The 49,447-nt window shown below is 73.3% G+C and carries 37 protein-coding genes and 2 pseudogenes; 20 read left to right on the top strand and 19 right to left on the bottom strand.

Annotated elements, in window-relative coordinates; all coding sequences use genetic code 11:
• Window positions 1-3 precede the first annotated feature (3 nt).
• The 3 genes from ABT296_RS33210 (at window position 4) to ABT296_RS33200 (ending at window position 4,228) form a co-directional block, all read left to right on the top strand.
• Window positions 4-876, top strand: coding sequence for an ABC transporter permease (locus tag ABT296_RS33210; protein WP_351932925.1), 873 nt, complete (start codon window positions 4-6; stop codon window positions 874-876).
• 8 nt (window positions 877-884) lie between these two features.
• On the top strand, window positions 885-1,616 hold the full coding sequence (locus ABT296_RS33205; RefSeq protein ID WP_351932917.1) for a sirohydrochlorin chelatase: 732 nt from the start codon (window positions 885-887) through the stop codon (window positions 1,614-1,616).
• Between the two features lie 233 nt (window positions 1,617-1,849).
• Window positions 1,850-4,228, top strand: coding sequence for a GTPase-associated protein 1-related protein (locus ABT296_RS33200; RefSeq protein WP_351932915.1), 2,379 nt, complete (start codon window positions 1,850-1,852; stop codon window positions 4,226-4,228).
• On the opposite strand, the gene ABT296_RS33195 is transcribed toward ABT296_RS33200, so the two are convergent.
• On the bottom strand, window positions 4,206-4,754 hold the full coding sequence (locus tag ABT296_RS33195; RefSeq protein WP_351932913.1) for a DUF1697 domain-containing protein: 549 nt from the start codon (window positions 4,752-4,754) through the stop codon (window positions 4,206-4,208). The two genes, ABT296_RS33200 and ABT296_RS33195, sit on opposite strands and share 23 nt — an antisense overlap.
• Window positions 4,755-5,094: 340 nt before the next feature.
• Between ABT296_RS33195 and ABT296_RS33190 the strand changes: the two genes are divergently transcribed.
• Entirely contained in the window at window positions 5,095-7,359 is a 2,265-nt protein-coding gene (locus tag ABT296_RS33190; RefSeq protein ID WP_351932911.1) for an MMPL family transporter, read from the top strand.
• Window positions 7,360-7,464: 105 nt separating this feature from the next.
• On the opposite strand, the pseudogene mgt reads toward ABT296_RS33190, so the two are convergent.
• Window positions 7,465-8,728: pseudogene (mgt, locus tag ABT296_RS33185) on the bottom strand (macrolide-inactivating glycosyltransferase).
• A gap of 70 nt (window positions 8,729-8,798) precedes the next feature.
• Between mgt and ABT296_RS33180 the strand changes: the two are divergent.
• The gene (locus tag ABT296_RS33180) at window positions 8,799-9,665 is read left to right on the top strand and encodes a phosphotransferase enzyme family protein (RefSeq protein WP_351932909.1); all 867 of its coding nucleotides are present in this window, start codon (window positions 8,799-8,801) and stop codon (window positions 9,663-9,665) included.
• A 169-nt stretch (window positions 9,666-9,834) separates the two neighbouring features.
• Here ABT296_RS33180 and ABT296_RS33175 read toward each other — a convergent pair whose 3' ends face one another.
• Window positions 9,835-10,737 carry a LysR family transcriptional regulator gene (locus ABT296_RS33175; protein ID WP_351932907.1) on the bottom strand — a complete coding sequence of 301 codons (903 nt, stop codon included), beginning with the start codon at window positions 10,735-10,737 and terminating at the stop codon, window positions 9,835-9,837.
• Window positions 10,738-10,817: 80 nt separating this feature from the next.
• Here ABT296_RS33175 and ABT296_RS33170 point away from each other — a divergent pair, with 80 nt between their 5' ends.
• Together ABT296_RS33170 and ABT296_RS33165 are read left to right on the top strand one after the other, a co-directional pair.
• Window positions 10,818-11,882 carry a DMT family transporter gene (locus ABT296_RS33170; RefSeq protein ID WP_351932904.1) on the top strand — a complete coding sequence of 355 codons (1,065 nt, stop codon included), beginning with the start codon at window positions 10,818-10,820 and terminating at the stop codon, window positions 11,880-11,882.
• Window positions 11,852-12,352: a YbaK/EbsC family protein gene (locus tag ABT296_RS33165; RefSeq protein WP_351932923.1), complete on the top strand. Its 501-nt coding sequence runs from the start codon at window positions 11,852-11,854 to the stop codon at window positions 12,350-12,352. Before ABT296_RS33170 ends, ABT296_RS33165 begins: the two co-directional genes overlap by 31 nt.
• Window positions 12,353-12,388: 36 nt before the next feature.
• On the opposite strand, the gene ABT296_RS33160 is transcribed toward ABT296_RS33165, so the two are convergent.
• The 4 genes from ABT296_RS33160 to ABT296_RS33145 all read right to left on the bottom strand — a co-directional run bounded on the left by ABT296_RS33160 (window position 12,389) and on the right by ABT296_RS33145 (window position 16,824).
• The gene (locus ABT296_RS33160) at window positions 12,389-13,114 is read right to left on the bottom strand and encodes a 3'-5' exonuclease (protein ID WP_351932902.1); all 726 of its coding nucleotides are present in this window, start codon (window positions 13,112-13,114) and stop codon (window positions 12,389-12,391) included.
• Window positions 13,115-13,255: 141 nt separating this feature from the next.
• Entirely contained in the window at window positions 13,256-14,506 is a 1,251-nt protein-coding gene (locus tag ABT296_RS33155; RefSeq protein ID WP_351932900.1) for a DUF5919 domain-containing protein, read from the bottom strand.
• A gap of 112 nt (window positions 14,507-14,618) precedes the next feature.
• Entirely contained in the window at window positions 14,619-15,941 is a 1,323-nt protein-coding gene (locus ABT296_RS33150; protein WP_351932898.1) for a copper amine oxidase, read from the bottom strand.
• Window positions 15,942-16,002: 61 nt separating this feature from the next.
• A complete protein-coding gene (locus ABT296_RS33145; RefSeq protein ID WP_351932896.1) occupies window positions 16,003-16,824 on the bottom strand; it encodes a Tat pathway signal sequence domain protein in 822 nt (273 codons plus the stop codon).
• A 181-nt stretch (window positions 16,825-17,005) separates the two neighbouring features.
• On the opposite strand from ABT296_RS33145, the gene glgX reads away from it, so the two are divergent.
• The 3 genes from glgX (at window position 17,006) to ABT296_RS33130 (ending at window position 23,203) form a co-directional block, all read left to right on the top strand.
• Window positions 17,006-19,123, top strand: coding sequence for a glycogen debranching protein GlgX (glgX, locus tag ABT296_RS33140; RefSeq protein WP_351932894.1), 2,118 nt, complete (start codon window positions 17,006-17,008; stop codon window positions 19,121-19,123).
• Window positions 19,124-19,229: 106 nt separating this feature from the next.
• Complete coding sequence (treY, locus tag ABT296_RS33135; protein ID WP_351932892.1) at window positions 19,230-21,590, top strand: malto-oligosyltrehalose synthase; 2,361 nt, start codon at window positions 19,230-19,232, stop codon at window positions 21,588-21,590.
• Between the two features lie 362 nt (window positions 21,591-21,952).
• Window positions 21,953-23,203 carry a M14 family zinc carboxypeptidase gene (locus ABT296_RS33130; protein ID WP_351932890.1) on the top strand — a complete coding sequence of 417 codons (1,251 nt, stop codon included), beginning with the start codon at window positions 21,953-21,955 and terminating at the stop codon, window positions 23,201-23,203.
• Between the two features lie 28 nt (window positions 23,204-23,231).
• On the opposite strand, the gene ABT296_RS33125 is transcribed toward ABT296_RS33130, so the two are convergent.
• From ABT296_RS33125 to ABT296_RS33115, 3 genes are all read right to left on the bottom strand, one after another.
• A complete protein-coding gene (locus ABT296_RS33125) occupies window positions 23,232-23,639 on the bottom strand; it encodes an SSI family serine proteinase inhibitor (RefSeq protein WP_351932888.1) in 408 nt (135 codons plus the stop codon).
• Window positions 23,636-24,988, bottom strand: a complete 1,353-nt coding sequence (locus ABT296_RS33120; protein WP_351932921.1) for a M14 family zinc carboxypeptidase — start codon at window positions 24,986-24,988, stop codon at window positions 23,636-23,638. Before ABT296_RS33120 ends, ABT296_RS33125 begins: the two co-directional genes overlap by 4 nt.
• Before the next feature lie 154 nt (window positions 24,989-25,142).
• Window positions 25,143-25,694 (bottom strand): FHA domain-containing protein, encoded by a 552-nt coding sequence (locus ABT296_RS33115; protein WP_351932886.1) that lies wholly within the window; start codon window positions 25,692-25,694, stop codon window positions 25,143-25,145.
• Between the two features lie 173 nt (window positions 25,695-25,867).
• Between ABT296_RS33115 and treZ the strand changes: the two genes are divergently transcribed.
• Window positions 25,868-27,613: a malto-oligosyltrehalose trehalohydrolase gene (gene treZ, locus ABT296_RS33110; RefSeq protein ID WP_351932884.1), complete on the top strand. Its 1,746-nt coding sequence runs from the start codon at window positions 25,868-25,870 to the stop codon at window positions 27,611-27,613.
• 29 nt (window positions 27,614-27,642) lie between these two features.
• Here the strand turns inward: treZ and ABT296_RS33105 are convergent, their stop codons facing one another.
• The 4 genes from ABT296_RS33105 to cyc2 all read right to left on the bottom strand — a co-directional run bounded on the left by ABT296_RS33105 (window position 27,643) and on the right by cyc2 (window position 32,907).
• Window positions 27,643-28,602 carry an aminoglycoside phosphotransferase family protein gene (locus ABT296_RS33105; RefSeq protein WP_351932882.1) on the bottom strand — a complete coding sequence of 320 codons (960 nt, stop codon included), beginning with the start codon at window positions 28,600-28,602 and terminating at the stop codon, window positions 27,643-27,645.
• 47 nt (window positions 28,603-28,649) lie between these two features.
• Window positions 28,650-29,774 carry a M24 family metallopeptidase gene (locus ABT296_RS33100; protein ID WP_351932880.1) on the bottom strand — a complete coding sequence of 375 codons (1,125 nt, stop codon included), beginning with the start codon at window positions 29,772-29,774 and terminating at the stop codon, window positions 28,650-28,652.
• A 198-nt stretch (window positions 29,775-29,972) separates the two neighbouring features.
• Window positions 29,973-30,605: a PDZ domain-containing protein gene (locus ABT296_RS33095; protein WP_351932878.1), complete on the bottom strand. Its 633-nt coding sequence runs from the start codon at window positions 30,603-30,605 to the stop codon at window positions 29,973-29,975.
• A gap of 145 nt (window positions 30,606-30,750) precedes the next feature.
• Complete coding sequence (gene cyc2, locus ABT296_RS33090) at window positions 30,751-32,907, bottom strand: germacradienol/geosmin synthase Cyc2 (RefSeq protein WP_351932876.1); 2,157 nt, start codon at window positions 32,905-32,907, stop codon at window positions 30,751-30,753.
• A gap of 331 nt (window positions 32,908-33,238) precedes the next feature.
• Here cyc2 and ABT296_RS33085 point away from each other — a divergent pair, with 331 nt between their 5' ends.
• Window positions 33,239-34,501 (top strand): cytochrome P450, encoded by a 1,263-nt coding sequence (locus ABT296_RS33085; protein ID WP_351932874.1) that lies wholly within the window; start codon window positions 33,239-33,241, stop codon window positions 34,499-34,501.
• 1 nt (window position 34,502) lies between these two features.
• On the opposite strand, the gene ABT296_RS33080 is transcribed toward ABT296_RS33085, so the two are convergent.
• The 3 genes from ABT296_RS33080 to ABT296_RS33070 form a co-directional block, all read right to left on the bottom strand.
• Window positions 34,503-35,678: a damage-control phosphatase ARMT1 family protein gene (locus tag ABT296_RS33080; protein WP_351932872.1), complete on the bottom strand. Its 1,176-nt coding sequence runs from the start codon at window positions 35,676-35,678 to the stop codon at window positions 34,503-34,505.
• A 39-nt stretch (window positions 35,679-35,717) separates the two neighbouring features.
• Window positions 35,718-36,365 (bottom strand): ScbR family autoregulator-binding transcription factor, encoded by a 648-nt coding sequence (locus ABT296_RS33075; RefSeq protein ID WP_351932870.1) that lies wholly within the window; start codon window positions 36,363-36,365, stop codon window positions 35,718-35,720.
• A gap of 70 nt (window positions 36,366-36,435) precedes the next feature.
• Window positions 36,436-37,350: a ScbA/BarX family gamma-butyrolactone biosynthesis protein gene (locus ABT296_RS33070; RefSeq protein WP_351932868.1), complete on the bottom strand. Its 915-nt coding sequence runs from the start codon at window positions 37,348-37,350 to the stop codon at window positions 36,436-36,438.
• Between the two features lie 176 nt (window positions 37,351-37,526).
• On the opposite strand from ABT296_RS33070, the gene ABT296_RS33065 reads away from it, so the two are divergent.
• Together ABT296_RS33065 and ABT296_RS33060 are read left to right on the top strand one after the other, a co-directional pair.
• Window positions 37,527-38,216 (top strand): ScbR family autoregulator-binding transcription factor, encoded by a 690-nt coding sequence (locus tag ABT296_RS33065; RefSeq protein WP_351932866.1) that lies wholly within the window; start codon window positions 37,527-37,529, stop codon window positions 38,214-38,216.
• Window positions 38,213-39,067: an NAD(P)H-binding protein gene (locus tag ABT296_RS33060; protein ID WP_351932864.1), complete on the top strand. Its 855-nt coding sequence runs from the start codon at window positions 38,213-38,215 to the stop codon at window positions 39,065-39,067. The genes ABT296_RS33065 and ABT296_RS33060 overlap by 4 nt, the downstream gene beginning before the upstream one ends.
• Before the next feature lie 75 nt (window positions 39,068-39,142).
• On the opposite strand, the gene ABT296_RS33055 is transcribed toward ABT296_RS33060, so the two are convergent.
• Window positions 39,143-40,936, bottom strand: a complete 1,794-nt coding sequence (locus tag ABT296_RS33055; protein ID WP_351932862.1) for a S8 family peptidase — start codon at window positions 40,934-40,936, stop codon at window positions 39,143-39,145.
• Window positions 40,937-41,369: 433 nt separating this feature from the next.
• Here ABT296_RS33055 and ABT296_RS33050 point away from each other — a divergent pair, with 433 nt between their 5' ends.
• Complete coding sequence (locus ABT296_RS33050) at window positions 41,370-42,284, top strand: lytic polysaccharide monooxygenase auxiliary activity family 9 protein (protein ID WP_351932860.1); 915 nt, start codon at window positions 41,370-41,372, stop codon at window positions 42,282-42,284.
• Window positions 42,285-42,715: 431 nt separating this feature from the next.
• Window positions 42,716-44,104, top strand: coding sequence for a glycoside hydrolase family 43 protein (locus ABT296_RS33045; protein ID WP_351932858.1), 1,389 nt, complete (start codon window positions 42,716-42,718; stop codon window positions 44,102-44,104).
• Between the two features lie 77 nt (window positions 44,105-44,181).
• Here ABT296_RS33045 and ABT296_RS33040 read toward each other — a convergent pair whose 3' ends face one another.
• The gene (locus ABT296_RS33040) at window positions 44,182-45,141 is read right to left on the bottom strand and encodes an ABC transporter substrate-binding protein (RefSeq protein ID WP_351932856.1); all 960 of its coding nucleotides are present in this window, start codon (window positions 45,139-45,141) and stop codon (window positions 44,182-44,184) included.
• A 249-nt stretch (window positions 45,142-45,390) separates the two neighbouring features.
• On the opposite strand from ABT296_RS33040, the gene ABT296_RS33035 reads away from it, so the two are divergent.
• From ABT296_RS33035 to ABT296_RS33020, 4 genes and pseudogenes are all read left to right on the top strand, one after another.
• Window positions 45,391-47,862, top strand: a complete 2,472-nt coding sequence (locus ABT296_RS33035) for an ATP-binding protein (protein WP_351932854.1) — start codon at window positions 45,391-45,393, stop codon at window positions 47,860-47,862.
• On the top strand, window positions 47,859-48,320 hold the full coding sequence (locus tag ABT296_RS33030) for a roadblock/LC7 domain-containing protein (RefSeq protein WP_351932852.1): 462 nt from the start codon (window positions 47,859-47,861) through the stop codon (window positions 48,318-48,320). The genes ABT296_RS33035 and ABT296_RS33030 overlap by 4 nt, the downstream gene beginning before the upstream one ends.
• Before the next feature lie 28 nt (window positions 48,321-48,348).
• Window positions 48,349-48,766: pseudogene (locus ABT296_RS33025) on the top strand (DUF742 domain-containing protein).
• Window positions 48,753-49,331, top strand: a complete 579-nt coding sequence (locus ABT296_RS33020; RefSeq protein ID WP_453174975.1) for a GTP-binding protein — start codon at window positions 48,753-48,755, stop codon at window positions 49,329-49,331. The pseudogene ABT296_RS33025 and the gene ABT296_RS33020 overlap by 14 nt, the downstream one beginning before the upstream one ends.
• Window positions 49,332-49,447: the final 116 nt, after the last annotated feature.

Genomic DNA, 49,447 nt, shown 5'->3' with positions numbered 1-49,447 from the left:
GCCATGGCCAGCACTGACACCTCCGATCTCGCCGGGCTCGAAGCCGGCCTGGACGCCCTCGACACCGTCCAGACCAGCCGCACCCCCCTGCGCGAGACCCTCGTGCGCAAGGTGCTGCCGCCCGTCATCGCCGTCGCCCTGGTGCTGGTGGTGTGGCAGGTCCTGGTGTGGGCGCAGGTCGCGCCCGACTACAAGCTCCCCTCCCCCTCGGCGGTCTGGGACGAGGTCCGTGCGGCCTGGCTCCAGGGGACGCTGCTCGACTACATCTGGACCAGCGTCTCGCGCGGCCTGCTCGGCTTCCTCCTCGCCCTCGCCATCGGCACGCCCCTCGGTCTGCTGGTCGCCCGGGTGAAGTTCGTCCGCGCCGCGATCGGACCCATCCTGTCGGGCCTGCAGTCCCTGCCCTCGGTGGCGTGGGTGCCGCCGGCCGTGCTGTGGCTCGGTCTGAACAACTCGATGATGTACGCGGTGATCCTGCTCGGCGCGGTGCCCTCCATCGCCAACGGTCTGGTCTCCGGCGTCGACCAGATTCCGCCGCTGTTCCTGCGCGCCGGGCGGACCCTCGGCGCGACCGGACTGAAGGGCACCTGGCACATCGTGATGCCGGGCGCGCTGCCGGGCTATCTGGCCGGTCTGAAGCAGGGCTGGGCGTTCTCCTGGCGCTCGCTGATGGCCGCCGAGATCATCGCCTCCTCCCCCGACCTCGGCGTCGGACTCGGGCAGTTGCTGGAGAACGGCCGCAACAACGCGAGCATGTCCCAGGTGTTCCTGGCGATCTTCCTGATCCTCCTCGTCGGCATCGCCATCGACCTGCTGATCTTCAGCCCGCTGGAGCGCCGGGTGCTGCGCGGCCGCGGTCTGCTGGCGAAGGGCTGAGGTACGCCATGCCGGTCCTCCTCGTCATCGCCCACGGCAGCCGCGACCCGCGGCACGCCGCGACCGTGCACGCCCTGGTGCGGCGGGTGCGCTCGATGCGGCCCGGGCTCCGGGTGGAGACCGGCTTCCTCGACTTCAACATCCCCTCCGTGCCGGCCGTCCTGGAGTCCCTCGCCGCGGAGGGCGTCCGCGACGTCGTCGCCCTGCCGCTGCTGCTGACCCGCGCCTTCCACGCGAAGGCGGACATCCCGGCCGTGCTGCGGGCCGCGCCGGCGCGGCTGCGCATCCGGCAGGCGGAGGTGCTCGGCCCCTCCCCGCTGCTCCTGGCCGCACTGGAGCGGCGGCTGTACGAGGCGGGCCTGACGCCCGCCGACAAGCCCTCGACCGGGGTCGTACTGGCCTCGGCGGGGTCCACCGACCCGGAGGCGGGCGCGGTGATCGCTGAAATCGCGCGGGAGTGGCGGCACACCGGTTGGTGCGCCGTGCGGCCCGCGTTCGCCTCCGCGTCCCTGCCCCGCACCGAGGACGCGGTACGGGAACTGCGCGCCCTCGGCTGTGCCCGGGTGGCCGTCGCGCCGTACGTCCTGGCGCCCGGATTCCTGCCGGACCGCATCGCACGGGGCGCCGCCGAGGCGGACGTCCTGGCCGAGGTGCTCGGCCCGGCACCCGAGGTGGCCCGGCTGCTGCTGGAGCGGTACGACACGGCCCGGATTCCGATGCTGGCGGCGATCGGCGCCTGACGCCTCCGGCGGGGCCGGGCGAAGGGGACCGGGTGGATCTGGTCCGGACAAAGCAACGGGTAGGCCGGCCTGGGTGAACCAGCCCGGGCAGAACCGGCTTTGAGGGATCCGACCTGGGTGGATTCCGCGAAAGTCCCCCTGTTTCGCGGGTGTTCTGCTGGGATGGTGGCGTCGGCGGGAGCGCCGGTGGCGGGGCGTGGGTTCGGGTACCACTTGGGCGAAGGGCGAGGCGAGTGACGTCGGCGCAGTTGCACTACACGTCGGCGCCGGCCGGGCCGGGGTCCCGGTTCACCTACGTCGACCCGGGGATACCGCAGGGCGTGCTGCCGGAGGCGGAGCAGCTCGTCGCCTATGAGGCCCCGGACGCACTGCACGGCCGGCCCAGGGGCCTCCCGAAGGCGCTGAGCTTCAGTGAGCTGGCGGACGGCGGACGTCTGCTGAGCCGATCCGTGTGCACCGGCGGCACCGGGAGCCGGGGCGGCTTCCACGCGCACGCCCTGTATCTGCCGCCCGATTCCCGGCTCCCGGACGGCGCGCTGCCCATCACCGCCTGGGAGTCCTCGCGCTGGAGCGACAGCGCGCCGCCTCCGCAGGGGCGTCCCGGGCCGATCGACCGGTTCGAGCCGTCGGAACCCCTGCGCACCGAGCGGCTGGTGGGGTTCGCCCGGTCCCGGGCCGGCTGGCTCGCACCGTTCCTCGCCGACCTGCGCGCGGTGGCGTCGGATCCGGCGGCCGGGCGGATCGTGCTGGTGGAGCGGGACAGCGCGGACGTGGCCCGGTGGATCGCGCTGGCCTGCTCGGTCCTGCCCCGGGAACAGGCGCACCGGCTGACGTTCACCACCTACGCGCGCCGCCCGGGTGAGGCGCGCCAGCGGATCGTGGGGGCGCTGCCGTCCTCGGAGCGGGTGCCGGGCGGTGACGGCGTGCGGGTGCACGACTGCACGGGCCGGGCGCCGTCCGGGCCGGTCGCGGACGCGTGGGCGGACGTGTGCGCGCGGGTCTGGCTGGCGGGCCGGCCCGAGCTGCTGCGTGACTGCGCGGACGGGCTGGGGGCGCTGTCGGTGCGGGCGCTGACGGCCGGTGTCGAGCTGCGGTCGGACGCGCGGGCGGCCGCGGCCCGGTGGGCGGCCGGGCAGGAGCTGCCCGAGCCGACGCCGACCGCGCTGATCGCCGCGCTGTCCACGGCCGTCGAGGACGACCCGGAGGAGACGGCGGCGGTCGCCGCCCTGCTGGAGCGGCTGGACGGACGGGTACCGGCGGCGGTGTCCGCGCCGCTCGCCGCACGGGCGCTGGCCGCGGCGGTGCTCGGCGGTGGCCCGGTGCCCGTCCTGCGGGCCGGTGCGCTGACCCCCGAGGACCGGGCCGCGCTGGCCCCGAGGCTCGCTCCCGCCCTGCGGTCCGCCCTGGCGGACGCCGACGGGCCGGCCGACGGACGTCCACTCGCCCTGCTGCGGGTGGCCGATCTCCTCGACGTCGACTGCCAGGACCTGCTCCCCGGGCTGGCGGACCGGCTCGCGCACACCCTGATCCCGAAGGCGCCGGCGCCGCCCGGGGCTGCCTCGGCCGGCGTCGGCACGCCCGAGCTGCTGGACGCCGTACGCGACCATCCGGCGCTGCGGATCGCCCTGTTCGCGGCGCTGGACGCGCTCGCCGCCGCCGATCCGCCCGCCGCGGTGCGGGCGTTGGCCGGGTCGGAGCTGCCCGTGCGGTCGCAGCCGGCCTCCCCGCATCTGCGGATGTGCGTGCTGGTGGAGCAGGCCACCGAGGGCGAACGCCCGGACCGGTTCCAGGAGTTGCTGCGCACCGGCGGCGTCTCCCCGCACGCCGACCCCACGGTGCTGCGGACCGCGCTCGCCCTGGTGTGGACCGGGCACCTCCCGTCGGGCCGGGAGGCGCGTCTGCTCCTCAACGAGCTGGGCTCGGACCTGCACCGCACGGCCGGCACCCGCGAGCTGCTCATCGACGCGGCGCTCGCCGCCCCGGCCGACGACCCCGACGCCCCGGCGCTCGCCGCCGATCTGCTGCGCTGCTTCGGCCCGGAGCTGCGGCCCGGGCGGCGGGCGGCGCTGCGGCTGCTGGAGTTCACGGGCCTGCTGGGCACGCCCGCCGAGGGCGAGAACTGGATCGAGCGGGCGCTGACGCCGGGCCCGGAGGGCGGTGAGCCGGTGCCGGACCCGGTCATGGACCGCGTCCACCGGGCCCTGGCCGATCGGCTCGTCCAACCGGACGTGCCCGAGAGCGAGTTGTACGCACTGGCCCGCTCGGACCGGCCCGCGCTGCACGCGGCGTACGCGCGCGCGGGGCGCTCGCAGGAGGTGGGCGCCCGGCTGCGGGCCGAGCCGTCGTACGTCGCCTTCTGCTTCTGTGCCTGGGGCGCCTATCCGGGGACCGGAGCGGCCTGGGACGGGACGGGTCCGGCCCTGCTCGACAAGGTGCTGCGGCCGGTGGTGAAGACGCTGTCCGCGGCGGAGCTGGCCGAGGTGGAGGCGGCGCTCGACCGTGCGGGGCGCGGGAAGCTGGACGCGTTCCGCGTCTGGAACCGGCCGGGCAGACTGGGCAGGCTGACGGGGCGGCTGGCCGGGCGCGGGCTCAGCCGGCGGTCAGCTCCCTGAGTTTGACGACGGTGTTCCAGTTGCGGGTGGTGGCGGTGACGCCCTTGGTCACACGGGGCTTGGCGAGCTGCTCGGCGAGCTTGGAACGGCCGAGCCCGTTCGGGGTGTAGAGGTACAGGCAGCGGTCGCCGATCCTGAACTCCTCGGGCAGCACGGCGGCTTGGTCGATCCCGGCGAACCGCTCCGCGTCGACGGGCTCGGAGCAGTAGGTGACGTGCAGTTGCTTGCCCTCCAGTTCGGCGGCGGGGAAGGGACACGCGTCGACGACCGCGGCGAGGTAGGCGTGGTCGCGGACGAGGACGTCGACCGTGAACCCGAAGTGCCGCTCGACCGCCTCCGCGATCGTGGCGGCCCAGGACTCCTCGTCGCCGGTCCCGGCACGGAAGACGGCCTGGCCGCTCTGGAGATGGGTGCGCACGTCGTCGAGGCCGAGTCCGTCGAGCAGCGAGCGCAGTTCGGCCATCGGGACCTTCTTGGCGCCGCCCACGTTGATGCCCCGCAGCAGTGCGGCGTACGTCGTCGTCATCCGGACACCATAAGGCGGCCGTCGTGCCCCGTGGGGGCGGGCACGACGGCCGGGGCCGCGGATGCGGGCTGCGCCGAACTCTGGCCGATCGGGAGGGCGCCGATCAACCACTACACGCACCTGTGACTTATTCAACAAGGTTTCGCAATGACGAAGGGGCCGGAAATAGATGTAAGGGGCCGCCTCCTCCCCAGTGGGGAGGGGGCAGGGTCCAGGGGGATGATTCCCGCTCCGCGCAGGTCACCGGGGAGCACGACGAGACGGCCTTATCCGCCCCATACCTTCGAATCGAAAGGTGGCGGCAGGGGGCTGCCACCGCGCACAAGGGGGCAAGCCCGTCATGGGGAACGGAGACATACGGGTACGGGGCCTGGCCGCCCGGGCGGGCGGCTGGAGCGTCCGGCACCGATGGGCTGCCGTCGGCATCTGGGTGCTGTTCGTCGTCCTGGCGATGGGGCTCGGGTCGGCGGCGGGCCGGGTGGACGTGGACGAGAGCCAGTCGCTCAAGGGCGAGACCCACACCGCCGCGAAGATCATCGAGGACTCGGGGATCGAGGAGCCGGCCGGCGAGACGGTCCTGGTCCAGGCGGACGAGGGCGGCCCGAAGGCCACCGACGCCGAGTTCCGTGCCGCGGTGACCGCGGTGATGGAGGCGGTGGAGGCGACCGGCAAGGTCACCGACGTCTCCTCGCCGTACGACATGGACACCGTTTCCGAGGACGGGCGCAGCGCGCTGGTCCAGTTCGACATGCGCGGTGACGCGGAGACCGCGAGCGAGCGGGTCGAGCCGGTGCTGGACGCCGTCGCCGGGGTCCAGAAGGACCATCCGTCGCTGACGATCGAGGAGATCGGCACGGCGAGCATGATGAAGACGTTCGACGACGCGTTCGGGGACGACTTCCAGAAGGCCGAGTACTCGGCCGTGCCGGTGGCCCTCGGCATTCTGCTCATCGCCTTCGGGGCCCTCGTGGCGGCGCTGCTGCCGGTGCTCCTGGCGGTCACCGCGATCATGGCGACGATGGGCCTGATGGGCATCGTCAGCCATGTGATGCCGATGGGCGACGTCGCCAACTCGGTGATGCTGCTGGTCGGTCTGGCCGTCGGCGTCGACTACTGCCTGTTCTACCTGCGCCGTGAGCGCGAGGAGCGGGCCGCGGGCCGGGACTCGCAGACGGCGCTGCGGATCGCCGCCGCCACCAGTGGCCGCGCGATCGTGGTCTCGGGTGTCACGGTGTGCGTGGCGATGGCGGGCATGCTGTTCACCGGTATCGCCGACTTCGAGGCGATGGGCCTGGCCTCTTTGATCGTCGTGGCGGTCGCCATGGTCGGTTCGGTGACCGTGCTCCCCGCGATGCTGTCGCTGCTGGGCCACCGGGTGGAGAAGGGCCGGCTGCCCTACCTGCACCCCGAGAGCAAGCTGCGGCGCAAGCGCGGTGGGGTGAACCGGGAGAGCCGGCTGTGGACGGCCGTCCTCGGCGCGGTGCTCAAGCGCCCCATGGTCTCGGTGGTCGTGGCGACCGGCGCGCTGCTCGCGGTGGCCGCGCCCGCGGTCGGGATGAAGACCCAGAACCTCACCCTGGACCAGGAGTTCGGCGACTCGCTGCCGATCGTGCAGACCTACAACCGGGTCAACGACGCCTTCCCCGGCGGCTCCGACCCGGCCGAGGTGGTCGTCAAGGCGGACGACATCAACGCCCCCGAGGTGCAGAGCGCGCTGGCCGCGTTCAAGAAGGAGGCAGTGGACTCGGGTGCCTCGCGCGGCCCGGTGGAGATCGAACTGCACGACGCGCAGAACCTGGCGTTCGTGTACGTCCCCCTGGTCGGCGGCTCCGACCTGGACAGGGCGGGCGAGAGCCTGGTGAAGCTGCGCGACGAGGTGCGGCCGGCCACGCTCGGCGAGGTCGACGGCGTCGAGGCGCCGATCACCGGCCAGGTCGCGGGCAGCCACGACTTCAACAACCAGCTGGCCGGAGCGGTCGTCCCGGTCTTCGCCTTCGTCGTGGTCTTCGCCTTCCTGCTGATGCTGCTGTCCTTCCGCTCGCTGACGATCGCGATCACCTCGATCGTGCTCAACCTGCTGTCGGTGGGCGCGGCCTACGGCATCCTGGTCGCCGTCTTCCAGCACGGCTGGGGGGCGTCCCTGGTGGGCGCGGAGGGCGTCGGCGCCATCATCAGCTGGCTGCCGCTGTTCCTCTTCGTCATCCTGTTCGGCCTGTCGATGGACTACCACGTCTTCGTGGTCTCCCGGATCCGCGAGGCGCGGCTGAAGGGCCGTACGACCAACGAGGCGATCAAGCACGGGGTGGTCACCACGGCGGGTGTCGTCACCAGCGCCGCGGTCATCATGGTCGCCGTGTTCGGGATCTTCGGCACGCTGTCGATGCAGTCCATGAAGCAGATGGGTGTGGGCCTCGCGGCCGCGGTGCTCATCGACGCCACGATCATCCGGGGCGTGCTGCTCCCGGCGGTCATGGCGCTGCTGGGCGAGCGCAACTGGTATCTGCCGAAGTGGCTGGAGCGGCTGCCCGACCTCACGCACGACGAGGTCCCGGCGGAACTCGCCCCGCCGGTCCGGGACGACGAGGGCGAACGGGTGCCCGTCTGATCCCGGCTCCATGACAGAGGGCCCGTCGGTTCACGGGGGAACCGACGGGCCCTCTCCTGCGTTTCGGGGGCGGCGCCGCTCAACGGGCCTCCGCGGCGGGCTCGTTCAGCGCGTGGGCAGTTCCGCCTCGATGAGGTCGGCGGCCCGGGGGGTGCCGCCCTCCTCGGCCGTCTCCGCCTGGATCCGCTTCAGCCGCCGGGCGACCTCGGGGTCGTCCAGGAGGGCGGACGCGGCCTCGCGCAGCGCCTCGGCGGTGGCCTCCTCGGTGAGCAGCTTCCGGGCGACGCCGAGCGCCTGGAGCATGTCGGCGTTGCCGAACTGGTCCACGGCCTGCGGTACGGCGATCATCGGGGTGGCGGTGGCCAGCCCCTCCTGGCTGCCGCCCGCGCCGGCGTGGGTGACGAACAGGTCGGCCTGCTTCAGCACCGCCAACTGCGGTACCCACGAACGTACTTCGACGTTGGACGGCACGTCCCCCAGTTCGGCGGGGTCGACGTGCCGGCCGATCTGGAGCACCAGGTGCCAGCCGGGCAGCTCGCCGAAGGCCCTGACGCACTCCCGGTAGAAGGCGGGCTGGTTGGTGAAGGACGAGCCGAGGGAGACGAGCGCGACCTTCTCCGCCCCGGCGGGCCGCGACCACTGCCCCTCGGCGGCGCGGTCGCCCTGGCAGGCACCGACGAAACTGTGCACCGTCTCGTCGACCCGGTCGGCGTGCGGCTGGAGCGCCCTGGGGATCAGCACGAGGGAGCGGTCGGGCCGGCCGACGAAGGGGTCGGGGTGCAGGGGGACGCCGTTCTCGTCCAGCCAGCCCTGGAAGCGGGCGTAGTAGGCGCGGCCCCGCTCGGTGCTCTTGGGTTCGGCCCACATCGGCTCGCCGACCTCCGTCTCGTAGCCCTCCCAGGCGACGAGGTTCGGTGAGAGCGAGACGGCGGGCACGCCCCAGCGGTGGGCGAGGACCCGGGCCGGGTAGGAGGTGATGTCGTGCAGGACGAGGTCCGGTTCGTCTCCCTCGTAGGCGGCGAGGAGCTGCGGCAGCGCCTGCATCGCGTCGGCCAGGAACGGCTCGACGTTGTCCAGCAGGGTGCTGCCCCAGGCCTCGGGGTCGGCGTCGGGTCCGGGCAGGGTGGAGTTCCACAGCCGGGGCTCGGCACCGGTCTCGGCGACCTTGTCGGCGAAGGCGGGCGGGATCGCGTAGGTGACCCGGTGGCCGCGCGCGACGAGTTCACGGATCACTTCGAGGCTCGGGTTCACATGGCCGTGGGCGGCGATGGAGAACATGGCGATGTGCGCGGGTGAGGTCATGTGATCGACAGTAAACGAGACGAGACGTCTCGTGCAACTCGGATTCCGGGCCGGGGCCCTCGCACACCGTCCGACCTGTACGAATGCGAGACTGACCGGCAAACGAGCAGGCGCCGAGGGCGACATGGAGGCGGACGATGGACGAGACGCGGGCCCGGCGGGCCCTGGCCGCGGCGGGGGTGCTGCCCGGTCCGGCGGCCCGGGACGCCGAACTGCTCGCCCTCGGCGAGAACGCCGTGTTCGCCGCCGGTGACCTGGTCGTCAAGGTGGGCCGGGACGCCGAACTGCTGGACCGGGCCCGGCGCGAACTGGACATCGCGGGGTGGCTGGCCGGGGAGGGCGTGCCGGCGGTCCGGGCGGCACGGCCCGAGCCGCTGCTGGCCGAGGGGCACCCGGTGACGGTGTGGCACCGGCTGCCCGATCCGGTACGGCCCGCCGAACCGGGCGACCTGGCCGGGCTGCTGCGGATCGTGCACGCCCTGCCCGCCCCCTCCTTCGCCCTGCCGCCGCGCGATCTGCTCGGCGGGGTCGAGCGCTGGCTGCGGCTGGCGGGGGACGCCGTCGATCCGGCGGACGCGGCCTTTCTGCGCGAGCGGCGGGACGGTTTCGCCGAGGCGGCGGCCGGGCTGACCCCGCGGCTGCCGCTCGGGCCCATCCACGGGGACGCCCTGCCGCGGAACGTGTCCATCGGCCCCGACGGGCCCGTCCTGGTCGACCTGGAGACCTTCTCCCTCGACCTGCGCGAGCACGACCTGGTCGTGATGGCCCTGTCCCGGGACCGGTACGGGCTCCCGGCGGCGGCCTACGACTCCTTCGTGACGGCGTACGGCTGGGATGTGCGGGAGTGGGCGGGGTGTCCGGTGCTGCGCGGGGCGCGGGAGACCGCGAGCTGCGCCTGGGTGGCGCAGCACGCGCCGGGCAACCCCGCGGCGCTGGCGGAGTTCCGGCGCCGGGTGGACTCGCTGCGGGAGGGCGACGAGACGGTCCGCTGGTTCCCCTTCTGAGCCCTCACGGCAGGGTTGCCCGGGGAACAGGGCCGACCCGGGCGTGGAGCGCCGCCGGGCCGCCTGGGGAGCGCCGCCAGCCCGCCCGGGGAGCGGGGCCGGCCCGTCCGGGGAGCGCCGCCCGCCCGGGGAGGCCCGCTCAGGGCCGCTCAGGGCCGCTCAGGGCCGCTCAGGGCCGCTCCTGGATCGTCCTCGCCGCCTCGCGCAGTGCGCCGAGCACCGTGCGGACCGCCTTCCTCGCGGTGCGTTCCGGGCGGTACAGCGCGTCGATGTGCCGTCTGGCCCGCACTCCACTGAGCGGTCTGAGCGTCAGGGCGGGATGGGGGCGCATCGTCCAGCGGGGCATCAGCGCGATCCCGCCGCCCGCCGCGACCACCTCGGCCACCACGGCGAACTCGTTGATGCGGTGGGCCAGTCGCAGCCGCCGCCCGGCCGCCGCCGCGACGGCGTCGACGGTCGCCAGCACCGGGAAGCCGTCGTGCACGGTGATCCACGGCTCGTCGGCCACGTCCAGCGGGGTGAGCCGGCGCTTGGCGGCCAGCGGGTGCTCCTTGGGCAGGGCCACGTCCAGCGGCTCGCGGAGCAGCGTGGTCACCGTGACCGTGTCCGGCCAGGGCGGGGCGTGGTCCAGGCGGTGGGCGAGGACGATGTCGTACTCCCGGGTCAGGCGGGGGAAGTCCTCCTGGGTCACGTCCTCGTCGGCGAGGCGCGGCACGGGGTGGCCCGGACCGGCGAGCGCGCGCAGCAGGAGCGGGAAGAAGGCGCCGCCCGCGCTGTGGAACGCCGCCACCGACACCTCCCCGTCGGGCCGTTCCACGAACTCCTCGACGCTGCCCCTGGCCCGGGCGAGGGCCTGCTCCACCTCCACCGCGGCGCCCGCCAGCGCCTGGCCGGCGTCGGTCAGCACCAGCCTCCTGCCCTGCCGTTCGGTGAGCGGTACCGGTATCCCCCGCTGGAGCAGTGCGAGCTGCTGGGAGATGGCCGAGGGTGTCACCAGCAGCGCCTCGGCCACGGCCGTGACACTGCCGAGTTCCCCGAGTTCGCGCAGGATCCGCAGTTGCCGTTCGTCCATGGCGACAGTGTAGGAGTTCTAAAAGATCGTTTTAGAGACTGACTCTGGGCTTCAGGGACGTTCCGGTGCACTGTGGGCGGGTGTCCGACGTCCGCCGTACCGATGCGGTACTCCTGCTGGTCGCGATCGTCTGGGGATCGAGCTATCTCTCCGCCCAGACCGCCACCGCCGCCCTGCCCGTCCTGCTGGTGCTGTTCGCCCGCTACGCCCTGTCCGCGCTCGCCTGCGCCGGTCTGGTGCTCGCCCGCCGGGGCCCGCGCCGCTGGACCCGGGACGAGCTGCGCGCCGGGGTGCCGCTGGGGCTGACCCAGGCGGCGGTCCTGGTCGTGGAGACGTACGGCGTCGCCCACACCACCGCGGCCAACGCGGGGCTCATCATCAGCCTCACGATCGTGCTCACCCCGCTGCTCGACCGGGCCGGCCGCTCCGGCGCCGGTCTGCCGCCCGCCTTCTACGCCGCCACCGGCGTGTGTGTGCTGGCGGTGGCCCTGCTGATGTCGGGCAACGGCTTCCACGCCCCGCGCTCGGGCGATCTGCTGATGCTCGGCGCAGCGCTGGTGCGCGCCGGTCATGTGGTGCTGGTCGGACGGCTCACCGTCGGACGGGCGATCCGGCCGCTGCACCTGACGGCGGTGCAGACCGTCGTGGGCACCGTGCTGTTCCTGCCGGCCGCCGGGGCGGGGTTGCCGACGCTGGCCCGCGCCGACGCCGGGACCTGGACGCAGCTGGTGTACCTCGCCCTGTTCTGCAGTGTGTTCGCCTTCCTGGCGCAGACCTGGGCCGTCCAGCGCAGCTCCGCCAGCCGGGCCAGTCTGCTGCTGGGCACCGAGCCGCTGTGGGCCGTCGCGGTGGGCGTCGCCCTCGGCGGCGAGCACCTGACCGCGCTCACCTGCCTCGGCGCCGCCCTGATGCTGAGCGGCACCTACTGGGGCCAGTCCGTGGAGCGCGCCCACCGTACGGCGGGGCCCGCCGGCCGCGCCTTGCCGGACCTCCCGTCCCCGGCCCCGATCCCACCGGACCGCACCGAGAAGGACCCCGCATGCCCGAGCAGCCCAGCGACGAGCAGCACAGCGACAAGCGACACCTCCACGAGCCGGACCGCCTCGGACCCGGCATCCGCGAGCCCGACACCTACGAGCGGCTGATCTCCCTGCTGGAGGGCGCCGGCGTCGGCTACCAGCTCCTCGACCACGCGCCCGAGGGCGCCACCGAGGCCGTCTGCGCGCTGCGCGGCCACCCCGCCTCCGAGGCAGCCAAGTGCATCGTGCTGCGGGTCAAGGTGGACCGGCGCACCACCCGGCACGTCCTCGCGGTCGTCCCCGGGGACCGCCGGGTGGACCTGGACGCCGTCCGGGACCTGTACGCGGCGCGCTATGTGGGCTTCAGCGACGCGGAGACCGCCGAGCGGCTGGCCCGTTCGGTGCCGGGCACGGTCCTGCCGTTCAGTTTCGACCCCGCGCTGGAGGTCGTCGCCGACCCGGGGGTGGTGAGCCGGCCGAAGCTGTACTTCAACGCGGCCCGGCTCGACCGGTCCCTGCTGATGTCGGGCGCGGACTACGCGCGGCTGGCCGAGCCGCGGGTGGAGCCGATCGCCGCACCGGCGGCGACGGCCTGAACGAGGCGCCCGGCGCGCCCGGGACGGTGGCCGGTGTCAGACCACCCGCTGGTCCGCCGGCACGCGCAGCGGCCAGGTGCCGTCCACCACCGCCTCCGTCTCGCCCTTGCGGCGCAGGAAGGCCTGGAAGTCCGCCGCCCAGGCGGCGTACCACTCGATCTGGCGGGTGTGCAGCTCCGCCGGGCCGAGGGAGGCGATCTTGGGGTGCCGGTCGGCTATCGCGCCGGCGAGCCGGGCCGCGGCGAGGGCGTCGGCCGAGGCGTCGTGCGCGGAGTCGAGCGGGACGCCGTACTCCGCGCAGACCGCCTCCAGGTTCCGCTTGCCCCGGCGGTAGCGGTCGGCCCAGCGGTCGATGGTGTACGGGTCGACGACGGGCGCGGGTTCCCGGCCGCCGAGCCGCTCGCTCAGCGACGGCAGCCCGTGGCGCCGCAGCTCCGCGGAGAGCAGGCTCAGGTCGAACGCGGCGTTGTAGGCGACCACCGGGACGCCCGTCCTCCAGTAGCCGGTGAGGACCTCGGCGATGGCGTCGGCGACCTCGTCGGCGGGGCGGCCCTCGGCGGCCGCGCGTTCGTTGCTGATGCCGTGCACCGCCACGGCGTCCGCCGGGATCTCCACGCCCGGATCGGCCAGCCACTCCCGGCGGCCCAGCGGCTGTCCGTCCCTGACCTCGATCACGGCCCCGGTGACGATGCGCGCCTCGCACGGATCCGTCCCGGTCGTCTCCAGGTCGAATCCGATCAGCAGCTCACGGTGCCAGCCCATGGGCGGTCCCCCTTCTTGTGGTGCTTTCCCCCAGTGGTCTCCACCTTCGCATGAGCCACTGACAACCAGAGTGGCGCGTTCCGCTTGGCCGGGGGACAGCTCCGGACAGAGCATGCCGAACCGCCCCGCCCGGCCGGCGTCTCAGGACACCGGCCGCGAGTCCGCCCAGGCCGCCTCGAACTCCTCGCGGTAGGTCGGGAAGAGTCCGCCGTCCTCCGGGGCGCCCGCCCTGACCACCCGGCTCCCGCCGCGCAGCACCAGCACCGGCGCCTCCATGCCACGGGTCCGGCGCAGATAGGACTGCACCACCGCGACCCCGTCCGAGCCGTCGCCGTCGACCAGGTACGCGGTGAAGCGCGGTGTCTCGTCGTAGACCTGGATCTCGAAGGCGCCGGGGTCGCGCAGCCGGGCCCGGACCCGGCGCATGTGCAGGATGTTCATCTCGACCGAGCGGCTCAGCTCCCCGCGCTTGATGCCCAGTTCCCGCTCGCGCCGCTTGACCGCGCTGGAGGCGGGGTTGAGGAAGAGCAGCCGCACCCGGCAGCCCGACTCGGCGAGCCGCACCAGACGGCGGCCGGAGAAGTTCTGCACGAGGAGGTTGAGGCCGATACCGAGGGCGTCGAGGCGGCGGGCGCCGCCGAAGATGTCCTCGGCCGGGAACTGCCGCAGCAGCCGCACCCGGTCGGGGTGGACGGCCACCACGTCGCCGTACCGGTCGCCGACGAGTTCCTCGACCGCGTCGACCGGGAGCCGGCGCGCGGAGGGGACGTCGCCGCCGGTGCCGAGGCTCTCCAGCAGCCGTGCGGAGGCCCGTTCGGCCTGGTTGAGCACGGCCTCGGACAGGGCCCGGTTGCGGGAGACGACGTTGCGGGTCACCTCCAGCTCGTCCAGGGCGAGTTCGACGTCCCGGCGCTCCTCGACGTAGGGCTCGAAGCAGGGCCAGTGCTGGATCATCAGCTCGCGCAGCTGAGGCAGCGTCAGGAAGCTGAGCACGTTGTCGTCGGCCGGGTCGAGCAAGTAGCCCTTGCGGCGGCTGACTTCGCGGACGGCGACCGCGCGCTGCACCCACTCCTGTCCGGCGGGTCCGGCCGCGGCGACCACCCACTCGTCGCCGTGGACGGGTTCGTAGATGGGGCGCAGCACGGCGGCCACGACCGCGCGCAGCCGCTGCTCGACGAGGTTCAGCCAGATGTAGGCCCGGCCGGCGCGCTGGGCGCGGGTGCGCACCTCGTGCCAGGCGTCGGCGTCCCAGTCCAGTTCCGGTCCGATGGCACCGGCGCCCGCCGCCGCGTCCATGGGACGGGCCAGGGACACCGTGCCGGGCGGGACGTCCGCGGAGCTCCCCTCGTGACCCTCGTCACCAGGGGGCAGCTCCAGCCCTCCCGAGCCCACCCGCGCACCGCCTTCCGCTCCCCCGAGCACTCCCCGTGTCAACGATCAAGGAAGGGTACTCCGGGACCGGTCGGCGGTGCAGCCGGATGGACAGGGTCGTTTCCCAACTGCCTCAGTCGAGGCGGCCGTTCGCGTCGGCGAGCTCGGCCGGAGTGAGCGGATTCATAGCGGTCACATCACGCGGGGCGAGCGAGAAGCCCTGCCAGTGGACCGGCATGGGCTGCTGGTCCTCGTCCCGGGCGACATGGTGGAACCCCACGTTGACCCAGACCACCGGGTTCTTCAGGGTCTCGCCGTTGACCCACTTGTCGACCGACTTGCCGGTGTGCCCGGCCGGGCAGCTGAGCGGGTTGTTGCTGGCGTACTGCTCGCACTTGTTGTACTGGGTGAAGTACACGTCGTGCTTGGTGTAACCGCGGCCGGTGTACTTGGCGTTGGCGCCCGGCACCAGTTCGTAGGAGCGGGGGTGGCCGTCCTTGTTCTTGCCGGTCGCGCTGACCACCCGCCACCAGCGCATGTTCTTGGCGTCGCCCGCGAGTTCCTTGGTGACCTTGGTGCGGGTGGTCTTGTTGGTGGGCGTGCGCTGCCCGGGGGCGGCCGGGGTGATCTTCGAGTCGTACTGCTCGATGCGGCCCTTGGAGGAGCCGTCCAGGCCGAAGTTGAGCCGCCAGAACACGTTGTGGTTGTGGCTGAGGGCCTTCGCGGCGGCCCCCTTGCCTATCGGCCAGCCCTGGCCGTCGGCCGCGTCGTAGTCCTGCGGCGCGAGGCTGCCGGTGGCGCCGACGTTCATGTGGATGGTGCCGTCGTCCTGGAAGCGCCACTCGGTGATGTACTCGTACCAGCTGACCTTGTTGACGGCGTACACCAGCAGGTCCTTGCCCTGCTTCTGGTACAGCTTCTGACCACCCGTCAGCGGCTGGTTCAGCATGCGGTAGGCGTGCCCGCGGGAGCGGGTCGTGGTGCACAGGCCCTTGACGTTGCGGGTGTCGGTGGACTCCGGGAAGCGCACCTTGACGGTCCGGATGGTGCCGCCGGGGCACTCGCCGGCCGCCAGGTTCTCCAGGCCGTCGCCGAAGTAGTAGCTCGTGAGGTCGTCGAACTCCTCGGAGCCGTCGTCGTAGGGCACGTGGATCTGGGCCAGCTTGGCGCTGTTGAGCACCTTGATCGGCTTGGTCTCGCCCGGCGGCTGGTAGGTGATGTCCTCCAGGATCATCCCGGCCATGGCCTCGTGGCGCCAGCACATGCGCCAGGTGGTGCCGTTGGACAGCTTCTGCTCGATGCGGTAGGCCGCACTGCAGTCCGGGGCGGCGGCCGGTGCCGCCTTGGGCTGGGCGACGGCCGGGCCGGCGCCCGCGGTCGCGCCGGCCGCGAGTCCGGCCAGGGCGAGCGCCAGAGCCGTCCGCCCGGGGGCACGGCCCACTCGGTTCACACGCATGAAGAAATGACTCCCTCGGAATGAGGAGCGATACGGGAAGGGTGAGGTGGCTGGAGCGGGCTCAGCGGTCGATCTCGGCGACCGTGCGGGCGCTGAGGTCGATCACCAGGTGCCGGGTCTCGATCCACGGGCCGTTGACGGCCTTCGGGAAGAGCCGCGCGCACCGGTGCTCGCCGCACTTGTCGATCACCGCGGGCTGGGCGCCCGGGGTGGCGCGGTAGACCATGCTGGAGAGCTCCAGCTGGTCGGGCGAGGTGAGTTCCCTGCCGGTGGCGTCCTTGTAGTCGGCCTTCAGGCCCGCGCTGAGCGGGTCGGCCAGCAGGATCCGCGCGGCCTCGGCGTTCTCGGTGCGGCTCAGCGGCGGCTGGACGCCCCGCTGGGTCGCGGTCTCCTCGACCTTGCCGGTGTCGAGGTTGACGGTCTTGGTGACGAGGGTGTCGTCCTTGTAGTCGTAGAACGTCACCTCGGCCCGGCGTGGTGCGGCCGGGTCGTCGAGTTCGCCGGCCTCGGGCTCGGCCAGGTCGATGCCGAGCCGCTGCGGGCCGCGTTCCCCGTCGACGTCCTCACTCGACCGGGCCAGCTGCCGGTCCAGGGCGATCCGGGCGACCCTGGTCAGCTCACCGTCGGTGAGCGGGTCGCGTCCGGTGCCCCGGTCGCCGTCCGCCGCGGCCTCCTGGACGACGCCGGGTTCGACGGCCCCGTCCTGTCCCTGCCCCTGTCCGGCGGTCTGCTCCTGGGCCCCCGCCCCGGTGCTCCTGCCTCCCGTTTCCTCGGCTCCCGCCGTTCCCGGCAGGGTGACCGCGACCATCGCCGCGGTCCCCGCCAGGGCTATCGCCGCACCGGCCACCACCTTGCCCAGATGGCGGTGCACTGTGTCGCGCACGTTGTTCCCCCTACTCCCCCTGGGTCATCGGGAGTATGTGATTGCCCCACAAGTTTCGGCATACGCCGTATGCCTGGTCGCCCGGTAAGAGGGACGTAAGTCATAGGTGGTTCCATCACTTTCGGGGAGACTCGGAGTCAAGGCGCCCCGAGCGCGCGGTCCACCTGAAAGAGTCGTGCGCATGCAGGTCTGGCCTGGAGAGGCGTACCCACTCGGTGCCACGTACGACGGCGCCGGCACGAACTTCGCGGTCTTCACGGAGACCGCGGACCGAGTAGAGCTGTGTCTGCTGGACGACGACGGCTCGGAGACGGCGGTGGAGCTGCGGGAGAGCGACGCGTTCGTACGGCACGCGTATCTGCCGGGCATCATGCCGGGGCAGCGGTACGGCTTCCGTGTGCACGGGCCGTACGCCCCCGAGCGGGGGCTGCGCTGCAACTCCGCCAAGCTGCTCCTCGACCCGTACGCGAAGGCGGTCAGCGGCTCGATCCGCTGGGGCGAGGAGGTGTACGGCTACCACTTCGGCGCACCCGACGAACGCAACGACCTGGACTCCGCGCCCCACACCATGTCCTCGGTCGTGGTCAACCCCTACTTCGACTGGGGCGACGACCGGCGGCCGCGCACCGACTACCACCACACGGTGATCTACGAGGCCCATGTCAAGGGCCTCACGATGCGGCACCCGGGGCTCCCGGAGGAGCTGCGCGGCACCTACGCGGGGCTCGCCCACCCCGCGGTCATCGAACACCTGACCCAACTGGGCGTCACGGCGCTGGAACTGATGCCCGTACACCAGTTCGTGAACGACCACCGGCTCGCGGACATGGGCCTGAGCAACTACTGGGGCTACAACACGATCGGCTTCTTCGCCCCGCACAACGCCTACGCCTCCTGGGGCGACCGCGGCCAGCAGGTCCTGGAGTTCAAGTCGGCGGTGAAGGCGCTGCACGAGGCGGGGATCGAGGTCATCCTCGACGTCGTCTACAACCACACCGCCGAGGGCAACCACCTGGGCCCGACGCTGTCCTTCCGGGGCCTGGACAACCTCTCCTACTACCGGCTCACCGACGACCGCCGCCACTACATGGACACCACGGGCACCGGGAACTCCCTGCTCATGCGGTCCCCGCACGTCCTTCAGCTGATCATGGACTCGCTGCGGTACTGGGTCACCGAGATGCACGTCGACGGCTTCCGCTTCGACCTCGCGGCGACGCTGGCCCGGCAGTTCCACGAGGTGGACCGGCTGTCGTCGTTCTTCGACCTGGTGCAGCAGGACCCGGTGGTCTCCCAGGTGAAGCTGATCGCCGAGCCCTGGGACGTCGGCGAGGGCGGCTACCAGGTGGGCAACTTCCCACCGCTGTGGACCGAGTGGAACGGCAAGTACCGCGACACGGTGCGGGACCTGTGGCGCGGCGAGCCGCGCACCCTCGCGGAGTTCGCGTCCCGGCTGACCGGCTCCTCCGACCTGTACCAGGACGACGGGCGGCGCCCGCTGGCCTCCATCAACTTCGTCACCTGCCACGACGGCTTCACCCTCAACGACCTGGTCTCCTACCACCACAAGCACAACCAGGCCAACGGCGAGGACAACCGCGACGGCGAGAGCCACAACCGTTCCTGGAACTGCGGCGCGGAGGGCGACACCGACGATCCGGCCGTGCTGGAGCTGAGAGGGCGGCAGCGGCGCAACTTCATCGCCACGCTGATGCTGTCCCAGGGCGTGCCGATGATCAGCCACGGTGACGAGTTCGCCCGCACCCAGCGCGGCAACAACAACGCCTACTGCCAGGACAGCGAACTCGCCTGGCTGAAGTGGCCGGACCCCGGGGAGGAGGACGGCGAACTGCTCGACTTCACCCGCGCGATGGTGTGGCTGCGCCGCGACCACCCGGTCTTCCGCCGGCGCCGCTTCTTCCACGGGCGGCCGGTGGAGGGCACCCACGACGACCTCTCGGACATCGCCTGGTTCACCCCGGAGGGCAACGAGATGACCCAGCGGGACTGGGACTCCGCGCAGGCGTCCGCGCTGACCGTGTTCCTCAACGGCAACGCGATCTCCGAACCCGGCTCGCGGGGGCAGCGCATCGCCGACGACTCCTTCCTGCTGATGTTCAACGCGGCGCCCAGGACCCTCGACTTCGTCGTGCCGGTCAACCACGGCCGCCAGTGGCAGGTGGTCGTGGACACCGCCCGCGTCGACGGCGTCCCCTCCGGCACGGGCGCGAAGGTGCAGGCCGGCGACGCGCTGACGCTGGTGGACCGGAGCATGGTGGTGCTCCAACGGCCGGTGTAGGCGCCGGTGCGGAGGGCCAGGTTGACGAGGGGCCGTCGGCCGCGCGTGCGGGGGACGTGGCGCCGGTGATGACAGGAAGGGCGGCCGGAGGGGTACGTAGCTCTCCATGACACCTGAGCGCTCCGTCCCGGTGACTTTGACCGCCACCTACCGGCTCCAGCTCCAGCCCGCGTTCCCGTTCGCGGCCGCCGCCGAGGCGGTGCCGTACCTGGCCTCGCTCGGCGTCTCGCACCTGCACCTGTCCCCCGTGCTGGAGGCGGTGCCGGGCTCCACGCACGGCTACGACGTCGTCGACCACGCCCGCGTGCGGGAGGAACTGGGCGGCGAGGAGGGGCTGCGCGCACTGTCCCGCACCGCCCGGGAGCACGGGCTCGGCCTCGTCGTCGACATCGTGCCGAACCACATGGCCATGGCACCGCGCCACAACCACGCCCTGTGGGAGGTGCTGCGCGAGGGCCCCGAGTCGCCGTACGCGCGCTGGTTCGACATCGACTGGGAGGCGCACGGCGGACAGGTGCTGCTGCCGGTGCTGGGCGGCCCGCTCGGGGACGAGCTGGGCCGTCTGGAGGTCGACGGTGACGTCCTGCGCTACTACGACCAGACCTTCCCGCTGCGCGAGGGCACCGCGGACCTGCCGCTCCCCCAGCTGCTGGACGCCCAGTGGTACCGACCGGCGTGGTGGCGGCTGGCCCGCACCGAGCTGAACTACCGCCGGTTCTTCAGCATCTCGGAGCTGATCGGGGTGCGGGTGGAGGACCCGCAGGTCTTCGAGGCCACCCACGACAAGATCCTCGCGCTGCTCCACGAGGGTGTCGTCGACGGGCTGCGCGTCGACCACCCCGACGGGCTCGCCGACCCGGACGGCTATCTGCGGCGCCTGCACGAGGCGAGCGGTGGCCGCTGGACGGTGGTGGAGAAGATCCTCGCCGACGGCGAGCGGCTGCCCGAAGCCTGGCCCGTCGCCGGCACCACCGGGTACGACGCCCTGCGGCACATCGACGGCCTCTTCGTCGACCCGGCCGGCTTCGGGGAGCTCCTCGGCCACTACCGGCGGTTCGCGGCCCCGCAGACCGACCGGGGCGGCCGGTGGGAGGCGACGGTGCGGCGGGCGGCGTACAAGGTCCTCCGGTACGAGCTGGCCGCGGAGACGGACCGGCTGACCCGGACCGCGGACCGGATCTGCGCCGCCTCCCCCGAGCCCGCGCTGCGCGACCGGGCGCCCTGGGCGCTGCGCACCGCGCTCCAGGAACTCCTGGTCCGGCTGGAGGTCTACCGGCCGTACGCCTCGGGCGACCCGGCCGCGGTCGTCACCGAGGAGGCCGCCGCCGAGGCACGGCAGGCGTTCCTGGTGCCCGCGGAGTCCGGCGCCGTCGACACGGTGCGCGCGCTGGTGCTCTCCGACTCCGACCACCCCGACAGGGTGGAGTTCCGGACCCGGTTCGCGCAGACGGCGTCGGCGCTGCGGGCCAAGTCCGTGGAGGACAAGGCGTTCTACCGGTACGTACCGCTGCTGTCGGCGACCGAGGTGGGGGGTAATCCGGGCGCACCGGCGGTGTCCCCGGCGGACTTCCACGCCTACTGCGCGCGCGTGCAGCGCGACTGGCCGGCGACGGGCACGGTCGTGTCCACCCACGACACCAAGCGCAGCGCCGACGTACGGGCCGCGCTCGCGGTGCTCACCGAGTGCCCGGAGCGCTGGGCGGACGTCCTGGCCGAGGTGACCCGCACCGGCGAGGGCGGGCCCGACGCCCAACTGGCCTGGGCCGCCTGGCAGACGGTGTTCGGGCTCGGCCCGGCCGACCCGGAGCGGGTACGGCAGGCGCTGCTGAAGCATGTGCGGGAGGCGGGCCTGTACACCAGCTGGACCGAGCAGGAGCCGCCGTACGAGGACGCCGTCGCCGCCTTCGTCACGGCGGGGCCCTGCGGTCCGCCCGGCGAGCACGTGGCCGCCCTGCGCGAGCGGCTCGACCCGCACGTCCGGGCCAACCTGCTGGGCACCGCGCTGGTGCATCTGACGATGCCGGGCGTACCGGACGTGTACCAGGGCACCGAGGGCGAGTACCGGGCGCTGGTCGACCCCGACAACCGGCGCTCCGTGGGGTTCCCGCCCGCCGGGGCCGGTGAGAAGAACGCGGTGACCTCGGCGGCCCTGCGGCTGCGCGCCCGCCGCCCGGCCGCCTTCGGGGGGACGGCGACGTACACCCCGCTGCCCGCCGAGGGCCCGGCGGCGGACCACTGTGTCGCCTTCGCCCGCTCGGACGAGACGGTCACCGCGGTGACCCGGCTGTCCCTGCGGCTCGCGGAGGCGGGCGGCTGGCGGGAGACGCGCCTGGCGCTGCCGCCGGGCCGCTGGACCGACACGCTCTCCCCGGAACGGGAGTTCACGGGCGAGGTGGAACTGGCGAAACTCTTCGACCGCCTTCCGGTGGCGTTGCTGGAACGGGCCGACGCCGCGGGACGGGAGTGAGGCGAACCCTCGGGGGCGCTGCTGGAGCCCGCCCCGGCATTCGGTGGTGTGGGCGGGCAGGGCGGGCCGTGGGGCGTGGGGGAGCGTGTTCCGCGCCGGGCGGTGAGCGCTGTGACCGGCATGTGCGCGCGCCCGCTCCCGGCGCTCGGGTGGTGCGGTCGGCGCGTCGGCGGACCTGGTTCTCGGTCGGCCCTCGCGCCGGTCGGTGTGCCCCACGCGTCCCGGTCGTCCCGGTGGCCCGGGCGGCCCGCGTCGAACGCCACCGGGCGCCCCCTGGAGGCTCCCCGGGATCTCCTTGACAGGGCACCGCACGCGTGGGGTACTGCGGATTGCGAAGCCGGGCGGATGTGACTGTGACGGGGGTGAGTCTCCTGCCGGAGCTGCGCTATCCCTCGGTGACCGAAGTCGTCTCGGCGGCACGGGAGTTGACGGTCCGGGCGCCGGGACCGTGCACCCTGCGGCAGGTGGGCGTGTCACGGGCGGGCCGCCCGCTGCAGCTGCTGTCCGTGGGCCGGGCGGCCACCGCCGTCCTGGTGGTGGCCGGCGCGCACGCCAACGAACCGACCGGCGGCCCCACCGTCCTCGCGCTCGCCGAACGGGTGCTGCACGACAGGGCGTTGAGGGACGGCGTCTCCTGGCACTTCCTGCTGTGCGCCGACCCCGACGGGGCGAGCCTGCACATCACTCCGGCACCCCGCAGCCTCTTCGACTACCACCTCGGGTTCTTCCGGCCGGCCGGGCCGGAGCAGCCGGAGTGGGCGCCCTCGGTGCTGCCGCCGGACCGGCTGCCGCCCGAGACCCTCGCGCTGACCGGCGTGATCGACGAGGCGCGCCCGTATCTCCAGGCGACCCTGCACGGGACCGACCTGGGCGGCAGCTGGGTGCAGCTGACCGAGGAGGTGCCGGGGCTCGCCGAGCCGTTCGCGAAGTCGGCGACGGAGCTGAACATCCCGGTGGAGACGGGCGCCTCGGACGCCGCCGGCTGGCCCGCCTCGGGGCCGGGCGTCCATGTGATGCCGCCGCTGGGGGCGGGGGCCGCGTACCCGAGCATGCCGGACGACGCGCGGCACAGCACCTGGCACCACGTCCACCGGTACGGGGGTCTGACCGCGGTGGTGGAGGTGCCGATGTGGGCGAGCGACCTGGTGGACGACCCGGTGCCGCACCCGGCGCCGGCCACGGCCATGCGGCGGCTCGCCGGGCGGCTGGTGCGGGACGCGGCGGCGGTGGAGGGGGTGCTCGGCGAGGCGCTGCCCCGGCTGGACGGGGTCGGCGGGCCCCTGCTGCGGGCGACGCGGTGGGCGCTGGAACTGGTGCCGGGGCTGGCCGCGGACTGGGTCCACACGGTGCCGGCGGACGACACGCGCGCCTACATCGGCAGTGTGGACGCCTTCGGGCGCCGGCTGCCGTTGCGGTCGGCGGCGATGCTGCTGCGGGTGCTCCGGGCGACCGGGGACCGGGCGGCGCCGGAGCTGGAGCGGCTGGTGGCGGAGTGGAGCGGTTCCTTCGAGCGGCGGTTCCGGGCCCGCTGGGTGCCGTTGGAGCACCAGGTCGAGCACCAGGCCCGTACGGTCCTGGCGGCGGCGGTGCACGCGCGGGACCGGGCCGGGTGAGGCCCGGTGCCGCACATGGGCGGGCCGGTCAGCCGTCCAGGGCGAAGACCGCGCCCGTCAGCGCCCGGAGTTCGCAGGGGTTGCCGAACTGCCGCTCGTAGGTGACCGGGCGGCCGTTCCAGCGGCCCTCGGCCCGGGCGGTGACGGGGGCGTAGATCATCGCGCAGACGGCGTCCCGGGGAGTGAGGCGGGCGATGTCGCCGTCGACCCCGTCGAGGGCCTCGCACGCCTCGGCGGCACGGGAGTGCCCCAGCGGCGGGTCGCACATCAGCAGGGTGCCCCGGGTGTCGCCGGACCGGCCGTCGCCCGTGGTGAGCGTGAGCCGGAGCCAGTCGCCGGGGACGCGGTCCCGGCCGGCGGCCTGCGCCGGGACGGCCGCGAGGACGAGGAGGCAGGCGGCCGCGGCGGCCGTCCGCAGGGTGGTGGGAAGTGTCATTCCCGGTGCATCGGCACGGCCGCCTGCGCACCCCAGCCGGGCTCACTCGAACGGGGAGGCGTCGGCGCGTGCCGCAGGGCCAGGTCGAACGCGGCGAGCACCACCCGGGACTGGTACTCGACCTGGCGCGCGACCGGGATCCAGCGGGCGCCGCAGCCGTCGCGGTAGTCGTCGCACCAGACGTCGATGAGCCGGTCCAGTTCCGGCAGCACACCGGCGCGGTCGCCGTCCGCGCCGGAGACCAGCCGGTGCAGCAGCCCGGCGGTGCGCAGCGCGAGCCGCCGCCCGGCGATGCGCAGGGTGGCCAGGTGGGCGGTGGTCAGGGGCGGCAGCGGCCGGGCGCCGGCGGTGACGATGTCGGGGTCCCAGGCGTCGGCGAGGCCGGGGCAGACCAGTAAATAGTCGTCGACCGGGGCGAGCAGCCGGTCCGTCTCGGCGGTGGCCGGCAGGTGGTGGCGGGTGCGCGCGAGCAGCCGGGCCAGCAGCCGGGAGTCCTGCCGCAGGGTGCGGCTGGCCGTGCGCAGGACGGCGGCCGGGTCGGCGGGGACGGTGTCGTCCTCGACCGCGGCCACGCCCCACATGGGTGCCTCGACGACGGCGGTGACGGTGCCGTACCGGTGCGGGTGGAACCAGGTGGACTCCACGGCGGCCTCGGTGATGGCGGCGGCGAGGTCGCCCCGGCGCGGCGGCGGGATGCGGTAGACGGCGGGCCCGAGGCGGGGCCAGTACAGGGTGTCGTACGGGCCGAGTTCGCGGGGGATGCCGAGGCGGGCCGCGATGTGGGCGAGGCGGCGCGGGAAGCCGGGCAGGTCGTGGGTGAGCTCGGCGAAGCCGCCGCCGACGTCGACGCCGTGCAGGGAGCACTGGAGGAAGGGCCGCAGTTCGTCCTGGAGGGCGAGCAGGGCGCGGGTCTCGGGCAGTACGGCGTGGTCGGCGCCGTCGGGCAGCCACTCGGGCTGCTCCAGGAAGCCGGGCCGGAAGAAGTTCCGGAAGTAGCGGCCGAGGGTGTACGGGCCCTGGAGCCAGCCCTCGTTGCGGCGCAGGCCGTCGGGGTCGAGGCAGAGCAGGAGGTTCCAGGTGGCGTCGGCCCCGGTGTGGCGGCGGGGGTCGGCGAGGACGCGTTCGGCGAGCCGGAGGGCGGTGGCGCCGCCGACGGGTTCGTTGGCGTGCGGTCCGGCGACGACGAGGGCCTGGCGGCTGCCGCGGCCGACGGACAGGAGCCAGAGCGAGGTGCCCGCGCGGGAGGTCCCGACCCGGCGCAGGCGCGCCTCGGAGGGATGGCGGGTCACCAGTGCGGCCGCCCGGGCGCCGAGCTCGTCGACGGTCGGGTAGCGGAGGAGTGGCAGCAGGGCGCACCTCCGCGTGCCGGTGCCGTCGGTTCACTTGATGTGCATGAGGTACGCACAGTCAGTCACGAGTTCCGGCGGTACGTCAACACCCTTGCAAGCACAGGGATTTCAGCCACCGCACCCAGTAAAGCAAAGGCCAGAGCTAAGGTTCGGCTTAGTTCACTGCGAGCCGGAACGCCATCTGGCCGAAGCCGACCTGGTCGCCCTCGCGGACGACGGCCGCCCCGATGACCCGGCGCCCGTTCACGGTGGTGCCGTTGGTGGAGCCGAGGTCCCGCAGCACCCACATGCCGCCCTGGCGGATCAGTTCGGCGTGGGCCCGGGAGACCGTCTCGTGGGTGAGCCTGAGTCCGCTCGCGGGGTCCCGCCCGATGCGCAGCGGGTGGCCGCCGCCCGGGTGGGGCAGCAGCAGCTTGGGCAGCCGCTCGGCCTGCCAGGCCCGGCGCAGCCGCACCCCGAACCCGGAGACCGCCTCGACGGTGCCGAAGACCGCGCGGGAGAACCGGCTCTCCCGGGGCAGGTCGGCGGTGAGGGCCAGCAGTTCGTCGGAGCGGCGGGCGGAGAGGGCCAGTTCCATCCGGCGGATGAACGTGTCGTGGGAGAGACGTCCCATGGCGACGCCGTCACGGAGCACCTTCAGCGCCTGGTCGCGCTCCGCGTCGGAGAGCCGCGCGGGGTACGTGTTGAACTCGAAGGACGACGTCACGCTCGTGATTGTCGGTCAGCGGGGCCGGGGTGTCCAGAAGACGAGAAAACGGCCGTCGGGCACGCGTACCCGACGACACCTACCGCAAAAGGGAAGATTCAAAAGCGGATTGGTGCCGTTTGAAGCACCATGGACGGGCTACATCACGGTGAGCAGACGAAGGGGAACCGTCCGTGCAGTTCGAGGTGTGGGCACCGCAGGCCGGCCGTGTGACGCTCCATTGCGAGGACGCCACGCGCGCGTTGGAGCGCGATCCGGAGCGAGAGGGCTGGTGGCGGGGTGAGGCGGAGGCCCGGGACGGCACCCGGTACGGCTACGCGCTGGACGACGGTCCCGTCCTGCCCGACCCCAGGTCCCGCCGCCAGCCCGACGGCCCGGACGGCCGCAGCGCGGTCGTGGACCACGGCGGGTACGCCTGGCGGGCGGACTGGGCCGGGCGCGCGCTGCCGGGGGCGGTGCTCTACGAACTCCACGTGGGCACGTACACCTCCGAGGGCACCCTTGACGCGGCCGCCGAACGGCTCGGGCACCTTGTCGAACTGGGCGTCACCCACGTCGAGTTGATGCCGCTGTGCCCCTTCCCGGGGGTACACGGCTGGGGGTACGAGGGAGTGTCGCTGTGGGCGGTGCACGAGCCCTACGGCGGCCCCGAGGCCCTGAAGCGGTTCGTGGACCGGGCGCACGCACTGGGGCTCGGGGTCGTCCTCGACGTGGTGCACAACCACCTCGGACCCTCCGGCAACTACCTGCCGGCGTTCGGGCCGTACTTCACCGAGACCCATCACACGCCCTGGGGCGCGGCCGTCAACCTGGACGCCCCGGGCTCCGACGAGGTGCGCGACTACTTCATCGGCAGCGCGCTGGCCTGGCTGCGCGACTACCGCGTCGACGGGCTGCGGCTGGACGCGGTGCACGCGCTGCGGGACACGCGCGCGCGGCACTTCCTGGAGGAGCTGTCCGCCGAGGTGGACGCGCTCGCCGAGGACGTGGGCCGTCCGCTGTTCCTGATCGCCGAGTCCGACCTGAACGACCCGCGGGTCATCACCCCGCGCGCGGAGGGCGGGCTCGGGCTCCAGGCGCAGTGGAACGACGACTTCCATCACGCCCTGCACTCCGCGCTGACCGGTGAGTCCCAGGGCTACTACGCCGACTTCGGGCGCTCCCCGTTCGCGGCCCTCGCCAAGACCCTCACCGGCGGCTACTTCCACGACGGCAGCTACTCCAGCTTCCGCGGCCGGCACCACGGGCGGGCGCTGGACCGCTCCCGGGTGGCCGGGCACCGGCTGCTGGGCTACAGCCAGACCCACGACCAGATCGGCAACCGCGCCCAGGGCGACCGGCTCGCCGCCACCCTCTCCCCCGGCCTGCTGGCCTGCGCGGCGACCCTGACGCTGACCGCGCCGTTCACGCCGATGCTGTTCATGGGCGAGGAGTGGGCGGCCGGCACCCCCTGGCAGTTCTTCACCGACCACACCGACCCCGAACTGGCCGAGGCGGTACGGCGCGGCCGGCGCCGGGAGTTCGCCGCGCACGGCTGGGCCGAGGAGGACGTACCCGACCCGCAGGACCCCGCGACCCGGGACCGCTCCTGTCTGGACTGGTCGGAGCCCGACCGCGAGCCGCACGCGCGGGTGCTGGACTGGTACCGGCGGCTCATCGCCCTGCGGCACGGGCAGCCGGACCTCACCGATCCCGATCTCGCCGACACCAAGGTCGCCCACGACGGGACGGGGCGCTGGCTCGCCTTCCGGCGCGGGGACGTACGGGTGGCCGTGAACCTCGGCAAGGAGACCGCGCGGATCCCCCTCGGCCCGCGCCGGGCCCAGGTCCTGGCCGCCTGGGAGCCGGTGTCGGTGCCCGGGGCGGACGGGATGCTCCAGCTGCCCGGCGAGTCGAGCGTGGTGCTGCTCCAGGAGTGAGCCGGGGGGCGAGCGGGGTGCCGGGGCGCTCACGGGCCGCCGTCGGGGGCGCCGTCCGGGGCGCCGTCCTCCCTGAATTCGGTGACCCGCTCCAGCAGGATCGTCTCCCAGGCGAGCACCAGCTGCCGCCGCAGCCGGGCGAGCGCGGTGCCGTCCGGACCGCCGAGCGCCTCGGCGAGGTGGATCACGGTGTCGCAGCGCGCCAGCCACAGGCCCCGCAGACACGGGCGGGCGCTGTAGCCGGCGAGGGTGGCGGCGCGGACGGCGGCCGGGGAGCCCACCGCGCGGGCCAGTCCGGCGATGTCCTCGGCGGGGTCGCCGACGACCGTGTCGGCCCAGCCGAGAACGGCGCGGACCCGCCCGTCGGCGCTGACCACGAGGTGCTCGCCGGTCAGGGCGTGGTGGACGAGGACCGCGCCGCCGGGCTGTGCGGCGAGCTGGACCGCGGCCGGCTGGGTCAGCTGGTGCAGCCGCGCCGGGTCGAACTCGTCGGCCGCGGCCAGGCGCCCGGCGGCCCGCTCGGCGGCGCGGCGCAGCGCCTCCAGGGAGCGCGGCCCGGTCCGCGGCACGCCCAGCGACTCGGCCTGCCGTGCGGGGACCTCGCGCAGCCCGGTGAGCAGTCCGGCAAGGTCGGCCTCGCCGACGGCGGACACCTCGTGCGCCTGGGCCGGGCCGCCGGGCACCTTGGTGTCGAGGGTGTAGCCCAGTCCGGGCGCCCACTCGCCGTGTGCGACGCTGGTCGGCACGGCGACCGGGAGGTGCGGGCGCACCAGGTCGCGCAGGCGCAGTTCGCGGCGCTGGCGTACGGCGGCCTCGCGGTCGGGGGCGAGGCGCAGCACATGGCGGGCGCCGACCCACCAGGTGACGCGGTCGCCGCCCTCGGCGACGGGCCGGACCTCGGGTCCGGGGGCGTCGTCCGCGGCGTCCTTGAGCAGGGAGCGGACCAGTCGGCGGACGGTGTCCGCGGTGGGTGTCGGTGCCTGGGTCATGGGTCGCGCCGTTTGCAGCTAGAAGGGTGCGGGACGGTCGGAGGGGTTCACTCCACTATGACCAGTTCGCGGGTGGTGGTGTTCAGCCGCCGCCCGCCGTCCTCGGTGACGGTGACGATGTCCTCGATCCGTACCCCGAACCGTCCGGGCAGATAGACGCCGGGCTCCACGGAGAAGCACATCCCGGGGACCAGGGGCCGCTCCTCGCCCTCGATCATGTACGGCGGTTCGTGGGTGGTGACGCCGATGCCGTGCCCGGTGCGGTGGATGAAGTGCGCGCCGTACCCGGCGTCGGCGATGACCGCGCGGGCGGCCCGGTCGACGTCCTGGCAGGCGGCGCCGGGCCGGACCGCGGCGAAGCCCGCCTCCTGGGCCTCGCGCACGATGTCGTGGACGCGGCGCTCCTCGTCGGTGGGTTCCCCGACGTGGACGGTGCGGGAGGTGTCCGAGCCGTAGCCGCCGAGGAGCCCGCCGAAGTCGAGGACGACCATGTCGCCGCGCTCGATGGTCCGGTCGCCGGCCTCGTGGTGCGGGTTGGCGCCGTTGGGGCCGGAGGCCACGATCGTGAAGTCGACGGTGGAGTGCCCGTGCTCCCGCAGCAGCCGGGCGAGGTCGGCGGCGACCTCGGTCTCCCGGCGGCCGGCGAAGCGGACCCGCCGGATCTCCTCGTACGTGGCGTCGGCGGCGGCGCCGGCCGCCGTGAGGCGCTCCAGTTCCGCCGGGTCCTTGACCGCGCGGAGCATCGGCAGGACCTCGGTGAGGGCGGCGTAGGAGGAGCCGGGCACGGTGCGGGCGAGGCCCAGCAGGTGCATGGCCCAGGCGTTGTCGCTGATGCCGAACCTGGCGTCCGGCGCGAGCAGGGCCGCGGCGGCGGCGTAGGGGTCCTCGCCGTCGGTCCAGTCGTGCGGTTCCAGCGCGGGCGCCCCGCCGGCCCGCGCGACGTCGGGGGCCTCCAGCGCGGGCACGATCAGGGCGGGGGCGCGGCCGGGGACCAGGACGAGCAGGGTGAGCCGTTCGGTGACGGCGGGCGCGTAGCCGGTGAGCCACACCAGGTCGGGGCCGGGTGCGACGAGCAGCCCGGCGAGCCCGGCCCCGGCGGCCTCCCGCGCGGCTCGCTCCATCCGGGCACGGTAGTCGTCGGCGGTGAAGGCAGCGGGCGTGGGACCGGTCATCCGGGCCTCCCTCGTCGGTGAAGGTGACTACGGGCAGCATCCTGCCCGCACAGGGTGGGCGGCGCGAGCCGATCGGGCGGTCCCGTGGGGGGGCAGTTCTCCGGGCGGAAGATGAGCAGGGGGCCGGCATGGGGTCATGGTGGCCGGGACCCCGCGGCCGTGACAGCGGTTTCGCTCAGCCGTGCGAGGGCGGACGCGTCAGGTCACGTACCCCGGGACCGCCGTGAGCCGCTGCTGGGTGCCGTTCTCGTGTCGCACGGTCAGTGCGACCTCGGTGCCGGGGCGGGCCTGGGCGACGGCGCGGGCGAGGTCGGCGGCGCCGTCGACACGGGTCGCGCCGAAGCCGAGCAGGACGTCTCCGCGGACCAGGCCCGCCGTGTGGGCGGGGCCCGGCACATGGACGCCGACCAGCAGCGCGCCCCTCCCCTCCGCGTCGACGGCCTCCACCCCGAGGCTCGCGGCGGCGCCCGCCCGGGCCGGACGCGGTGTGGTGGACGGGGTGGGCCGGGGCCCGGCCGACGCAGCGAGCACCTGCGGCGCGGCGGCCGCCGGCGGCGGGTCCGCCCGTGGGGGCTCGACGAGTCCGCTCATGCCGACGGCCGCGGTGCCGACCGCGCCGAGGCCCACCCCGGACAGGACCAGGACCGTGCCGGCCGAGAGCGCGAGGAGGAAGGTCGTGAGCCGCCGGCGGGGCCGGGGGGCTGCGTGCGGGCGCCGGGCGGGCCGGGTGCCGGCGGACTCCTGGCCGGACGCTCGGTCCGGTTCCTGGCCGGACGCACGGCCCGGTTCCTGGCCGGGCATCGGCTTGGGGCGCAACGCGGTCTGTTCCATGGATCGCCTCTACCCGGGTCGCCGACCGGCGACGTCCCACGAACGAGTGAGACTGCCCCGGCGCGCGGACGCGGCGGGGCAGCCGTACGCGGGCCGGCCGGGCTGAGTCCGGCCGGCCGCGGGGCTCGGTGAAAGGCGCGCGGGGTCAGCCGACGGGCAGCGCCGGCGGGCGGTCGGGGAGGAAGCCGTGGGTGCGGCGGGCCAGGTAGCCGGCCTTGTAGCGGTCGACCTCGCGGTGCCAGTTCAGGATGCCGGCCAGCCAGTTGCCCAGGTCGGACACATAGGTGTCCATGGCCTCGCGCGCGCCGGCGGAGAGGTCGAAGTCGTCGTAGAGGACGGGCAGTTCGTGGGCGACGACGTGCTGGAACTGCTGCATGCGCTGGGTCATGAGGTCGTGCACGACGCGGAGCGCGGCCGGGTAGTCGCAGCCGAAGAAGTTCTGCACGACGAGGATCGCGTTGTGGAACTCGCCCTCGTACTCGATCTCCTTCTGGTACGAGAAGACGTCGTTGATGAGGCAGCCGTAGTCGACGGCGGCGTTCTCCAGGGAGCGCACGGGACCGCTGCGGTAGACCTCGGCGGGCACGTCGGGGCCGTGGCCCATCCGGCACAGGGCCATGGTGAGGTCGGAGCCGAAGGTCGCCCGGCGCATCTCCAGGTAGTCGACCGGGTCGGGGACGCGGTGCAGGAGCTGGTTGGACAGCTCCCACACCCAGCTCTCGGTCATGGCGTTGACCGCGTCCCGCAGGGTGGTGCGCTGCTCGCGCGTCATCCGCGCGGTGGTGCGGGCCCACAGGTCGATGAGCCCGCGCTCCATGGCGTTGACGGGGACGAGAGGGCTCTCCGTCCCGTCGACGGGCATGCAGTCGGCGAGGCGCCGGGTGGTCAGGCGGGCGGCGGCCAGGTCGTGGCGGTGGCCGAAGACGAGCGGGTAGTAGTCGTCGCCGTAGGTGCCCCAGGCCAGCCAGTGGGCGCTGAGGTCGAGGGCCTCGGGGGTCGCGTCCGGGTCGATGCCCGCCGAGCACAGCGCGAGGTCGGCGGCGGCGAGCCGGTCCTCGTCCCAGACGCCCTCCGCCAGGATGCCCATGCGGTGCGACCACTCGGTGAGCCGCTGCCGGGCGCCCGGCAGGTGCGGGCAGAGCTCCACCCGGAAGGGCATGTGGAAGTCGGGGAGCAGGGACGGGCCGACCTTCTGGTACGGGACGTGGGTGTGGGCGCGCAGCCGCTGCGGACCGGTGGCGGCGAGCAGGGCGCCGATGTCGGCGGCGGAGGTGCCGGGGCCGGTCGGGCCGTGCCAGGGGTTGGCGGAGCGGGCGCCCTCGTTCATGTACCGGCTGGAGCGCAGGTGCCATTCGTGGCCGCCGGACTGCCAGTCCTGGAGCCCCAGGGTGTAGGCGGCGACGGCGGCGACCTCGTCGGGGGTCAGGCCGCGGTCGAGGGCGAGCGCGGGGACCTCGGTGAGGGCGGTGTGCTCGAACTGGTGGAGGCGGGAGGTGAGGATGTCGTTGACGGTGTCGGCGGCCTGCTGGGTGGTGCAGCCGAAGAAGGTCTCCAGCACCAGGACGCCGTTGCTGAGTTCGCCCTCGTCCTCGACCTCGCGCTGGTAGGAGAAGAGGTCGTTGCGCAGGTGGACGGCGTCGGAGAAGGTCTCCATCAGCACCCTCAGCGGCCGCGAGCCGGCGACGGACGCCGGGACCTCGGCGCGCGCGTACTCCACCAGCCCCGCCGACCAGGGGGCGCCGCCGACCTTGCGGCGCATCTCGATGTACTCGACGGGGTTGGAGATCCGCCCCTCGTTGATGTTGGACAGCTCCCACATGGACTCGTTGAGCAGGTGCTCGGTGGCGACGGCGAACCGGCGGCGCCAGTCGGCGGACATCGCCGGGACCGTGCGCGTCCACAGGTCGGCGAGCCCCGCCTCCACCGGGTTCTCGGGCTCCGGCATCGGCGTCGCGGGGTCCATCGGCATGAAGCGGGCGAGCCGGTCGAGGTGGCTCTTGCCGGCGGCGCGGTCCTGGGTCCGCTTGAACATGTCGAGGAAGTGGTCGTCGAAGAAGAAGACCCACACGTACCAGTCGGTGATCAGCGACAGGGCGGGGCCGTCGCACTCGGGGTGGGTGTAGGCGCAGAGCAGGCCGTAGTCGTGCGCGTCGAGGTCGGCCTGCTCCCAGATCCCGGACCCCTCCAGCATGCCCATCTCGCGCGCCCACGCGGTCGAGTGGGCGCGCGCCTCGTCGACGTGCGGGTTGAGCCGCGCGGGATACGGCATGTAGAAGTGCGGGAGTTCGAAGGGCTGCGTCATGGCCGGGCCCTACCCGGCGCCCCGAACGGCCATCCTCGGCGCGGGACATGATCACACCATCGCGTGAACCGGTGCCGAACCGGCCCGCGCCCGAGGGTGCCTGTGGCGGGCCGGGTCCGGACAGCCGGGGGCGTGTTCCGGCCGTGTCCGGGGGACGTGCGCGCGCGGTGGGGCGTGGGCCCTTGCCGGGGCCGGTCCGGGACGCCACCTTTGGTCACATGACCTCCTTCGGACTTCCGCACGAGCGGCACGATCGGTACGAGCGCCCCGAGCCGTACAAGCCGTACGGCGCGGGTGCCCGGCCGTCGTCCGCGGTGCCCGGCCGGTCCGCGTGACCGTCCGGCCCTCGCCTCCTGTTCCGGACGTCTTCGATCCCCGGCGGTACGCGGCCGGTGTGCCCCACGCCGCCTACCGTGTGCTGCGCGACCACCACCCGGTGGCCTGGCAGGAGGAGCCGGAGGTGCTGGGCTGGCCGGCCGGCCCGGGGTTCTGGGCGGTGACCCGGCACGCGGACGTGGTGCGGGTGCTGAAGGACCCGCTGACGTACTCCTCGCAGCTGGGGGCGACCCAGATCAGGGATCCCGATCCGGCGGACCTGCCGTTCATCCGGCGCATGATGCTCAACCAGGACCCGCCGGGGCACGGCAGGCTGCGCAGGCTGGTGAGCCGGGCGTTCACCCCGCGGCGGGTGGACCGGTTCACCGCGGTCGCCGAGAAGCGGGCCCGGACGCTGTTCGCGCGGGCCCTGGAGGCGGCCCGGGAGGGGGACGGCACCGTCGACCTGGTCGGCGCGGTCACCGACGACTACGCCCTGCTCAACCTGGCCGACCTGCTGGGGGTGCCGGAGCGGGACCGGGGGCTGCTGCTGGGCTGGACGCAGCGGGTCATCGGCTACCAGGACCCCGAGGAGTCCGGTCCCGTCGTACGCGACGGTACCGGGCGGCCGGTGAACCCGCGCTCCCCCGCACTGCTGCGGGACATGTTCGACTACGCCCGCGAACTGGCGGTGTACAAGCGCCGGTACCCGGCCGACGACGTCCTGACGATCCTCGCGCACGACGCCGAACTCACCGGCCCCGAGCTGGAGATGTTCTTCTTCCTGCTCACCGTCGCGGGCAACGACACCGTGCGCGGCGCGGCCCCGGGCGGACTGCTGGCGCTGGCCGAGCACCCCGGGTCCTGGGACGGGCTGCGCACCGGGAAGTTCGAACTGGCCCCGGCGACGGAGGAGTTGCTGCGCTGGCATCCGCCGGTGCTGTCCTTCCGCCGTACCGCCGCCCAGGACACCGAGCTGGCCGGGCGGCGGATCCGCGCCGGGGACAAGGTCGTCGTCTTCCACGCGTCCGCCAACCGGGACGAGCGGGTCTTCGCCCGGCCGGACCTGCTGGACCCGGCCAGGTCGCCGAACCCGCACGTCTCCTTCGGGGACGGCCCGCACGTCTGCCTCGGCGCGCACTTCGCCCGGCTGCAACTGCGGGTGCTGTACGCGGAGGCGCTGCGCACGCTGCCGGTGCTGCGCGGTGCGGGGCCGCCCGGGCGGCTGGTGTCGAACTTCATCAACGGGCTGAAGTCGCTGCCGGTGCGGGTGGTGTGAGTCAGCTCCGGACCTGGATCAGGGCGTGGGTCCCGCCGGTGCGCCAGCGCGGTCCCTCCGCGGCGTCGAGGGCGGCGACCGTCGGGGCGTCCAGGCCCGTGACCACCTCGGACTTCAGGGTGCGCAGGGCGGCGACCGGTCCGGGGAAGTGGCGGGTGACGTCGGCGAAGGGCGTCGTCGGCGGCCATCTGCGGTCGCCCACCAGGCGCCGGTAGTTGAGGTCGCCCTTGAGGACGGTGAGCGTGGCCGCGCCCAGCTCGGCGCGGAGGTCGTCGGGCATCTCCTCGTACGGCAGGGGCGCGCAGGAGAACGGGTGGGCGCGCACGGTGAGGGTGCCGTCGGTCAGCGCCGTCCACAGCGTGTCGCCGTAGGTCCGCGCGGCGCCGCCGGCGGACCGGAGCCGGCCGAGGGCGTCGAGGACGTCGGCGGGGGTGGCGTCGGAGACGAAGTAGGGGTGCGCCTTGACGTGCAGGACGGCCCGCCGGACGCGGCCCCGGGTCAGGAGGTGGGCGATCAGCAGGAGGTCGGGGACGAGTTCGCCGCCCGCGTTGTCGGCGATCAGGCAGAGCAGCTCGGCGGGCCGGGCGGGCGGCAGCAGGGCCCACAGGGCGTCGCTGTCGTCGGCGACCAGGGCGCCGGTGCCGGCCGGGGCGGCGCCGTCGGCGGTGGACATCCGGAAGCCCAGGTCGGCGCGGTTGCCCCACAGGGAGCCGTGCAGCAGGGCCCGGTCCCGCTCCTCGGCGGACAGGTCGGCGAGACCGTCCAGCGCGGCCAGTTCCCCGTCGGTCCCGTCGGCGTCCAGCTCGGCCAGTTTGGCGGGGCGGAAGGGGTCGGCGCCCTGCCAGATCCCGGGGGTGAAGTAGCCGACGGCGTCGAGGAGCCGGCGGTAGAAGTAGCTCTCCGCCCACAGCCAGGGGGCGTCGGTCCAGGGCCGGCCCAGGTGGGCGGCGGCGCCCCACTCCCGCCAGCGGTCGGCGTCGTGTGCGTCGGCGGGGAGCGGCCCGACGACGCCGTCGGCGCATTCGCGCAGGAGCGCGTCGAGGGCGGCGCGGCGCTCGGGGTCGTACGGCAGGGCGTCGCGGACCTGGCGGATGATCGCCGGATGCCGTTCGGTGAGCACGGAGTGGGGGAAGGTGCCGGGTTCGTCGCCGAGGATCACGGGCGGGGTGTCGCGCATGCCGCGACCGTATCGCGGGCCGGGGCGGGCACCGCGGAATCAGCCGCTCCTGGTCTCCCGTTCCAGTTGGGTGGCGAGGGTGAGGTAGCGGGGGCGGCGGGGCACCGGGACGATGCCGCGGACCAGCAGGTGCCACATCTCGGCGACGCGCCGGGGCTGGCGGGCGACGGGTTCGGTGGCGCGGCCGACGACCCGGGTGCCGATGAAGAAGCAGACCAGGGAGTGGGCCGCGGTGTCGATGTCGACGTCCGGGTGGACGTCCGACTCCTTGACGGCGCCGAGGAGTTTGCGGGAGGCGAGGTCGAGCCACTCCGCGAAGGGGTGCTGCAGGGGGGCCTTCACGGCCACTCCCCCGGTGGCCAGCCTCAGCGCGGCCCGGGGGATCGGGCCCTCGACGGCCAGCCGGGCCACTCCGAACGTGGTGCGCATCAGCGTCTCCAGGGAGGAGTAGCCGCGCGCCTCCAGCTCCCCGGCGAGCTGGCGGGAGGCCTGGGACTGGAGTTCCAGGATCGCCCGCGCGAGGTCCTCCTTCGCCGCGAAGTGGAAGTAGAGGGCGCCCTTGGTGACCTGGGCGTGCGCGACGATGTCGCTCAGACTGGTCGACTCGTAGCCTCGCCGGTCGAACAGATCGGCGGCGGCGGTGATGATCGTCGCTCGGGTCTGTTCAGCGCGTAACTGCCTCGCCATCGCCTGGACACTCCTGGGGCAGAAAAGAACGGGTCATGCCGTTTGTTTTTCACTCCCCGTACACAATAGCTCACCCCGCCACGGTGCCCACCCGGCATTCGAAGACTGCCGAGTCCCCCTGGATTCCGAGGACTTGGACCTGGTCGTCGGGGCCGCGCTCCGCCTCGATCCAGGTGGGCAGGTCGAGTTCGGCGTACCGGGCGAAGGAGGCGTGGAAGGAGACCGGCACGCACCGCGCGCCGCCGAGCGCGTGGGCCGCCTGGCGGGCCGCCTCCAGCAGCAGCATGCCGGGGACGTGGTCGAGGGGGTGGTCGAAGAAAACGGGGTGAGCGGTATCGACCCTCAACTGCCAGCGTCCGGGGCGCGCCGGCGGCGCCAGCACGACGTCGGCGGGGACCGTGCGGGCCACCTCGCCGGGCGGCAGTCCGGGCGGTGGGGGCAGGGCGGTGACGCTGTCCGCGGTACGGCCGCCGCGCAGTCTGCGGTAGACGGACTCACTGGTCCAGGAGACCGCGATGTGCCCGCCGGCGACGTGCGTCCCGCCGATGGTGACGTCCGCGTCGTAGCGGAAGGCGGTGGGGCGGCCGGCGCGCCGGCGGACGTCGAACACCTTGACGGTGAGGGCCGGTTCGGCGGGGAGGGGGCCGACGCGGAGCTGCTCGGGACGGGTGGTCACCCGCAGTTCCTGGAGCACGAACCGCTGTCCCAGGGGCACTTCGTAGGCGGCGTGGGCGAGCAGCGCGCCGCTCTGCCGCACGGTTTCGGTGACCAGGAGCGGCTCGTATGCGGTACGGTCGCTCGTCACGTGTAACTGGTGGGCCCGCGGCCACTGCGCGGACACCGCGAACTGGTCCGCCCCCAGTGCGTGCCAGCCGGTGAGCAGGGTCTCGGCGACGGCCGCGCGGTGCACCAACTGGCGTGGTACGGCGGCCGTGAGGACCTCGGACGCGGTCGGGAGATCGGCGGGTCTCGGCATTTCAGGCATGTCTCTCCCCTGGGTCCCCCGACAGTGATGACAGACGGCGAGGTGCCCGTGCCGTGAGCGCTAGAGTACGAGCCGACCGGTTTGTTTTCAATGAGACCAGGGTGACCGGCATCGGTGCGCGACCGGACCGCCGCGCCCGGCACGTCCGGTCAACTCGGCGCAGCGGAGGGGCGCTTATGGCGAGGCAGGAGCGCGCCATCAGGACGCGCAAGGCGATCCTGGAAGCCGCGGGTGCGGTGTTCGACGAGCACGGCTACACCTCGACGACGATCTCGATGGTGCTGGAGCGGGCCGAAGTCACCAAGGGCGCACTGTATTTCCACTTCCCTTCCAAGGAATCCCTCGCCCAGGCCGTCCTGGACGAGCAGTTGCAGCTCGGCGCGGTGCCTCCGCATCCGTGCAAGCTCCAGGAGGTGGTGGACATCACCTTCGTCTTCGGCCGGCGTCTGCTGGGCAACTCGCTGCTGCAGGGCAGTGTGCGGCTGACCGTGGACCAGTGCGCGCCGCCCGGGGTCGATCACACCGGTCCGTTCCGGCAGTGGGCGGAGCATCTGATCGGGCTGCTGGAGGAGGCCGAGAAACAGGGTGAGCTGCTGCCCACGGTGGTGCCGCGGGACACGGTGGAACTGCTCGTGGGGGCCTTCGCCGGCATTCAGCTGATGTCCAGGGCGCTGACCGGGCGGGAGGACCTGGCGCACCGGATCGCCGTGCTGTGGCAGCACATCCTGCCGAGCATCGCGGTCCCGGGGCTGCTGGTGCGGCTCGACACGGCGGCGGACCGCGGTGTGCGGATCCTCGCCTCGCTCGACGAGGAGGAGACCCCGCTGCCGGCGGACGCCGAGTACGCCGGGAAGGCGGAGCGATGATCCTGCTCACCGGGGCGACCGGCACGGTCGGCGGGCTGGTCGCGGGACGGCTGCGCGGCCGGGTGCCGCTGCGGCTGCTGACCCGCAGGCCGGACCGCGCCCGCGAGCTGGCGGGGCCTCAAGTGGAGCCGGTGGGTGGCGACTTCGACGATCCGGTGAGTCTGCGGCGGGCGCTGACGGGGGTGACGTCCGCCCTGCTGGTCACCGCGAACCCGCTGACGCACGCCCATGACGAGCACTTCCTGGCGGCGGCGCGCGAGGTGGGGGTGCGGCATGTGGTGAAGCTGTCGGCGCTGGCGGTGGCCGACCCGGACGCCACCGACCTGATCACCCGGTGGCAGCGCGGCAACGAGCGGCTGCTGCGGGACTCCGGCCTGTCGTGGACGCTGCTGCGGCCGCGCGCGTTCATGACCAACACGCTCGGCTGGTCCATCTCGGTCCGCGCGGAGGGCGTCGTACGGGCGGCGTGCGGCGACGCGGTCAACGCCACCGTCGATCCGCGGGACATCGCCGACGCGGCGGCGCTGACGCTGCTGGAGCCCGGGGCGCACGCCGGGCGGGAGTATCCGCTCACGGGGCCCGAGGCGATCAGCGCCGTGCGGCAGACGGAGATCCTCGGCGAACTCCTGCAACGGCCGCTGCGCTTTGAGGAGTTGCCCGAGTCTGAGGCCCGGCGGAGGCTGCTCGTACGGTATCCGGCACCGATCGCCGAGGCGCTCGCCGAGAGCGCGGCCCGGGGGCGGGCCGGGGCGAAGGCGCAGGTGGACCCGACCGTCCCGGAGCTGCTGGGGCGGCCCGCGGGGGGCTACCGGCGCTGGGCGCGGGACCACTTGGCGGCCTTCCGCGCATGACCGCGATGACGACGGGCCGGCCGGTGCCCCATCCGCACCGGCCGGCCCGCCCGTTCAAGGGGTCGGAGGTTCGGCTCAGAAGGTCAGCTTCCAGCTGTTGATCCGGCCCGTGTCCTGCGCGGCCGTGTCCTGCACCCGCAGCTTCCAGGTGCCGCCTGCGACCTCGGAGGAGGCGTTCACCGTGTAGGTGGTGATGACGTTGTCCGCGGAGTCCGAGGAGCTGGCGGACTTCAGCCGGTACGCCGAACCGTCCGGCGCGATCAGGTCGATGACCAGGTCACCGCGGTAGGTGTGGGTGATGTCCACGCCGACCTGGAGTGCCGAGGGGGCGTTCCCGGTCCGGCCGGAGACGGTGACCGGGGACTCGACCGTACCGCTGTCGGGGATGGCCACGGCCGACGTGCTGGTGAAGGTGGTGCCCCCCGTGGAGCCGCCGCTCACCGCCTGCACCGTCTTGGCCGCGTCGGCCAGCCCCGCACCGCAGCCGCCGCTGCACGTACCGGCCAGAGCACGCGAGTTGGTCTTGATCGCGGACTCGATCTGGGCCGGGGTCAGCGTGGTGTTCGCCGACTTCAGCAGTGCGGCGAGACCCGCGATGTGCGGGGCGGCCATGCTGGTGCCCTGGTAGTACTCGTAGCTCTCGGCGCCCGGGCCCTGCGCGCCGGCGTTCAGTGTGGACAGGATGCCGTTGGAGGTGACGGAGTTGGTCTCTCCGCCCGGGGCGGCGATGTCGACGACCGTGCCGTAGTTGGAGTAGTAGGAGCGGTTGCCCTGCCGGTCGGCGGCGGCCACGCTGATGACGTTGTTGCAGCTCGCCGGCGAGTAGTTGGCCGCGTTGGCGTTGCTGTTGCCGGCCGCGACGACGACCGTGGTGCCGCGGCCCACGGCGGCGTTGATCGCGTTCTGCGTCGCGGTGGTGCAGGCGCCGCTGCCGCCGAGGCTCATGTTGATGACCTTGGCGACGTTGGTGTTGGCCGGGACGCCGGAGACGGTTCCGCCGGACGCCCAGGTGATGGCGTCGATGATGTCGGAGTCGTAGCCGCCGCACTTGCCGAGGACGCGCAGCGGGGACACCTTCGCGCCGTACGCGATGCCGGCGACGCCCTTGCCGTTGCCGGTGGCGGCGGCGATGGTGCCCGCGACGTGGGTGCCGTGCCAGGAGGAGTCGTAGGCCGGGTCGCCCGAGGCGCACTGGTTCGCGGCCGTCCAGTCGCCCGGGTCGGCCGGGTTGCTGTCGCGGCCGTTGCCGTCGGCGGCGACGGTGGTGTCGGAGATGAAGTCGTAGCCGCCGACGATGTTCGCGGCGAGGTCGGAGTGGGTCACGTAGCCGGTGTCGATCACGGCGACGGTGACCCCGGTGCCGGTGGTGGTGTCCCAGGCGCCCGGCACGTTCATGCCGGCCGTGGTCTCGAACAGGTCCCACTGCTTGGTGTACTCGGTGTCGTTCGGCGTCGCGAGGGGCTTGTTCAGCCGGTCCGGTACGACGTAGGCGACCTGCGGGTCGGCCCGGTACTCGGCGACGACGTCGGCGACGTCCGCCCTGGTGAGGTCCTCGCCGAGGTCGACGAGTGCGGCGCCGGTGCCGAGGCGGCGCTCGAAGTCCACCCGCTCGCCGGCCTTCTCGCCCTTGGCGGCGGCGTCGGCGTCGGCGGCCTTGTTGGAACTGGCCTCGGCGGCACCGGACTTGTAGCCCACGATGAGGCGTTCGGCCGGGGCGCCGGGGGCGGCCTCGGTGCGGGCGGCGGGGGCGTCCTGGGGAGTCGCGGGCTCCTGGGCGGTGGCGACCGTGGCGGTGGCGGCGGTGAACAGCGCGGCGGAGACCGCGGCGACGGATATCAGTCTCCGTCGCACGGAGGGGGAGGTACGCAAGGGAGTGCCTTTCGTGGCCGTGCTCCGGGCAGCGCGGAGCGGCGGTCGGTGCGCTTCGTCCTCGAAGCGGAGGGGGGCGAAAACCGAAAAGCGTGCGCGATGGCCGGCCAGGCGTGTGGGGACCGACCCGTCCGGGGTTACCTGTGGGTCGGCTGTGTCGGAACGATAGGCAAACAGAAGGTCGTAGGGATACAGGGGAAACCCTCGATCGGGCTGGAAACGAACCCTCTGCGTTGGCCGGTTGACCGTTTGTGACCTCATTTGCAAGGGCTCGCGCCCGGCCCTCACGGTGGGCCGCAGCCACCCCCCGCCGGACTCCCGGGCCGCCGCCGCTTCCGGCCCCCGCGCGCCGGGTCCCGCTGAACGCGTCCGCCGTCCCGCCCGTACTGGACGGAAGCAGTCCCGTCCCGAACCGGCCGAGGAGACCCTTCACATGCACCGCATCCGTGCCCGGCACGCCTTCGCAGCGGCGGCGTCCGCGCTGCTCGCCCTGGGCACGGCCGTCCCGGCCGCCGCGCACGGTGCGCCCACCGATCCGGTCAGCCGGGTGCTGGCCTGCTCGCCCGAGGGCGGCGACGCCGCGCGCTCGTCGGCCTGCCGGGCGGCCGTCGCCGCGAACGGCGCACCCTTCACCGCCTGGGACAACCTGCGGATCGCGAACGTCGGTGGCCGGGACCGGCAGGTCGTCCCCGACGGGGAGCTGTGCAGCGGCGGCCTGCCCGCCTACCGCGGCCTGGACCTGGCCCGCACCGACTGGCCGTCCACCCGTCTGACCCCGGGCGCCGCCCTGACCATGCGGTACGCCTCGACGATCCCGCACACCGGTACCTTCCGGCTCTATCTGACCGAGCAGGGCTACGACCCGACCCGGCCGCTCACCTGGGCCGACCTGCCCGAGCAGCCGTTCGCCGAGGTGCGGGACCCCGCGCTCGCCGACGGCGCGTACCGCATCCGGGCGACGCTGCCGAAGGACCGTACGGGACGCCATGTGCTGTACACGGTGTGGCAGAACAGCAGCACGCCGGACACGTACTACTCCTGCTCGGACGTGGTGTTCCCGGCGAAGGAGAAGAAGAGCGCGGCACCGACGCCGTCCGCGACCGCGTCGCGCACCCCGAAGTCCCCTTCGGCGAAGTCCCCTTCGCCGACCGCGTCGCCGTCCACCGCCGCCGTCTCGCCCTCGGCGGTGCGGGACCGTACGGCGTCCGCGCCGGCCGACGCCACCCCGGTGGCCGCGGCGGCGGAGCCGGACTCGGGGCCGTCGGCGCCGCTGCTGGCGGGCGGCGCGGCCGCCGTGCTGGCGCTCACCGGAGGGACGGCGCTGGCGCTGCGGCTGCGCCGGAGGTGAGTCGGGGACCGGGCACGCCTGGTCCGCGCACACAGTCGACACACCAGGGCCGCCCTCTCCTTGACCCTCGAATGTAACCCCCGGTAACTTCCTCGACGCGGCCAGGAGAAAGCGCTTCCGATCGCCCCGGCGGGTCGATCGGGAGCGGGGACGGGGGGAGTCCGCCTGAACCGGGCTCCCCCTCTCTCCGATCGACGGGCTGACGGGCTGACGGGCTGACGGGCCATAAAGCCATCCGGCCGTCAGGTCACGCGGCACCGCCACACGCCCCGACCACCGGCCCCCCGCACGAGCCGAATCCAGCCAAGGCCGCCCACCTCGTTGACGCGCACGCGCCACACTCCTACCTTCTGACCGCTCCACCGAACCGAGTTCGAAATCTCGACCAGTGGAGCCTCCCCGCATCGGCCACCCCGCCCCCTGGAGTCCGGATGACCGCTCACCCGCACCCGTCCCGCAGAACGCTCCTCGGTCTGGCGGCGACCGCCCCGCTGGCCGCCACCGGAGCGCTGACGCTCGGATCCGGCACCGCGCACGCCGCCGACTCGGCCTATGTGATGGCCTACTTCACCGAGTCCACCACCATGCTGGAGGCGGACTACGGCCTGCACCTGGCCGTCAGCACCGACGGACTGCGCTGGACACCGCTCAACCAGAACGCCCCCGTCGTCACCCCGACCGGCGGGGCCGGCGGACTGCGCGACCCGTTCGTCCTGCGCAAGCAGGACGGGACCTTCGTGGTCCTGGCCACCGATCTGAAGGGCACCGACTGGAGCCGCACCAGTGTGTACATCCATGTCTGGGACTCGACCGACCTGCGGTCGTTCACCGGCTACCGGCTGCTGAAGCTCCACGACATGACCAGCACGCACAGCTGGGCGCCGGAGGCCTTCTGGGACGCCGGGCGGGGGCAGTACGGCATCCTCTACTCGTCGGTGAACAGCAGCGGCCACAACGTGATCATGGTGAGCTACACGACCGACTTCCGGACCACGGTCTCCCCGCAGGTGTTCTTCGACCCCGGGTACGACGTGATCGACGGCAACCTCACCGTCGGGGTGAACGGCGTCAACTACCTCTACTACAAGAGGGACCAGACGCTTGTCGGAGCGCGGTCGACCTCCCTGGCGCCGGGCAGCTTCACGCCGTTCAGCACTCCGGTCGCGCACGGCGGCACCGAGGCGCCGACGGTGGTCAAGTCACTGACCAGCGGCGTCCACTACCTCTGGGGTGACACCTACACGCCCAACGGGGTGTTCTACGCCTGGCAGTCGAGCAACCTCGCCTCCGGCACCTGGACCCCGGTGGACCAGCGGCTGTACACGCAGCCCCTCAACTCCAAGCACTGCGGGATCCACCCGATCACCTCGACCGAGTACTCCAACCTGCTCGCGCGCTGGGGCGCGCCCGCGTGGAACCGGCTCAAGTCGTACAACTTCCCCGACCGTTACGTCCGGCACAGCGGCTTCGCGGGGCGGATCGACGCCTATCCCTTCGACCCGTTCCCGGACTCGCAGTGGAAGCTGGTGCCGGGGCTCGCGGACTCCGCCGGGGTGTCCTTCCAGTCGGTCAACTACCCGACCCGGTATCTGCGGCACTACGACTACGCGCTCCGCCTGGACGTGAACGACGGCACCTCGGCCTACGCCGGGGACGCGACCTTCTACCGCACGGCGGGCCTCGCCGACGCGTCCTGGTCGTCGTTCCGCTCGTACAACAACCCCACCCGGTACATCCGCCACTACGCGTACGCCCTGCGGATCGACCCCGTCTCCACGGCGGCCGAACGGCAGGACGCGACGTTCCAGGTGGGCCACTGACCTCGGTGGTGCACCGACCCAGGTGGTGCACCGACCCCGGGCGGGGCCGTGGTCGCCACGACCCCGCCCGGTCCCGGTCAGTCCAGGCCGGCCGACTTCAGCCAGGCCTTGGCCACGTCGAGCGGGTCCTTGTTCTCCAGCTGGACCTGGGAGTCCAGGTCCAGGAGGGTCTTGGTGTCGAGCTTGGCGGAGACCGCGTTCAGGGCGTCGACGCCCTCCTGCGGCAGGCCCGACTTGTAGACCAGCGGGGTCACGTTGGCGAAGCCGAAGAGGTTCTCCGGGTCCTGGAGAACGACGAACTTCTCCTTCGTGATCGTCGGGTCCGTGGTGAAGATGTCCGCCGCCTGCACGGTGTTCTTCGTCAGCGCCGCCTGGGTCAGCGGACCGCCCGCGTCGAGCGCCTTGAAGGACTTGAACTCCAGGCCGTAGACGTCCTTCAGGCCCAGCAGGCCCTGCTGACGGGTCTGGAACTCGGGCGAGCCGCCGATGACCAGCTCGGGGGCGATGTCCTTGAGGTCGGCGAGGGTGGACTCACCGGTGAGGCTGTACTTCTCGGCGGTCGCCGCGTTGATGCTGACCGAGTCCTTGTCCTCGGCGGGCGAGGACTCCAGCAGGGTCAGCTTCTTGTCCAGCTTGGCCTTCACCGCGGTGTTCACGGAGTCGGCGTCCTTCTGCTCCGCCTTGGGGTCCAGGTACGCCAGCAGCGAGCCGTTGTACTCCGGCAGGACGGTGATGGAGCCGTTCTTCAGCAGGCCGTAAGTGGTCTCGCGGCTGCCGATGTTGGGCTTGTAGGTGACCTTCAGGCCCTTGGCCTTCAGGGCCTCGCCGTAGATGTCGGCGAGGAGGATGGACTCGGCGAAGTTGTTGGAGCCGACGACGACGGTGTCGCCGCTCGCCTTGTCCCCCGCCAGGGGGTCGTCGTTCTCGTCGTCGGAGGAGCCACATCCCGCGAGCAGGGCCGCGGCCGCGGCGAGCGCGACGGCGGCCGCGCCGGGATGGTTCCGGATGGACCTGCTGCGTGGGGCGGTAGAAGTCACGATTCCCGTTCCGGACTGAGTGGTGGGGATGGATGTTCTCCAGTACTTCAACTGATCCAATCCAGGGGCTTCTTGCCCAGTCAAGCGATTCCGGGTCACCGATTGGTGTCAATGAGTAGTCAGTTGTGATCGCATGTGAAGACGGATGTCTCAAGAGGCGATAGTCTCCCCAACGTTGACGCCAGGCGATCCGTGAGTTGTCAGTGCCGATGCTCAGCCGGTCAACAGTCGATCAATCGAGGAGGAAAGGTGTCCACGAAAGAGGTGGACGCGTCCACCGCTTCACCCGGCTCCCCTCTCGGCATACGCCGCCTAGTCGACCGCTGGCCGTTCCGGCGCAAGCTCAACCTCCTGGTCGGGGTGCCGCTCGCCGTGGTGGCCGCCCTGCTCGCCTATCTGATCACCGAGCAGCTGGCCCAGTCCTCCTCCGCCTCCGAGGCGGCCCGACTGGTCCGGGACAGCGCCGAGGTGGCCACACTGGTGGACCGGGTGGAGGCCGAGCACCAGCAGGCGATCCTGCTGTCCGTGCGGTACGAGGCCGCCGACGGCAGGACCGCGCCCTCGACGGACGCCTACGACCGGGCGCAGGCCAGGGTGGACGCCCAGGTGACCAAGGTCCGCGAGACCTTCGGGGACCGGCTGCCGGAGACCGAGGCGCAGGCCCTCAAGGAGATCGACGCGCTCGGCAGTCTCCGCGACACCATCGAGCAGGGCTATCTGCCCGCCGACAACATCGACCCGGCGTACACCAGCGCCGCCAAGGGCGTCATCGACGGCCTCGGCCTGGACCGCGACGCCGCCCTCTCGGGCACCTTCACCGGCAACCTGCTCGACTCGCTGCTGCGGGCCGACGCCGCCCACAGCGCCTTCGAGACCGGGGTGTTCTCCGCGGCGACCGGTGACTCCAACGCGCTCATCGAGTTCATCGGCGCGGTCGGCTCCTACGAGGTCTACACCTACCAGGCCGACCGGTTCTCCCGGTTCGCCACCGAGGGGCAGGCCGAGGAGCTGCGCGGTATCGAGCACACCTCGCCGCAGGCCACCATCCTGCGGCAGTACGCCGAGCTCCAGATCGACCCCAGCTCGCTGCAGTCCGACTCCCCCGCCGAGATCCGGCAGTCGTTCAACGCGGCGCTCGCCTCCTACCCCGCCTACCGGGCCCAGGCCGAGATCCGGCTCGGTATCACCGCCTCCCTGATCGACCAGATCGCCGACCGGGCCGACAACGCCTCCGACGAAGCAGCCTGGCGTGCCGGTCTGCTGCTGGGACTGGCCCTGTTCGGCTTCGCCCTGTGGTTCACCCTCTCGGTCGCGGTCCGCCGCTCGGTGGTACGGCCGGTGCAGGTGCTCACCGGCGCCGCCCGCGAGGTCGCCGAGGTCGCCGACCGCGAGCTGGCCCGGGTCGCCGACGACGACGCCGAGGACGCGGGACCGCCGCGGCTGCGCGAGGTGCCGGTCACCGCCCGGGACGAGATCGGTGACCTCGCCGACGCCTTCAACCGGGTGCAGACCACGGCCGCCGCGCTGCTGGAGCGCCAGGTGCTCAGCCGCCGCAACGTCGCCGAGATGTTCGGCAACGTCGGCCGCCGCGTCAGCAATCTGACTACCCGTCAGTTGTCGTTGATCGACGCGGTGGAGCGCGGGGAGACCGACCCCGAACTGCTGGAGCGGCTCTACAGCATCGACCACATCGCGGTCCGCCTGCGGCGCAACGCCGACAGCCTGATGCTGCTGGCCGGCATCCGCGAGGCCGGTCTCGGTTCGGGTCCGCTCGCGCTGACCACCGTCGTGCGGGCCGCGCTCGGCCAGATCGAGGGCTTCCAGCGGGTACGGCTCCAGGCCCGCGCCGAGATCGCGGTCGAGCCGGACGTGATCGGCGACCTGACGCTGATGGTGGCCGAACTCCTGGAGAACGCGGTGTCGTTCTCGCCCGCGGGCAGCCCCGTGGAGGTGACGGTGGCGGCCGGCGAGGACGACTTCGCCTCGATCGTGATCTCCGACCACGGTCTGGGCATGAGCGCCGAGCGGCTCGCCGAGGAGAACGCCCGCCTGATCCGCCGCGAACGGCTCGACCTGGTGCCGACGAAGGTGCTGGGCCTGTTCGTGGTCGGCACGCTGGCGCGCCGCTGGGAGATCGGGGTCGAGCTGACCCGTACTCCGGGCGGGGGTGTCACGGCCGAGGTGAGCGTGCCGGCCGCGCTGCTGCTGCCGGAGCCCGAGGTACCGGCGGCCGCCCCGGCCGGGGTGCCGGACGCCTCGGCCGGCGGGCCGCTGCCCGCCGCGGTGGCCCCCGCCGCCCACACGGGCCACGCCCACGCGGCGATGGCCGACGAGGACGCCGGGGCCCTGCCCCGCCGGGTCCCCCGGCGCGAGACCCCGGCACCGGCCGCCGCTCCCGCCCGCGTCCCCATGCCGGCCCCGGCCGACCACGCCCGGGCGGACCGCCCGGACACCTCCCCCCGGCCCCACGCCGAGGCGCCCTCCGCGGCCGCCGGGTCCCGCCCGCTGCGCCGCCGGGTGCGCGGCGCGACCCTGCGCGGTTCCGAGGACACCGGCTCCCACCAGGCGCTGCACCAGGCGCCCCGGCCCGCCGACGCCGACGCCGTACGGTCCGCGCTGGAGGAGTTCGAGGCCGCCGTGGCCCAGGCGCACCGCGACACCGACGACCCGACCCCAGCCCAGCAGCAAGAGCAGCACCTCCCGGAAGGAGCGGAGCAGTGAGTACGTCGACAGGTGGCACATCGCCGGCCGAACTCAAGGCCGCGGCGGCCGACTTCACCTGGCTGTTGAATCGCTTCGCGACCGAGACCGCGGGCGTCGTGGACGCCATCGCCGTCTCCTCCGACGGACTGCTGATCGCCGTGTCGGAGCTGCGTGAGCACGCCGACTCGGAACGGCTGGCCGCGATCGTCTCGGGCATCACCAGCCTCGCCGCCGGCGCCTCCGGCAACTACGGGCTCGGCGGCCTGAACAAGGTCATCATCGATCTGGAGGGCGGCCATGTGCTGGTCTCCGCGATCGGCAACGGCGCGGTCCTCGGCGTGGTCACCGACAAGGAGGCCAAGCTCGGCAACATCGCCTACGAGATGACGCTGTTCGCCAACCGTGCCGGTGCCGCGCTCAGTCCGCAGCTGGTGCTGGAGCTGAAGAACAGCGTCGGCGCCGCTTCGGCCCGCTGACCCGGCCGAGAAGGACGGAACAGGACCCATGGCGGACGGCACACCGCCCCCGGGCCACGACCCGGTCGGCCCCGCCCCCGCCGTGCGGCCCTTCCTGGTCACCGCCGGCCGGGTGGCGCCCAGCACGGCCGGCCGGACGATGCCCGTCGAGACCCAGGTGGTGGCCACCGCCGGGGGTCTCGGCGCGCTCGCGCTGCTCTCCTTCGAGCAGCACGACATCATCGCGGCGTGCAGGCAGCCGCAGTCCATCGCGGAGATCGCGGCACGGCTGCGGCTGCATCTGAACGTCGTGCGGGTGCTCGCCGAGGACCTGCGGACCGAGGGCCATCTGACGGTGCACGTTCCGAACGCGGACGCCGTCCACGATTCATCCGTACTGCGAAGAGTGATCGATGGCCTGCGCGCCATCCCCGACTCCCGGGGGGTACTTCCGTGACACCGACTGAACCGGCCGCCGCCGTACGACCGCCGCTGCCGGTCAAGATGGTGATCGCGGGTGGATTCGGGGTGGGCAAGACGACGGCCGTCGGCTCCATCTCCGAGATCGAGCCGCTGACCACCGAGGCGGCGATCACCGAGGTGGCGGCCGGGGTCGACGACCTCACGCACACCCCGGACAAGACGACGACCACCGTCGCCATGGACTTCGGGTGCATCACCATCGACCCGACCCTGAAGCTGTACCTGTTCGGCACGCCCGGGCAGGAGCGGTTCGGGTTCATGTGGGACGACCTGGTCGAGGGCGCGGTGGGCGGGCTCGTCATCGTCGACACCCGGCGGCTGGACGACTGCTACGCCGCCGTCGACTACTTCGAGCACAAGAGCATCCCGTTCGCGGTGGCGGTGAACGCCTTCGACGGGAAGGTCGAGCACCAACTGGACGACGTGCGCTGGGCGCTCGACGTGAGCGAGGGCGTGCCGGTCGTCGTCTTCGACGCGCGCGAGCGCGGCTCGGTGCGGGACGCCCTGCTGGTCGTCCTGGAGCAGGCGCTGGCCCGCTCGGAGAACTGACCGGAGCGACGAAAGCGGCGGGGGCGGGCTCCGCCGCTACATCTGACCTCGGGTCCCCGACAGCCCACGGATCCGCACCGGGTGGGGCGGCTCACTCACGCCGCCCTCACCCTCAC

It is taken from the genome of Streptomyces sp. NPDC000983 (assembly GCF_040299205.1).
GTDB lineage: Bacteria > Actinomycetota > Actinomycetes > Streptomycetales > Streptomycetaceae > Streptomyces.
Note: the sequence above shows the minus strand (reverse complement) of the source record. Positions and strands in the feature narration are given on the sequence as shown.

Excerpts from the sequence above, each read along its gene's own strand:
- ABT296_RS33180 (WP_351932909.1), top strand. The coding sequence starts at position 8,799 with ATGGACGAGACGCGGGCCCGGCGGGCCCTGGCCGCGGCGGGGGTGCTG.
- ABT296_RS33050 (WP_351932860.1), top strand. The coding sequence starts at position 41,370 with ATGCACCGCATCCGTGCCCGGCACGCCTTCGCAGCGGCGGCGTCCGCG.
- ABT296_RS33070 (WP_351932868.1), bottom strand. The coding sequence starts at position 37,350 with ATGCCTGAAATGCCGAGACCCGCCGATCTCCCGACCGCGTCCGAGGTC.
- ABT296_RS33045 (WP_351932858.1), top strand. The coding sequence starts at position 42,716 with ATGACCGCTCACCCGCACCCGTCCCGCAGAACGCTCCTCGGTCTGGCG.
- ABT296_RS33065 (WP_351932866.1), top strand. The coding sequence starts at position 37,527 with ATGGCGAGGCAGGAGCGCGCCATCAGGACGCGCAAGGCGATCCTGGAA.
- ABT296_RS33125 (WP_351932888.1), bottom strand. The coding sequence starts at position 23,639 with ATGACACTTCCCACCACCCTGCGGACGGCCGCCGCGGCCGCCTGCCTC.
- ABT296_RS33100 (WP_351932880.1), bottom strand. The coding sequence starts at position 29,774 with ATGACCGGTCCCACGCCCGCTGCCTTCACCGCCGACGACTACCGTGCC.
- ABT296_RS33160 (WP_351932902.1), bottom strand. The coding sequence starts at position 13,114 with ATGGGCTGGCACCGTGAGCTGCTGATCGGATTCGACCTGGAGACGACC.
- treY (WP_351932892.1), top strand. The coding sequence starts at position 19,230 with ATGACACCTGAGCGCTCCGTCCCGGTGACTTTGACCGCCACCTACCGG.
- ABT296_RS33080 (WP_351932872.1), bottom strand. The coding sequence starts at position 35,678 with ATGCGCGACACCCCGCCCGTGATCCTCGGCGACGAACCCGGCACCTTC.
- ABT296_RS33195 (WP_351932913.1), bottom strand. The coding sequence starts at position 4,754 with ATGACGACGACGTACGCCGCACTGCTGCGGGGCATCAACGTGGGCGGC.
- ABT296_RS33210 (WP_351932925.1), top strand. The coding sequence starts at position 4 with ATGGCCAGCACTGACACCTCCGATCTCGCCGGGCTCGAAGCCGGCCTG.
- ABT296_RS33190 (WP_351932911.1), top strand. The coding sequence starts at position 5,095 with ATGGGGAACGGAGACATACGGGTACGGGGCCTGGCCGCCCGGGCGGGC.
- glgX (WP_351932894.1), top strand. The coding sequence starts at position 17,006 with ATGCAGGTCTGGCCTGGAGAGGCGTACCCACTCGGTGCCACGTACGAC.
- ABT296_RS33060 (WP_351932864.1), top strand. The coding sequence starts at position 38,213 with ATGATCCTGCTCACCGGGGCGACCGGCACGGTCGGCGGGCTGGTCGCG.
- ABT296_RS33095 (WP_351932878.1), bottom strand. The coding sequence starts at position 30,605 with ATGGAACAGACCGCGTTGCGCCCCAAGCCGATGCCCGGCCAGGAACCG.
- ABT296_RS33150 (WP_351932898.1), bottom strand. The coding sequence starts at position 15,941 with ATGCGTGTGAACCGAGTGGGCCGTGCCCCCGGGCGGACGGCTCTGGCG.
- ABT296_RS33105 (WP_351932882.1), bottom strand. The coding sequence starts at position 28,602 with ATGACCCAGGCACCGACACCCACCGCGGACACCGTCCGCCGACTGGTC.
- ABT296_RS33175 (WP_351932907.1), bottom strand. The coding sequence starts at position 10,737 with ATGGACGAACGGCAACTGCGGATCCTGCGCGAACTCGGGGAACTCGGC.
- cyc2 (WP_351932876.1), bottom strand. The coding sequence starts at position 32,907 with ATGACGCAGCCCTTCGAACTCCCGCACTTCTACATGCCGTATCCCGCG.
- ABT296_RS33075 (WP_351932870.1), bottom strand. The coding sequence starts at position 36,365 with ATGGCGAGGCAGTTACGCGCTGAACAGACCCGAGCGACGATCATCACC.
- ABT296_RS33205 (WP_351932917.1), top strand. The coding sequence starts at position 885 with ATGCCGGTCCTCCTCGTCATCGCCCACGGCAGCCGCGACCCGCGGCAC.